This window comes from Pirellulaceae bacterium (assembly GCA_019636385.1).
Taxonomy (GTDB): Bacteria; Planctomycetota; Planctomycetia; order Pirellulales; family Pirellulaceae; genus Aureliella.
The window spans coordinates 1-57,671 of sequence record JAHBXT010000005.1 but is presented as its reverse complement, the minus strand read 5'-3'; the positions used below and the strand labels follow the sequence as shown (position 1 = coordinate 57,671).

Here is a 57,671-nt window from a genome sequence, read left to right as displayed (position 1 = left end):
GCAGATTGTCGAAGTCAATATTTAACTCTTCAAACGGCACATTCTGCCGTCGAAAATGAACAGCGCGTCCGCGAAACGGGGGCACGTAGTCGACGTCAGGCAATTCATTGAGCAACTTCAGTTGGCGAGATAATGCTTCGCGATCCATGCCCGATTGCTGGACCAGCCACAGCGGATGAAAGAAGACCTCTTCAAATCGCCGCTTATCGACCACTTTTTCCAATAGGCGCATGACACTTCGCCGAACCTTGGCGTCGCTGGGCAACATATCCACGAGCGTCGGCAGGTTGCTATTGATCCGCACCATGGCCATACCTGCACCGGACTCGAGACGCTCGATTACCTGAGTACGAGCCAGGATTTGCAGGCAACTGCCGACCGCCTCGGGCGAAGTATTGAGCCCAAGTTGGTCCCGAATTTCCTCCAGAGTTAACTCGATCGGATCTTCCTCACGCTCGATCAGAAATTCGTAGACCGATTGAATCATCTGGCGCGGCGGATAATTGTTCTCGATGAAGAATTCCTGAATGTAGCGATCCTGGAAGCTGTATAACAGGACGCACGCGGAATCGCGACCATCGCGGCCCGCACGACCGGCCTCTTGATAGTAGGCCTCCAGCGATCCCGGCATGTTGTAGTGAAGGACAAATCGCAGGTCTGGCTTATCGATGCCCATGCCGAATGCATTGGTGGCCACGATCAGCCGCAGTTGGTTGCTCATGAACCGCTCTTGGATGGCTTGACGCTGTTCGGGCAGCAAGCCAGCATGATAGCCGCCGACAGACATTTTCAAGTCTTTCCCAATCCATTCGACCAGTGATTCGCAACGTTTTCGCGTGGCCACGTAGATGATTCCCGACTCGCCGTCGGCCCGCAGGAATTCCTTTAGCTCCTGCTCTTTGTCCCGATCGGACTGACAAGTCACCACGCCGAAATGCAAATTAGGCCGAGCAAAGCCACTCATGAATTGGCTCATTTGCTTCAGGCCCAGAACCTGAACGATATCCTGGCGCACGCGGGGAGTGGCTGTAGCCGTCAGCGCCACCGTTTGCACTCCACCTAACCATTCGCGAAACTGGCCCAACCGTGCGTAGTCGGGACGAAAGTCGTGTCCCCATTGACTGATGCAGTGCGCCTCGTCCACGGCCAGCAGTTGAATCGGCGTGGCCCGAATGGCTTCCATGAACTGCGGACTGCGCAGTCGTTCTGGCGCAACATAGACCAACTTGTATTTGCCAGCAGCCACATCGCTCAACCGCTGTTGCTGTTGCGAATGGCTAAGCGTGCTATTGATCAGGGCGGCATGAATGCCGTTGCGCGCCAAGCTATCCACCTGATCCTTCATCAGCGCGATCAGTGGCGAGACTACAATGGTTAGTCCCGGACGGATCAAACTGGGTAACTGATAGCACAGGCTTTTGCCGCCGCCGGTCGGCATCACGCACAAACAGTCTTTACCGGCTGCAATGGCCTGAATGGCTTCACGCTGCCCCGGACGAAATTCGCGCAGGCCGAAGCGCTGCAAGGCTTGATCTAAGCTGGCTAATGGCTGATTCATCCAATCGAACTGCTAATTCTTTCGATTGCAAACATGGGTTGGCGTCTACTGAACACCCAGTATATCGAATTCTGGTCGATCTGGATGTGGACGACGGAAGCCTTGTGCCTGAGCTGGATTTTTCAGAGTCTCATTCGAGTCCAATCACAACCGGCTGCACAAGCAAGCCGGCGCGATCGGCTCCTGTATGATCCAACGATTTGTCAAATCCCAACCCGTTGAGAGCTCGCCCAGCCGGACCTCATGAGCTTACACCATCTTGGAAAGCCCGCCGGGCAAGTGCACAATAGGTCGACCGCAAGATTCAGGGTTTTCCTGATATCCCTGAGACGTTCATTCAAATAGGAAAGCTGCGAATGTACTGGCGATGCGCGATTATCGGAGGGCTGATAGGGATCAGTCAGCTCGGATTACTGAAGGCTGACCAGCAACTGGAGACGCTCGGAGCAGCCATTGGCGATGTTCAGCAGACCTCTGCCGTGTGGCATACTCTCAGCCAACGCCGCGACCTGGAGCTGACTGCTGTGTTATTGGCCATGAGAACACAAGGCGATGTGGCCAAGAACTGGTACTTGGCATTGGCGCAGACCATCGCCGATCGCAATTCCCAGTCGGCAGTCCAGGAGTGTCAACAGTTTCTTCAACGACCCAGTCAAGACTCTACTGCGCGTTACTGGGCGTTCAGCTACATATGCCAACAGCATCCTGAGCGCCGCGAACAGCTACTGGAGACGATGACTGCCGATTCGAGTCTAGACTTGCGCTACGAGGCGATTCAACTGCAACTGGACCGCTTGATCAAGAACCCTCCCCCAGCCATCGACGCCAAGCAATCGGCCTTTAAACAACTGTTGGTTGCCGCACGATTGCCAAGCCAAGTTCAAGATATTGCCAAGCAGTTAAAAGAGTCTGGGGCTCCGGTGAATTTGCTGGAGCACTTTGGATTTATTTCAGCCTGGCACACCGTTGGACCGTTTGACAACAGCAATCAAAGCGGTTTTAACGTGGTTTATCCTCCAGAACAAGATTACTTAGCGGGACGTTTGCGACTGGATGATCAGACGCTCAACAACCGCAGCTATCCGGCCAAAGACCCGGCCGCTCAGGCTACGTGGAAAGAAGTTTCCACCGAGGACCAAGAAGGCAAGGTTGACTTGGCCGCAGCATACGACAAAGCCAAGGGCGCGTTGGTATATGGCTTGGCTGAATTCCACAGCCCAAGTGACATGGACGTCGAAGTTCGTGCAGGCAGCATGAATGCCATCAAGGTCTGGGTCAACGGGCAACTGGCCATCAGCCGCGAAGTTTACCATGCCGGAGCTCAGGTCGATCAATACACGGCACCTGTCAAACTACAGCCAGGTGCCAACAGCCTGCTCGTCAAAGTGTGTCAAAACGAACAGACGGAGAGCTGGGCTCAGGACTGGTATTTTCAATTGCGATTCTCGGACTCTACAGGTTGGGCCGTGCGTCCGACAGACCGTAAGTAACAGTCGGAAAGAATCTGACGACTGAGGTGCACGTGCAATGGATCGGCATACACGCACATATCACATTTTTTTTGCAGGACGATGGATTATGAACCGCATACCCAGAACACTCGCTTTCAGTTCACTGACGATATTGCTGCAGATCGCGTTGCCAGGGGGCGTGAATCGAGTCCATGCACAATGGTATGGCTTCTTAGGTCCAGGTGGCAATCCGGTGTTGCCATCTACCGTGTTACCGGAACGGTTCTCCGTGGCCAGTGATGACCAGCCTGCGGAGAATATTGCGTGGCGCACGCCGCTGCCGGGTCGCAGTGTCAGTGGTCCGGTAGTTGTGGATGGCAAAGTCATCACAACCGGCAGCTCGGCTATGGAAGGTCGTTGGCTACACACCTCGGCGGTTGATGCGGCAACCGGTAAGTTGCTGTGGCATCGTTCGCTGCGATGCACCGGCCGGCCTCACTGCCATCCGACCAGCGCCAACGCAGCACCATCGCCCTGCACCGATGGCCGACAGATCTATGCCTTCTTCAGCTCCAATGATCTGGCCTGCTACGATCTCGAAGGCAATCTGGTATGGTTTCGTAGCCTGGTCGATGCCCATCCCTTGGCCGGCAACGATGTGGGAATGAGTTCCTCGCCAGTTGTCGTGGATGGCGTGGTGGTTGTGGTGGTTGAGGGACAAGGCGACTCCTTTGCTGCCGGAATTGAGGCCGCCACTGGACAAACTCGCTGGGAAATAAAGCGCCCTCAAGTTGCCAACTGGTCGTCACCCCGTTTGGCGTATGGTGCCGACGGTTCGCCAGTGGTCGTGATTCACAATGGACAGGGTGCCATGGGCATCGTGCCGCGCGATGGTCAAGTTGCCTGGCAGTTGGAGCTGCGCTGTTCGACCATTGCCAGCGCCGTCTTCGCCGAAGACAAGCTATTCCTACCTGCCGATGGAGTTCACGCGTATCAGCTAGCCGGTCCGCGCGAGACACCTGTGCCACTGTGGCGGGCCGGTCGGATCAGTCCTGCATCATCGTCGTTGATGGTGGTTAAAGACCTGGGACTGCTGGGCCTGAACCGCAGCGTGCTGGTGTGCTGCGACTTTGCTGGAGAACTCAAGTGGCAACTGCGACTGCCTGATGCAGGACAGTTCTGGTCGACTCCGGTCGTTGCCGGTCGCCGCTTGGTTGCCATGGCCAGCAACGGCAAGTGCTTTGTGGTCGATTTGACCGACAGCGAAGGTCGGCTGGTCAGCCAGTGTGAGCTAGGTACCGAAGTGCTGGGTTCGCCAGCCATGGATTCGACGGGCATGTATGTGCGTTCGGTTGATGCGCTGTGGAAGATTCGAAGCTAATCGGATAGCAACTCTGTTTCTTAGCCATAATTTTCCGAGCTGTCCACCAACAAAAGCTAACCGTTCATGACCGTTCCGCCCATGCAGCGCCAATACGACCAGGCCAAAGCGGCTTGCGGCGATGCAATTTTGCTGTTTCGCGTCGGTGACTTCTACGAGCTGTTCAACGAAGACGCCATCACCTGTGGCCGTGTGTTGGGCATGACGGTAACCAGCCGCGACAAGGGGGAAAATCCCACGCCCATGGCTGGATTTCCACATCACCAGTTGGAAAGCTATCTGGGCAAGTTGATTCGGTTGGGCTTTCGGGTAGCGGTCTGCGATCAAGTCGAAGACGCGCGCGAGGCCAAAGGTGTCGTCCGCCGCGAGATCACGCGAATCGTTACCGCCGGCACGCTGACTGACGAAGCCCTTTTGGACCCGTTGCACACCAACTGGCTGGTCGCCATCTACTCGACACAGCCCGGGACCGCCGACCCTCAAGCTCCTGTCGGCTTAGCTTGGACAGAATTATCCACGGGGCGCTTTGAAGCCGGCGTCTTCGCTCGCTCGCAACTGCTGGATGAACTGGCGCGCTTGGAACCCTCTGAGGTTCTCCTGCGGGAAGACGACACGGCCTTATCGCCTGGAAACGAGTATGGTTGGACAGTGACGTTGCGACCAACTTGGCAGTTCAACAGCGATGAAGCTCATCGGCAACTGTGCCAGCACTTTGGCACGCAGACGTTAGAGGGCATGGGCTGGGACTCGCAACGCGACGGACCGGCAATCGGCGCTGCTGGCGCTGTACTGGCCTATTTGCAGGAGACACAAAGAACGTCGCTGGTCCACCTGCGCAATCTACTACCGAGCCACGCGCTGCATACCTTGGAAATCGACGCCGCCACGCGGCGATCGCTAGAGATTACTCAGACTTTGCGCGATGGCAAACGAGCCGGTTCGCTATTGGGCGTGCTGGATCAAACTTGCACAGCCATGGGCGCGCGACTGCTGGCCGGCTGGATTGCCAATCCGCTGGTGGATTTATCCGCCATCCAGTCGCGACACGCGGCGGTGCAAGAGCTGGTAAATCAGACCAAGTTGCGAGGCACGCTACGGCAAACACTGAGCGGCATATTCGATTTGCAAAGATTGTTGGGACGCTTGGCAACGGGCCGCGCCAATCCGCGCGACCTGCTCCAGGTCGGCATGACGCTCCAGCAACTGCCCGCCATTGAGCAGCGGCTGACCGATTGCAATAGTCAGCGACTGTATGATCTGCGTTCCAATCTGGAATTATGCGAATCCTTGTGCCAGCGCCTGCTCAGTACGCTACGGCAGGATTGTCCGCTGCATACTCGCGATGGCGGCTTCATTCAGCCGGGCTGTAATGATCAATTGGACGAGCTGTGGCAGCTGGCACGCGGCGGCAAGCAGTGGATCGCTCAATATCAGGCTCAGCAGATCGAGCAGACTGGCATCACCAGTTTGAAAGTTGGCTACACCAAAGTCTTCGGGTATTACCTAGAGGTCACCAACACACATCAAGACAAAGTACCCGACTACTTCATGCGCAAGCAGACTTTGAAGAACGCCGAACGGTACATTACCGATGAACTGAAGCAATACGAAAGCAAAGTGCTAACCGCCGATGAGCAAGCGCTTGCACTGGAGCAAGAGATATTTGGCGAGCTACGAGCCTATGCTGCCGAATTCTTGCCTCAACTCTTGCAGTCCGCACAAGTTCTGGCCGAGGTCGACGTGCTGGCAGGATTGGCCGAACTAGCGGTCCAGCGTGACTATGTGCGGCCAGAGATGGACGACTCCTGTGAGCTGGAAATTTCCGAAGGTCGGCATCCGGTGCTGGACGCCACAATGCCCCAAGGCACTTTTGTGCCCAATGACGTCTCGTTGGGCCCTACCCACCGGCCACTGGCGCTGATCACAGGCCCCAACATGGCGGGTAAAAGCACTTACATTCGACAGGTCGCCTTATTGGCTGTGATGGCCCAATTAGGCAGTTTCGTGCCTGCACGTCGCGCGCGGATGGGTGTGGTAGATCGCATCTTCGCGCGAGTCGGTGCAAGCGACGAGTTGTCGCGCGGCCAAAGTACGTTTATGGTCGAGATGCTAGAGACCGCACGAATACTCAATACTGCCACTGCACGCAGCCTGATCATTCTGGATGAAATCGGTCGCGGAACCAGTACTTACGATGGCCTGAGCCTGGCGTGGGCAATCGTGGAATTCTTGCATGACAAGATCGGTGCACGGACTCTATTCGCCACTCACTACCACGAATTGACCCAGTTAGAAAAATCGCTGCCGGGTGTGCAGAATCTGAATGTCGCCGTCAAGGAATGGGACGAGCATATCGTCTTCCTGCATCGCATCGTGCCCGGAGGCGCTGACCGCAGTTACGGCATTCACGTGGCTCGCCTGGCTGGTATTCCTGCAGCGGTCAACGCGCGTGCACAAGACATTCTGCGTCAACTGGAAACCGATCACGTCAACCACCGAGGCGACTCCAAGATCACTCCGCCGCAACGCAAACCCAACGCGCCGGTGCAGTTAACCCTGTTTGAATTCGGCACGCACCCAGTGATTGAAAAGCTGCGACAGTTGGATATTCAGGCCACCACTCCGCTGGAAGCGCTGCGCCTGTTGCACGAATGGCAGAAGGAAGCCGAGAGTTAGAGGGGCGTTGTGCAATGCTTCGGATCACGCACGCAGCATTAATCATGGCACCGAATATCAAGGAGATAAATTTCCGGTACCTCGCGGGAAGCGCTCCGTGTAACCTGTCAGCGATCAATGATCAAAATTATGCAATGTCTCCACGCTCGTTGGGCACCAGGATAGTTGGTTTCAACGGAACTGGTCTATCGCGTAGCCCCGTTGGGCCGTAGTGGATTGTCATAAGTGGGTGCTTGGCTCAGCCGTTGCGGTTGTAATCGAACTAGCGAGATCGGCTGGCCGGCAGCGGGCAAGTGATCCCTTGATTCAAACTCGTCAGCCACTGTGGTTACCAAGATCGGCCGACCGGAAGGATCGATGTTTTTAGGGGTCCAGTAATCTGCGGTCGAAGTAGTGTTGCTAGCTTGGGAATTGTAGCGTTGGCCGTAGGCAGGCTTGGAAGGTGTGCGCTGATACTGAATGGTGCGTCCGCGGACGGGGCGCTGGCTGGTTTGCGGCTCGTCGGCAAACGGATTGACCTGCGAATCCGAATTCGATGGTGTAGCGGGAGTCTGCCTCAACTGCGTTGGTCGAGAGTTGCCATTCGATTCGCCAGATTGTGTTGTCCAAGAGTGTCCCCAATCGGGTGTTTCACCAAAAGTCACACTGCGGCTAGAGCCCGCACCGCCTGTGTGACGTTGAGCCGGTCGGGCGGCGGTGGACGGATGTGACTCATGAGAATCCACTTCAGTCCATGTGTCGCAGCCCGCGTCGCAGTTACTAGCGAATTGTTGTTTCAAGCCGGCTTGGACGGGATGCAGTAGCCTGCGAATATCCGCGTGTATCCGGCCGGCAAATTGATCGACAACGTCTAGCAATCCGCCATCCTCGGCTGGCATGCAGCGCCCGCTTGAGCAGCCGGTTGGCAGCGGTTGGTCGCAATCCGCACCCAGCAAGAGGCTTGGTGACACCGCCGATGCCCACAGGGTCAGTAGTAGGCTGGTTCGTTTCATGGCAAATGTTCACTCCGTCTTGAATCCACCGAACTTGGAATCACCGCAGCCTAGGCCGTGTGATGGATCAATTGATCGAATCGTTTGGACCGGAATGCTTAGAACTTTCCGAATTAGCGCCACAAACTACTAAGTTTTGCTAGTCATTGCTTCCTTGTGGGTTGATCAGATTCACCGGGAGGGACTGATCCGAAAATTCCATTCGCTGGGGGCAGACCCAGCCTTGGGGGCGAGCTGACGGCCCATAAATCGAGCACTAAGGAAGATATTTTCTCCAGGCTCTATGGAGTTTGAAGAAAATAGATTACCCTAGTCGGTTTGTCGAGCAGCATGACGCATCGGAAGAATTGCGCTTCAGATCGCCGATCTGTCAGCTGCACATCAGATCATGGATATGTCCGAAGCGTGGGAAGTCTGCCGTTGGCCCCTGCGTGGGTAGTTAGTGAAATTCAGTAATGTTTGGGGAGAGTAAAGCAATGAAGATTCGATGGCGATTGAATGACCTGATCAAACATTTGGCCATGGCTGGCTTGGTACTGGCATTGCCAACCCTGGCCATTGCCCAACAGGCAACTGCGCTCACCGACTTGGATCGTTATGTTCACAAACCCGACCCCAGTTTTCGCTGGAAAGTGGCGTCCAAGACCTCCGAGGATGGAGTCAACCAAGTGGTACTGGATGTGGTTTCGCAAAACTGGCTGACGTCGGAAGAAGTCAATCGCACCGAGTGGCAGCACTGGATCGTGATGAACTATCCGGACCAAGTCAAATCGAATGTCGGATTCATGATGATTGGTGGCGGCAACAACACCAACAAAGCTCCCACCTCCAGCGATGGCCGCGTTTCCGCGTTGGCCAAGGCCACTGGTTCGGTGGTGTTCGAGCTAAAGAATATTCCCAACCAGCCGTTGGTATTCCACAACGATGGTCAGTCTCGTGTCGAGGACGACTTGATCGGTTACACCTGGGATCAATTCATCAAAGGCGGGCGATCAGAATGGACCGCCCGTAATGCGATGGTCAAAGGTGCTGTTCGCGCCATGGATGCCGTTTCTGAGTTTATGGCGTCAGAAGAAGGCGGTCGGCAAAAAGTTGATCAGTTCGTGGTGTCTGGCGGTTCAAAGCGTGGGTGGACAACTTGGCTGACCGGAGCCGTCGATTCGCGTGTAGTAGGCATTGCGCCCATCGTGATTGACGTGGTCAACGCGGACAAGTCGATGAGACATCACTTTGCGGCCTATGGATTTTGGGCACCCGCCGTTGGCAATTACGTTCAGCACAACGTCATGCAGCGAATGGGGCATCCACGGCTCAAGGAACTATATGACATGGAAGACCCCTTCAGTTACCGCGAAAGATTGACGATGCCCAAGTTTGTCATCAATGCGGCTGGCGATCAATTCTTCCTGCCGGACTCCTCTCAATTCTATTGGGACGAGCTGAAAGGACCGAAGGCGGTGCGGTACATTCCCAATGCCGATCACGGACTGGGTGGTACCGACGTCGGCGAATCGCTGCTGGCCTTCCATTGGCTGATCGTCAATCAGCGCCCGCTGCCCGACTTTCAGTGGAATCTAACCAAGGCGGGGATTCGCGTGCAGGCCAATGACCGTCCCGTCGCCTTGAAAATTTGGCAGGCCACCAATCCTGAGGCCCGCGACTTCCGCATGGAAACTCTAGGCAAAAAGTTTACCAGCCAGAGCCTGGAGCTGGACACCAATGGCGCTGGACTGGCCGTCGTACCAACCCCAGAAAAGGGCTGGACCGCTTACTTTGTCGAGGCTACCTACGATGTCGGAGCACCGACGCCACTGAAGCTAACTTCGGGAGTTCAGGTGATTCCAGACCTACTACCGTTTGCCGACAAAGACCCGGCTTTGCCTCCGACCGTAACGGTTGTGGCTGAGGCCTCCGAGAAGATTTCTGCGGAAGGCATTCAGGCTGCGATCGAGTCCATGAAAGCGGCTGGCCAACTCCCCAATCCGGAAAATGTCAAAGTTCTCGTCAAAGGTAGTCGCTGTTACATCAATTGGACTGGCAATCCTCACAAATTGCCGACCGAACTCGGCAGATTAGCGCTTATCCTACGTGGACAGGGCTGCAACACCATGAATTTCCAGGTCGAATCTGGCGATCTGATTACGCTGCCGCCTGTGGAATAGTAATGAATTGCTGGGCGGATGGCTCGCCGGTGGTCTGAGTAACCAGCCGCCCACGACCGCCGCCAAATTTCTTAACAGCCTTCGGGGCACGGAATTCCGTGCCCCGATTTTTTTTGCACGATTCCAACAGCCAGTTTCCGTCAAGACATAATCCCCCCGGTTCGCTACAATAGCCGCCTCAATTTGGTCGACTGTTTCACGGCGATGAGAAAAATTAGAAGAGCAGCCCAGGTATGCCACAAAAAACACTCAAGCTAGACCCGTTCCAAGTTCGCGACACTTTCCAAGGTCCCGATGGCCCGATGGGCTTCTATAGCCTGAAGAAACTGCAAGCTCAAGGCTTTAGCGGTATCGATTCCCTGCCCTACTCGATTCGTATTTTGTTGGAGGCGGTATTGCGCCATTGCGATGGCTACGTGGTCAGCCAGGACGATGTGCGCAACCTGGCTGGGTGGCAGGCCACACGACCGGCAGAAGTTGAAATTCCGTTTATGCCAGCGCGGGTGGTGCTGCAAGACTTTACCGGAGTCCCCTGCGTGGTGGACTTGGCTGCCATGCGCGATGGCATGAAAACGCTGGGTGGCGATCCGCGACGCATTAATCCGTTGATACCAGTGGATCTAGTTATTGACCACTCAGTGCAAGTCGACGTCTTCGGCTCGGCAGACGCCCTGTCCCGAAACGTAGACATTGAATTTGAGCGCAATCAGGAACGATATGAATTTCTGCGTTGGGGACAGCAAGCCTTCGACAACTTCCGTGTGGTGCCACCCAACACCGGTATCGTGCACCAAGTCAACTTGGAGTACTTGGCGCAATGCGTATTTGTTCGCCAAGATCACGCCGGTCCGGTGGCACTACCCGATACGCTGGTCGGTACCGATTCACATACCACAATGATCAATGGCCTGGGAGTCCTCGGCTGGGGTGTGGGCGGCATCGAAGCGGAAGCGGGTATGCTGGGTCAACCACTGTATATGCTGATGCCCGAAGTGGTTGGTTTTGAAATCACCGGCAACTTGCCACCAGGTGTCACCGCTACCGATTTGGTGCTGCGCGTGACGGAGATTTTGCGATCCGAAAAGGTTGTCGGCAAGTTCGTCGAATTCTTCGGTCCAGGCGTAGCCAAGATGTCACTGGCCGATCGCGCCACGATCGCCAACATGGCACCCGAGTATGGTGCGACTATGGGCTACTTCCCCATCGACGCAGAAACGCTGCGTTTTCTGGCACGTACTGGACGTTCATCGCAGCAAGTTGCGTTGGTGGAAAGCTACATGCGGGCTCAAGGCTTGTTTGCTGAACCAACATCGCCGGCTTGCCAGTACACGAAAGTTTTGACGTTGAATCTAAGCGACGTCGAACCGGCACTGGCTGGCCCGAAACGTCCACAAGATCGCGTTGTGCTGAAGTCGATGCAATCCAATTTCCGTTCGGCTCTGGTTGCTCCAGTTGCACAGCGCGGCTTTGGACTCGAAACACCAGCCCTGTCCGCGCAGGCGACGGTCAAAGACAGCGGTGCAAAGATCGGCCATGGATCGGTGGTGATTGCCGCTATAACCAGTTGCACCAACACTTCGAATCCATCGGTAATGATCGGCGCTGGATTGCTGGCCCAGAAAGCGGTGGCGCGCGGATTAAAAGTCAAACCGTACGTCAAAACATCGTTGGCACCCGGATCGCGCGTGGTGACAGATTATTTAGATCGCGCTGGCTTGACGCAGTCGCTGGATCAATTGGGATTTCAAACGGTCGGCTATGGTTGCACCACCTGCATTGGCAACAGCGGCCCACTGCCAGAACCGGTAGCTGACGCGATTACCGAAGGTGACTTGGTAGCCGCTGCCGTGCTCAGCGGCAATCGCAACTTCGAGGGACGAGTCAATCCACACTGCAAAGCGAACTACTTGGCCAGCCCCCCGCTGGTTGTAGCTTACGCCCTGGCCGGTACCGTGGATATTGACTTGGTGACCGAGCCATTAGGACAAGATTCGCAAGGCAAGCCCGTCTACCTGAAAGAAATCTGGCCTACGGCAGAAGAAATTCAGGCGGTCGAAAGTCGGTGTGTTGTCCCCGAACTTTTTGAGAAGCAGTATTCAGGTGCCTTCACATCCAACGAAAAGTGGAATGCCATTCAGATTACCGAAGGCAGTTTGTACAACTGGCAGCCTGGCAGCACCTACATTCAGCGACCGCCGTTCTTGGAGGGCATCGGCACGCAGGCCAAAGCGCCAAAACCAATTCGCGGAGCGCGATGTCTGGCGGTGCTGGGCGATTCCGTGACCACCGATCACATCTCACCAGCGGGTTCCATCACGAAAACCAGTCCGGCCGGTCAATTTTTGATTCAGCACGGCGTCGACCCTCGAGATTTCAACAGCTATGGCTCGCGGCGTGGCAATGACCGCGTGATGGTTCGTGGCACGTTTGCCAACATTCGTATTCGCAATCAAATGGCTCCTGGCACCGAGGGCGGTGTGACCGTGCATGTTCCCAGTGGCGAGTCCTTGGCGATCTATGATGCAGCCATGAAGTATCGTCAGGCAGGAACCGATCTGGTGATCTTGGCTGGTAGCGAGTACGGTACGGGCAGCAGTCGCGACTGGGCTGCCAAGGGAACCATGTTGCTGGGTGTTCGTGCAGTCATTGCCATGAGTTTTGAACGAATTCACCGCAGCAACTTGGTCGGCATGGGCATTCTGCCGTTGCAATTCCTGGAAGGTCAATCGTGGCAATCGCTGGGGCTAACTGGTTTTGAGAGCTACGATGTGGTCGCCGACAATCTGCAACCGCGCTGCCAAGCCACCGTACGCGCCACCGCAGCAGACGGCTCGGTGAAAGAGTTTCCAGTACTGGTGCGCATCGACACGCCGGTCGAATTGGACTACTACGACAACGGAGGCATTCTGCCAACCGTGCTCCGAAAGCTGGCTCAAAGCTGAGTACACTGCAGATGAAAACTCGTAACAGGTAGCTACTCTCGCCAGAGAGTGGTGGTCGGTGCATCCCACGGTCTGGAGAGCGTGGCGACGACGCACTCCCGTAACTACCAACGGTGATTGCCGCTACGGACGATTGTCACCAATCGCCATGTAACCACCCCATAACAGCGGATGCTCACCACTGGCCAGTGTTCCACTATCGCTACTCAAAGGCTTGAAGATAGGCTGTTCGGCCATTGCAAACTGTTCGCTCCACAATGCCAAGCTGGCACGGCGCAGCGCGATTGATAGTGGCTGTGATCGAGCAAGTTCCAGCCGGGCGCGCTGCAAGTAGCGGGCGCCGCTGGTACCACCGGACGACCAACGCGACAAGACGCCTTGACTGCCACTCAATAGCATCGCACAGGCCGGCAGAAACAAGTCGTCACCATTCCCAAGCTGACCGTTACGCACTGAGCTATCGTTGCCGGGCAGCCACAACAAATGGTTTCCGGCTGCAGAACTATGAAGCCAATCCTGCAATTGTCCGGCGGGACGATTATCCAGTGGTAAAGCTCGCAACTGCCATCCATCACTGTCACTGCTAACCCCATCCACCAATAGTAATTCATCGAATCGCACTCGCTGCCACAGGGCTGGGACTGTGGCGTTCTTTTGATTCAAGAAAATTAAAGTTGTTCCTCGCGAAGCGTCTGCAAGAATTTTGGCTTCGCGTTCGCTGACAGACTTATCGAGCGAGAATAGATTGCCGGCCATCAACAAACTGTCGGTTGGTTGCGGTCGAGAGCCGAGCGCTAATTTCACGCTGCCCAGCGTCGGGATATAGCACACCGAAGTTTGCATCTGCAGCGGTACTCGTTGAGCATCACACAACAACTCCACCGGTACATACCATGTCCAGCCGTGTGGGGCAACGATCAGTCGCTGAGCGGACCCAATCATTGTCCGGCTGTCGGGCGAGAACAGTTGCGTGAACAGCTCGTTGGCCAGAGTACGCCATTGTGCGCTGGGTAGAGCCGCATCTGCTGGCAGTTTGTCGCCCACTTTGCGATGCAAACCAATCGAAAGATACAGTGCCATTAATCGCTTTTGTACCGCAGCGCCATCAGTCACTTGCCAGACATGCATCTGCTGTTGATTGATGGCCAGGCCATACATCTGCTCTCCAGCAACCACCCACCCGGTCAACACGTCTCCTGGCGTTAGCTCCTGCTGAATGAGTCCGCGATGGAACTCGGCCGGTGCGAATCTACGCAGCGGCTGGCGGCTGGCGGCAAGGATCGTCAGTTGAGCCTCGAACTGCTCGGAGAGATTGGCTACGCGCTCGAATGTTTGTCGAGCATCGGGCTTAATCTTCGAGTCATCCAGCGGGATTGGAGCTTGCCGCAATTGTTGGACTGCCAAGGACAACTGTTCGAACAGCTCGCGCACAACAGGCTGACGACCAATTGCGTCTTGAACGATGGGACGGACCTCAGCAGGCAGTTCGTCCACAGGTTGCGACAGTGCCTGCCTCCAGGCTAGGACTCGCCCAGCCAGCGGCAATGCTTCGTACAAGTGCCGGCGCTGGCAATGATCCATACGCACCGCCACGCTTTCGGCATCGCTTGAATCGGCCAGCTTAAGCCAGCGAGCATAGGCTGGCGCGGACGATGTAGTCAGTGCAGCTAAAGTCTCCACGGGCTGGAGCTGCCACAGCACGCGTTGCGGTTCAGACAGCAACTCCGACAGAATCTGGTCGCCATCTTTCTGAGTCAACTGCCCTTCACTCAATAAATCCAAAGTCTGCTGCTGCTGGAAAACTCGCTCTGGAATGGGACCGGTGGCTGCCTTGCCACGCATGAGGCTCAGCGCCTGAGACAAGCGGTTCCAGCCAATCGCCGGTTGTCCGTCGGCAAACGCTGCGATGGCATCCACATAGGCCAGACGACTATGAATTCTTGGCAGCGGTTGCTCGCGGAGCTGCAGCAACAACTCGCGGGACGCCAGCTTCTTGGCCAGAGACGTATTGCCTGCGATCAAACTCAACTCCATGGCTGATACAACACAAGCCGCCTGACTGTAGACACTTCGCTTGCTACACCAGTTGCCAGCCGATCGCAGAGCGTCCAGCAAATCGATGCGTTGATTGGCACAGGCCGTATTACCTAGCCACTGCATGATCTCAGCCAGCGTTTCATGCTGCTCGTGCAGTGCCGAAAACAGGCTAGCGTCTTGTAAGTGAACGAGCGCGGCCTGATATTGTCCTTGCATAGCCGCCTGGCGCCCAAGGATCAACTGCCCCAATGGCGTGAAGAAATAATCGAAGCGATCCTCGATCCAGCTCGATTGCCGAATTAGCCTCACAGCTTGCGCTGGATCGCGTGACAACTGGGCCAATCCGCGCAGCATCACCCAGGATGTGTGTGCCCAGGGAGGTGCACTACGCAGTTGATACGAAAAATACTCCACGGTAGATGTCGTCAACGACGCCTGCGCGGCCAACGGTCCTAAGATTTGCCAGCGCCGGTAGAGCGCATGCCCTAGACAGCGTAGAACCTCGCCGACATCCAGACGCGACATCAGCAGTACCGGCGCGATGACGTTGCCTTGCGCATCAACCAGCGCACGGGTCGCATCGATATGCAACTGGACGCTGCCAGGAATATTCACCGAAACCGATGGGCGTGAAAGCTGGAACCAATTAATCCCGCGCGAGGAGTTTCCGAGCGAACCTGTCTGTGCCACTTCGCCCAGATTAAATCGCTCCAGCCAACCGGGGTATTGCAAAGTTGTCTGCAGTGCCAGGTCGAATTGCCTGAGCGCTTGAGTCAGATTACCCTGCAGATACAGGCACTCGCCCAGCATGACCAGTGGTGGGATGCTGTCGACCCAACCGCCGGTTGATGTTCGTTGAGCGTTCTCCAAGACCGTCCTAAACCCGTGGGTTGCGTCGGCAATGTTTCCGGCGCGCAGCAGATCGCGGGCTGCATAGTAGGCTGGCCGAGGAAGTTCGACGGTCGACTGCCCAAGTAGGTTGGCCACCGGCGTCATCGTCAAGCACACCACGGCCGACAGCGCACAGCGCCACCACCATTTCTGCTCGCCGAACTTATTCGCCTTGTGTAACTGCATGACAAACTCCACCTCCACTATATCCGGGCGATACGCTCCAGCCCAGTTTGCTAGCGTTTTGGGGCGGCAAGTTGACAGTTTCCGAGAAAATCAGAGCACGACACCCTGAAGAAGTGGGGGCTGTGAGTTCTACCTGTGGTTCCGAGGCAAAAAAAATGAGCCATTCCGTGACAAATCGCGGCTATTACGACGGTTTCGCTGATTGGCGGCAAACGCTAAGACCGATACAACCAGCAGAGTTTCACACGCACCACAGCATCTGGGACACTTTATCAACTATTGCGCCGGAGCTATCTGCCGGCGGCAAGGAACCCGAAATGAGCCAGCCCAAGCAATCCAAATCTATCGTCCTGATTGCCGCCAGCCTGCTGTTGTGTGCCGCAATCGCGACGAATTCTGGCTGCCAAGTCTCAGTTGCCGGACAAACGCTACCTAGTCCTTACTATTTGCTGGACGACGTTCAGTACTTTCCCGCCGGGCCCATGAACAAATTGGCCAACGAGACGGCGGCTCTTGAGCAGTCTCGCGCCAAAGCGGCCCGCTCGGCGCGATAGTTCGCCAGACCGACGCGTTGGTCGCATCGCAGTCGATCTGATTCTGTTATCATGCTCGCTTCTCCCACAGAATGTCTGCAGAGGCGAGAATGACGAAGTCCGACCAGGAAGTTAAGTATTTACTGTTTGACGTGGAAAGCGTTGCCGACGGCGATCTGATCGCGCGGACTCGTTACCCCGGCAGCGGCTTATCACCTGCAGCCTCAGTTCGTCGCTTTCGCCAGGAGCTAGTGCTCAGTTCCGGTCGCGATTTTATTCCTTACACCTATCAATTTCCAGTCGCAATTGTCATTGCTAAGCTTCGAGAAGATTTGTCGTTGGTTGAAATCGTATCGCTGGATCAACCACAACATCGCCCACACGTAATGACGCGACATTTCTGGACCGGGTGGGAAAAGTACAACCACCCCACCTGGGTCACCTTCAATGGTCGCACCTTTGACATTCCACTGATGGAACACGCGGCCTTCCGCTATGGAGTACCCATTCCTCAATGGTTCAATATCGGAGCCAAGGCTTACGATCAAAACCGCAATCGGTACAACATGAAATCGCACTTGGATATCCAGGAGATTCTGACCAACTACGGTTCTACTTGGTATCGCGGTGGACTGAACTTGGCCGCAGCGATGCTGGGCAAGCCTGGAAAAATGGATGTCCAAGGCGACATGGTCTACGATTACTATTGCCAAGGTCGAATCGCCGAGATCAACGAGTACTGTCGTTGCGACGTGCTAGACACCTATTTCGTGCTGCTGCGCACCTGGGTCTTAACGGGGCGGTTGTCTTTGCAGCAGGAACACGAGCACGTTGCGGCGGTCAGACAGTTGTTAGAATCACAAGCCGACGAGCACCCCGCCTATCAGCAATACTTGAGCCAATGGGGCGAGTGGGAAAATCCATGGGACAATCCGGTCACCACCTCGTAGGGTGTGACAAGGTCGCGGAAGGACAACGACTGCGGTTGAGCACGTATCGAACTGTCGAGCCCTGAACTACCGATCAACCGCGACCGCCGGCACACCAAAGTGACAGAGCGATGTAGCCATTTGGTTTTGAATATTGACCAGCCACAGTAACCGTTCAAAGGGCGAAAAACAGAAACGCGTGATGCGCAATGGTATTCATGAACCGCAGACGCTAGCCTCAGTCACGTCAATTCGACTTCGGCTAGCTCCTGCAGTTCAATCCCGACGCAATCTATTGCTAGTAGATAACGTGAGCGGGTGCCCAGCCGCTTTCGCAACTTCCTGACTGCTCTTGACTGTATGAAGGCTAAAGCCATAGTCAATTAATTTGATTTTTTGCCTCTAAAACTTGGGCAACCCAATTTGTTATCAGAATAGCAGGGAGCAGCATCAATGTACGGCTACGCACGCTTGGTCTTGATTTCCATCGATCTGTTTCTGAGTTTCGGAGCCTATGTGGTATTCGGAAAGCCAAGTTTTCGTCTGTACTCGCACTGAGCGCCCTGAACGGTACCAATGGATTCAAAGTAGATGGTATTGATGGTGCTGATGCATTAGGCGTTTCTGTCTCCGGAGCAGGAGACGTCAACGGCGATGACTTTGACGACGTAATTGTGGGTGCGCACATGGCCGAGCCTACCGATGCTCCTCCTACTACTGATTCCGGAGAGAGCTACATAATTTTCGGCAAGTCAAGTGGCTTTGCGCCGGTAATCCCAGCAAGCAGTTTGGATGGCACGAACGGCTTCCGTATCGATGGACGGATTGCTAAAGACTTCTCAGGCAATTCGGTGTCCCATGCTGGGGATGTCAATGGCGATGGTTTTGACGATTTAATTATTGGAGCGTGGGGTGCGGATCAACCACCCCCGGCCTTCCCTGACGCGCCGCCGCGCTTAAATGCTGGCAAGAGCTATGTTGTGTTCGGAGGAAACTTTACGCCGGATGTCGGCACGCAGGTAGGCAACAGTGCGAATAAGATATTGTTTGCCAGCAGAGGAGCCGCAGTCGACCGGTTGATCGGTGGGCTAGGAAACGATCAACTCTATAGCGATGCCGGAAGCGATGTACTTATAGGCGGACAAGGCGATGACGCCCTGGTGATACGGGATGCCGATTTTTCTGGTCGCAGACACATTGACGGCGGGAACGGATTCGACACGCTGGTTGTGCTTGGCGCCGGGCACGTTCTGAATTTGCCGGCAATCGCTGACAGTCGTATCGTCGATATTGAGGCGATTAATCTGGACGGCGACGGTAACAATTCGCTGATTCTCAACTATAGGGAAGTGTTGAACCTGTCCAGTACCAGCAACGTGCTGTATGTCCTCAGAAACGCTGGAGATGATGTCGATATTGGCACGGGCTGGACCCAGGTCAGCGATCACAATGAAGCCGGCCTTGTTTTCAGTGCCTATGTGCAAGGTGCCGCCATACTCCGGGTGCAGAAAGTTGCTGCAACAGCCTCCGTTGTTGGAAGATATGTCTACTACGCCGGCTCATCGTTTGCTGCAAGTGGAGTTCAATCCGCCCTCGATACTGTCAAAGTGCTGGCCCAAGCAGGAACGACCTCTCAGGTACTTGGTGCCAACAATCTGATCAACAGCTCTCGTGGCATCAATGGATTGGGGTTTGACATTGCAGGCCTGCCTAGCAATCTGAAGGTCACAGACTTTCAGTTCCAAATGAGCCCACAAGGTGTATGTAGCGAAGCTGCGAATCCTGTGTCCAGTTGGGCAACTGCGCCAACACCAACCTCAATATCGGTGGTGCCTGGTGCAACGGCTCGCGTGGTCATCAGCTAGGCAGATAACGCAATTGCCAATCGATGGCTTCGTGTAACGATTAAGGCCAACGCTAACACAGGGCTGGCCGCACCACAGGTCTATTACATAGGCCACTTGTTGGGCGAGACAACGGGCCTTGATCCTGTTGGCGGTGTGTACACTGAATCATTCGCAGATATCTCACTTATCAACACAGCGGTAAGCACCATCGTCGATGCGGGCAGTACGTTGGACATCGATAAGAATGGTACAGTATCTTTCGCTGACATCACTGCGATGCGCAATAATGTTAGCTTTCAGTTGACGAACATCACGATCCCACCGGCCAGCGGTAGCGGCGGCAGCGAAGGTGAAGGGGAAGAAGGAGAGGGAGAAGGCGGCGGGTTGTAAATCTGGTTGGCAAAACCTTGCTTGCTAAAATCGACTTACCATGACATCGTCGTTCAACACCTGACCAACGACATATTCCGGTATCATTGATTTCGCGCAGTCAGGGGTTGGAAGACTTAACCGTCTGGCGACCATGGCTACTGACGATGGTGACTACGCCCCAAGCCCGCATTTTTAAGGCTCAAATATACCCTGCGGACATCGAACATTTGCTTGGCATTCATGCTAAGATAATGTTCCTTCTAAGCGGGTCCCGACTAGCTCTGATGCGGGTCAGACCAGCGTCTTCGTATAACCAACATTCAGACGGTGGTGATAGTATGCGATATGCTCGATTGTTGTTGTGCCTATGGATTGCCTGTTGCGCAGCGTCCGCGACGGTTCGTGCTCAAGCGGTTCCTACGGACCAATGGCCAACCTGGCGTGGGGACAATGATCGGCATGGATCGACTTTGGCGGTGGTTCATCCGGCTGAATCAGCCGCTTGGGTGCATCGCTCTGCGGCACCGATCACGCCAACTTGGTCTACCGAAGCCGGTCGCGTGATGGAGAAACTGCTGCTGGATAATCGCATCGGTTACGATCTGGCGATTCAGCCGGTGGTGGCCGGCGGCAAGGTCTACTTGGGCTCGTCCGTAGACCACCAGCTCCAGTGTCGCGACTTGCGTAGCGGACAAGTACTGTGGAGCATGGTGGCCGACGCTCCTATACGGCTGTCACCGACCTATGCCCATGGCAAAATCTATTTTGGTTCCGACGACGGCTGCGCGTATTGCTTGGACGCAAGCCACGGCAACATCCTGTGGCAGCATAGAGCCGGCCCGAGCGACGATCGTCTGTTGGCTCGCGGTGAAATGATTTCGCGCTGGCCGGTGCGCACCGGCGTCTTGATCGATGGCGATCTGGCCTATTTTGGAGCTGGCATTTTTCCACACGAGCGAGTGTGGTTGTACTGCGTCAATGCACACAGCGGTGAAATTGTCTGGGTACAAGATCACTTGAGCGAACTGGATGCTGGCCGCACCGGACTATCGCCGCAAGGTTATTTGATGGCCACCAGCGATCAACTGTTTGTTCCCTCGGGGCGCTCGCTGCCAGTGGCTCTAGACAAGAAGAATGGGCAGGTTCAGCACGCCCGCAAACATTCTTGGCGCAATGAGGCTGGCGGGGTCGTCGGCGGCTATCGAGCGCTGTTGGCCAACAATCAGCTGATCGCCAGTGGTGACCATCATTGGCTAGCCATGGATCAATCCACGGGCAATGTGGGATATGGTTGGTTTGAAGGCAAGGAACTCATTATTCAAGGCGCCAATGCCTATTCGGTGACCGGTACCGAACTGATCAAGATGGACCTGGAGCAGTACGCCATCAATAGCCGCCGTCGCCAACAGCTGAAAATGAAATACCGGGAAGTCAGTCGTGGTGCCATCGCGATTTCCGACGCAGCCAAGCAGCGAGTACAAGAACAGTTGCTGGCCATCCAGCAGGAACTGGATAGCATCGCCGATATCGGCGTGCCTTGGCGAACGCCATGCACTGCGCGATCATCGCTCTTGGCCACCAAAGAGCTGGTGTTTGTCGGTGGTCCAGAACAAGTGACCGGGTATTCCACTGAAACTGGCCGGCAGATGTGGAGCGCAGCCGTTGAAGGTGATGCCACGGGACTGGTCGCAGTTGACGGATACCTGCTGGTCAGCACCGATCAAGGTCACGTCTATACTTTTGCCGGAGTTGACTTGTCTGTCACCTCCCCATCGCAGCAGGCCAGCAATGCTGGTTCGACTTCCGAAGCTATACCTGAACTGTACGAGCAAGCCGCCGAACAGATACTCAATCTGTCGGGCAAGCAGCGTGGCTTCTGCTTGGTGCTCGACAATGGCCAGGGGTTCTTGGCTCAGGCACTTGCCAAACGCAGTCAACTGAAGATCTATGCCGTCGATCGTGATGCTCAGGCGGTTCAGCAGGCTCGCAGTCGCCTGCATGACGCTGGCTATTACGGCCATCGAATCACCGTGCATCACGTGGATGACCAATTGCCTTACTCAAATTACTTTGCCGACTTGATCGTTTCTGATGCTTATGTCGTCAGCGGAAAACTGCCGGATTACGCAGCGGTATCGCGGCATCTGAAACCCGTGGGTGGGCAGATCGTTCTGCCAGTAACGGCGTCGAATCAATCAACTGGTGTCCAGTCAATGCTGCAACGCAGCTCCCAGTGGCTATTGGGGCTGGGAATCAGCGATCAAGCACAACTCAAACAAACCTCAACCGCGAACCTGCTCCAGCGTGGTCCGCTGCCCGGTGCCGGTAGTTGGTCGCACCTGTACGGCAACGCTGCTAACACCGCGATCAGTAATGAAACTCGGGTTCAATCTGAATTGGGCGTGCTGTGGTATGGCGACCCAGGGCCAGGCGAAATGGTCAATCGCCACGAAGGAGCTGTCGGACCGCTGGCGACCGGTGGCCGGCTGTTTGTGCAAGGGGAATCAACCATCTCGGCCTACGACGCTTACAACGGTACATTCCTGTGGCGACATGAGAATCCGAAAGCCATTCGCACCGGTGTTTATATGAATAATAATCCCGGCAATTTGGCGGCAACCGAAGATCGCTTGTTCCACTTTGTGCGCAATGAATGCTTTGAGTTGGATGCTGCCACCGGCAAGATACTGCGAGTTCATCGCTTGCCTGCGGCGCAGGATGACGGCGAGCATCAATGGGGCTACGTTGCCGTCAGCGAAGGCTATCTGCTGGGAACGTGCACGCTAAGAGACGAAGTGGAAGAAAAATTTCAGCGGCGCGGCAAAGTTACTAAAGACGCGACCGACAAGCTATTCGCCATCGAACTTGAATCGGGCCTACAAGCTTGGGAGTTTCAAGGCAATAGCGTCTCGCACCACACGATCGCCGTCGGACCAGGCCGGGTCTACTTCATCGACAGCTCGATCACCAGCCAGCAACGCGAAGAGATCCTCGCTCAGGACAAAACTGCCCTGGCTGCATTGACTGGCGCTGAGCGCGATTTGGCCGAGGATCGCGTCAAACGAGCCGATATCCGCCGCGCGATTGCGCTGGACTTGAAATCGGGCGAGCAGCTGTGGGCTCAGCCAGTGGACGTAACCGACTGCAGCGACTTGGGTATCGGCGGCGGCAAGCTGACGTTGATGTATTACAACGGTACGCTGCTGTTGGGTGGCGCCAACGCGAATGGTCACTTTTGGGAGCAATTTGTCAGCGGTGCGTTTACTCGTCGCCGACTGGTCGCACTTTCAGCAGACGAGGGTTATGTCCGCTGGAAGAAAGATGCCAATTACAAAGGGCGGCCAATCATCATCGGCAATCAAGTATTGGCCGAGCCATGGGCGTTTCAGCTACAGTCGGGCGATCAGATCACACGCGCACATCCCACCACAGGCCAGCAGGTACCTTGGAGTCTCATGAGAACTGGGCATCATTGTGGAATTTTGACCGGCTGTGATTCGGGGCTGTTGATGTTTCGGTCTGGCGATACCGCGTTTTATGATCTCAACGCCGACGCTGGAACGAACCATTTTTCTGGCCATCGCCTTGGTTGCTGGATTAACGCAATTCCCGCCAACGGCTTGGTGATGATTCCCGAAGCCAGCGCGGGCTGCGTTTGCCAGTTTTCAATCGCTGCCACGATCGTGCTCGAGCCTCGGCCGCGCACCATGCATTGGACGATCCATAGCGCCGTCGGCTCGCTGACACCAGTTCAGTCAATGTCCGTCAATTTCGGCTCACCCGGTGATCGTCGTGATGCAGATGGCACATTATGGTTGTCTTATCCGCGCCGCAACGCGTACAAAGAGACTTCGTTGGCAGTCGATGTGGACTTGCAGGCTATGATCACCGAGTCGGGTGGTTACCGCAGCCTCTCGGAGTCCAGGGTACAACTGACAACTACTGCGAGCAATCCCTCGAACTCGGCTGTGGAAGTGGTTCCGTGGATTGCATCGTCATGGGTCGAAGGCTTGCAGCAGTTGACCCTGCCACTGCTCGGTCCTGAAGACGCACCTGCCGAGTATCAGGTAACACTGATGCTCAGTAGCGCGGCCGATAATGATCAGCCTGCGCCCGGCAGTGGTTCTCAAGTTTGCATGGTCGATGTGACGTCGGCCGGGCAGTCGCTGCTCAGCCAACAATCCATTCCCGTCAGCCCGCCTGAGACACCCTACATTGTCCAGGCCACATTAGCGCCTCAAGCTGTCAAAGATAGTCTGACGCTGGAGTTTCAATCACAGACAGGTAAGCTGCGACTACATGGCTTGGTCGTTTCTCGCGTGACGAATTGACTTGATCGGTAGCCTGTGGTCAAAGTCAAATTGATCAGCGGTTGTATGTGAAATGCTGCGAGCTGGCTAAGAGGGCGGGACAAGCGGGAGCCAGTATACTGCGGATTCCTTCGAGTGGTACTTACAAGCGGCGCAGAGGAGCATCCAACTCGATCAGTCAGGCCCCGCGCCAGCCCACCAAGATCGTGAAGTTCGTTATGTGGATTGCAGCCGCGCCGATTGATCCTGGGCATGCACTTGCAATGGGACTGTTGTTACCCAGAGTAGTTGAAAGACGATAAGGAAACTTAGATGCGGCAAATTCAGTTCACGACGGCTCACCTCGGTCACTGTTGTCGAATCTCTAATCCGATCTACGCGCTGATTTTTGGGCTGCACATGGCGTTGGGTGCTTGGACAATTTGTCAGGCTCAGTCAATTCAACCCGAGGCCGATTCGCGTTATGGGGCGCTGACATGGATGCAACAGTCCGCCGAGTACCGCATGTTGACTCAGCAAGCTTACCACTGGGCTGCTAACCAATTGACTCAGGCCGTGCGTGATCCGCACTGGTCTGCCGACGAAGTTCAATTGTCCCAGGGAGGATTTCAGTCCAAGCCACCAGCCGTGGTCTTAGACTTGGACGAAACGGTGTTGGACAATTCTGCCTACAACGCTCGCAATATTCTGCGCGGCGAAAAGTTCACCGTACAGTCGTGGAACGCTTGGTGCCAGGAGGCCAAGGCCGAAGCTATTCCCGGAGCGCTCGATTTTGTGCGGACTGCAACAGGCTTGGGCGTGTCGGTGTTTTATCTTACCAATCGCGAAGACGCAGTAAAATCCGCTACCATTCAGAATCTCATTGCACTGGGCTTTCCTGCCACCGAAGATAGCGTATTAACATCCAATCCAGAAGCTGGTCGGGGAGATGACAAACTGACGCGTCGAGCCAACATTGCTCAAGGTCATCGCATCGCCCTGCTCATCGGCGACAGCATGAGCGATCTCTGCTCTGGCATGGATGCTTCGGCCACTGTGCGCAATCAAACGGCTGCCGACAAAGTGCAACTCTACGGCACACGCTGGATTATTCTGCCAAATCCGGTTTATGGTGGCTGGCAGCGCGGGCTGCCTTCTGGCGCTCAAGCACTGAACCCGAAACTCTAGGAATCGGTTGCATGCACTTATCTCTTTCGGTCCGTATCGCCGAAGGGTTCTTATCCAAAGAAGTGCCTGTGCTGCCGCTAGCACAAGTTGCCCAACTAGCTCGCGCGGCCGGCTACTGTGCGCTGTGCATGAGAGCATCACAGTTGAACGTCCACTCGTCACCGAAGGACATTCAGTCGGCAGTACAAGTTCTTGAAGCAACTCGGATGGCTGTCAGCATGGTGACTGGGAATTTGGACATCGTTTACAACAACGATAGCGGCCCGAATGTTCTGCGCAATATCCAGTCGCATCTCGAACTGGCGCGACAACTGGGAACATCGCTGATTCGCGTAGCCCTCAGGTCACCGGAGGATATACCCTGGGCTCAGCGGGCTGCCGATCAGGCCGCCGAGTATGGAATTCGCTTGGCTCATCAATGTCATACGCAAAGTCTGTTTGAGACAGTCCAGTCGATTGAAGACACATTGGAGAGTATCAATCGTCCAAATTTTGGATTGATCTACGAACCGGCCAACATGCAACTGTGCGGTCAAGAGTATGCCCACGATTCTATCAGCCGTTTAGCGCCGTGGATATTTAACGTCTACCTGCAAAACCAGCGTCTGGGCGAAGGCGACGTTTGTTTGCAGACCTGGTGTCGTGGCGAGGTGCAATTGCAAGTTGTGCCAGTTCACGCGCCTGGCAGCCTTGACTTTCCGGCGATTTTTTCCAGTTTAGAGCGGATTGGCTACTCGGGCTATGTAACAGTCCACCAATCTGCTGTCGAAGGCGAAACGCCATCACAGTCTGCGGCCCAAACCGCCGACTATCTGCGTACGCTAGCAAAATTCCAGCCCCCCGCGTTGGCGAGAGACTGCGATCATTCATCGCTAACGTAATGGCTTAAGACATCCAGTCGTCGGAGTCGTAGCGGACTCTCGAACCTCGCCACATTCCTCTCTACTTGCTAGTTGCCCAATGCTATGATGGCCGTGATCTTATCGGCGCTGATCTTAATTTTGGAGTAGAACGGATTTTCCCACTCACATGAATACACTCCACTGGAAGAGGCCTATGTTCCTGGTCCATACTCTGGAAAGAGTTCGCGAGCGATGGAACGCTAGTTTCTTTGACTCCGCGCCGGACACTCTGCCCTCTAGTTCAACCGCAAACAGTGCAGGCCGTTCCGCCTGGCTCGGCATGTCCGCTGACGCGCAGCGGTATGTCCGCCTGCTCCAGCTGCTATTGTTGTTGGTGGTACCCATTTTTCTAATTGGAAACCTCAATTATCCGCTACTGGACCGCAGCGAAACACGCGTGGCCGAGATTGCCAGAGAGACGCTGGTGCTTCGAGAATGGTCGACGCTGCATCTTAATTTTCAGGACTACTACGACAAGCCGCCACTACTGTATTGGCTGTGTGCCTTGAGTTTTCTGGCGTTTGGTGTCCACGAGCATTCTGCCAGATTCGTCCCGGTGCTCGCCGCCGCCATAACCATCTTGGCGGTCTACTGGTTTGCTCGAAGAAATTTCAATTCGCGAACAGCGGTACTCTGTGGGGTCGTACTGGCGCTGTCTCTTGGCTTCGCGTTTATGTCACGTTATCTGGTGGTAGATGGACTATTTACATCGCTGATCACCTTGTCACTCTTTTTCGGCTACGAAGCCATCAAACCAATACGTCAACACACCCTGCGCGATGCTTGTGAATCGACTAGCTCCAAAGCTGAGATTCCGGATTCCGCTAACAATTCACTGCAAACAGGTGTCAGGGTTTTTCGACCTCGATTGAGTTGGTGGTGTCTGTCGGCGGCCTGTTGTGGCTTAGCCGTGTTAGCCAAGGGGCCGGTGGCAGGCCTGTTGTGGATACCGCCCCTGTTTGTCATGGCGCTGTTGACGCGAGGATTCGCTCGACCGACCGTGTGGCATTGGGCTCTCGGAGCAGTTATCTCGCTGGGGATCAGTGTTCCCTGGATTATGGCTGCCATGTGGACCGATCCCCATTACTTGCTTGAATTCTTGGGAACACACAATTTGCAACGCTTCGCTGGTGAGTTTCACCCCCGTCCGTTTTGGTTTTATGTGCCGGTGATTTTGATCGCTGGACATCCCTGGTCGTTTTTGACGATTCCCTACATTCAGTTTCTGTGTGGTGCACGGAAATATTCTGGCTTGCAGCGACCGACGGCGGTGGGGTTCTTGCTGCTGGCCAGCCTATGGTGTCTTTTGTTTTTTTCTGCTTCGCGAGGCAAGTTGCCCACCTACATTTTGCCCTGCGCACCACTGACTGCGATTATGTTTGCGCATTTTTTGGATCAGTTGCTGTTTGTTCCTCTGCCGCCTGGCGAGTGGCGATTACCGAGAATCTGGTCGCCCTGGATGTCGATTGCGGCCACCGTTGCTGGCGGTGTCGTTCTAGTTGGCCATTCGCTGTCGATCGGGTTCGTTTCGCCAACAGAGTTGATATTATGCTCGATCGCGCTGCTGGTAGTGGTAGCGATCAGTTATGGAATGTGGCAGCGTGCTGCAGGTGCTAAGGCATTGTGGGCTTGGTCTGCCATAACAATGGCACTGCTGTTGTTTTTTTCGCTGCACGTCCAATTGCCCAAATACAGCGCTAGCCGCACTCTGTTGGGAGCAGGCTCCCCGCTAACGCAACAACTTAGTTCTGCTCAACTCCTACAAGAAAATGCCGCCTTGCATGGGGAAACTACCCTGCAAGTGACCCCCATTCTGACGGTCGGACACCAGTTTCCCGAAGTACCTTTTTACTTGAACCGCAATGATATTCAGAACTTTACAGATGCCGACAACGCCGACATAACCGCCGCCATCCAACAACAGCCAAACTCGCTGATCATCGCCGAACCCACTCTTACTGACGACGACCTTCAAGCCCTCCTGCCCCCCGGTAAACAGCTCACCCCCGGCCCCCAGCGCAGCATTTGCAAAGTGTGGTACGTGACCAGTTCGCCCCCGCAAACTCCATCAACCGCTAATCATTCCAATAAACCAATCCGCTCAACGACGACCTTGCCAAGTTTGTGAACTTGCAAAATTCCTCCGCCGACTCGCCCAAGAGCTGGACTATGGACGCCAAGTCCATATACCCGCCCATCTATAACCTGTCCCTGAAGAACCCCAGTGGCGGCGAGACTGTGCACACAGTAATCTGCAAGAGATCATGGACAAAACCGTCGCGCTCGACGCCGCGACTGCTGAAGTGCTGACGACGATTCCAGAGCTGTTGGCAGCGGCGCGTCTGTCCATGGTATGAGGTACAGATTGACGGTGGGTATCGAGTATTCCCTGATATGCTTCTGCATTCCGTTGCGGTGGGCGGCCAATTGGCCATGATTGGGGCTTCGCGCTTTACCAACTTACTTATTGCTCACACGACATGCTCAAAAAATGGCCAACAACCATTTCAAAATCGAAAACGCCTCTGGGCGTCGGCCGATGAGTTACCGGCCAACAGCAAGCTCAAGTCGTCGGAATGCTCCCTGCCCATGCCGAAGGGCACTCTCTGACGCCATTCGGCAGGGGGAACAACTACTACGAAGATTTGCACGAATGCGTAGGCAAGTTCGACTTCGTGATGGCCAATCTGCCGTTCAACGTGGATTAAGTCGCTAGAGTAGAATCAAGGACGATCCCTGCTTTCGGCTGGGGATGCCCAAGTTCAAAGTCTCAATCCTGGTCGCTACGTCGGCGTAGCGGACAAGGGGGAAGACAATTTCAATTTTGCCAATCGGCTGGAAGAATTCAACGAAGAACTGGAAGTTCTCAACAGCGAAGCCCGTGAGTTGGAAGAACGGATTGCAGGCAATGTTGCCAAACTGTTAGAGCTGGCGTCTTGGCGGCCCAGATTTTAACGCCCATAACCGTCATTAAAATTTTCACCCCCCTTTCTTTAATGCAACCGTTTTGATTAAAACCCGTTGGTAGAGCGACCCCAATCTCGTCCCCCCATCCGTCCCGCCATTGCTAACGGTTCCGTATCCCTCACTAAAATCTGGGGTCTCAAGAAACCCTGGAAAACGTGGGTATTGATGCTTTGCAAGGTTTAGCGATGGCTGGCTTAATACCCCCAACAGGACTCGAAAGAACTCAACAATCCCAAGGTTCTACGCAAATTCCCGATTCGGTTCCCTTACCGGTTCCCTTGCTCGCGTCAAAAACCGACCAACTGGACGCCCTCAAGACCCTCTGGGAATCTCTGTCTGAATCCGACCGCCAGCAGCTACTAGACTTCGCCCGAAAGCTGGCACAGCAGCCGACCACCTGACCCACAATGCGACGGTGGCCGCTGCCCTCTCGAGCATTCCGCATAGTATTAATATCATGTTCGACGTCGGATAGCCGCTAGCCGATCAAAGCGATTAAGCGCTCTGATATCAGAGCGCCCACTAAACCCCTGGCGTTTGCTGGGGGTTTTCTGTTTTTGGTCCGTCGTTCAATAAATCGACGATCTGGTCTTTCAGGGTGCGAATCTGCTCTTGAGCCATCCGGACATTTTTCTTCCAGAGACACAGCTCGAACTCTGCTTGCTCAACTTCTTTAGCGGTTAAGCGAACATGCTCAGCAACTTGGGCAGCCCGCTCCAACTGCTCCAACTTGAACACACTGACCGCAGCGATACGCTCGATCGGTTCGGCGGGCTTGTCAGGCTCTGGCCGACTACGTTTTCGACCTTGCAGCATGTTTCAATATCCAGTTTTTGTCGTATTGGCCCGCTATGACAGCTTGCCCCATCTCGGCAAGTAGCTCTGTTGCTTCGTCTGGGGTCATCCCGTCAACGTACTTCTCTATCAATACATCTTCGGTCGTCCGGGGTGCGATATCGTCTGTGCCTCCCGCTTGGGCATGAGCACGAAGATTGAGCGAATCCATACACAACAACAACTTGATAGCGGCGAGCTGGTTGCGGACGCAGCGACCGTCGGACATCACCGAATGGCAGAATTCTACAGCCTCCTGCTTCATCTCCGGCGAGACTGGCCAGCCGTTGCGGACGGATTCGTTGAGCATCCGCAGATCTTCACGCGGTCGTTCGACATTGAATCTACTAATCACGACAGAAAATCCCCCTATTCCCCCTGGCAAATACGCAGCTTGCCATGGCGCGGTGGCGTTTGCAAGGTTTCGCCCATCGTAAGACGCATCAGTACGTCAAACGATGGCGCTGCCATTTCCTTTACGACCCGCTCAACTGCTGGGACGTGGTAGCGTGGGATGCCATGGTCGATGATGTGCGGCAACGTCCCCGACTCAGTGTGCTCATTGATCCAATCGATGCTAAGCCCGCTGGCGAGCCGAGTATCACGATAAGGCGTAGCAGGGCCGTACTGCTGCCCGACGATTAGTTGTCAGCTCTGTCCTGCCGTCTGATGCGGTATGTTCTGGCCTGGCGATGGAAGTACGAAGATATCGTCGAACCCTGGACAGACGCGGAACCGGTTGACTGACTCGGCAGCGGCTAGGGCGTGAGATGGACAAGCTCCTACGACCTGACTACAGTGAGCTAGCAGCCGATCCGGCATGGCGAGCACCGATGCGGGCAGCGTGTCGGAACTTGTGCAACTTTCTGTGGTACGCTTGGCCGCACGTTCCTAGAGCCGACGGCAAGCTGAATCTTGCCAAGTACATTCCAGTCCTTTGCAATTACCTGCAAGCAGCAATCGAGGGCAAGCGACGGGCCGACGGCGTGAAACTGGATCGTCTGGTGTTCAATCTACCACCGGAATGCCTCAAGTCTGTGCTGTTTAGCGTGGTGTTTCCGGCGTGGGTGTGGACGATTGACCAGCGGTTTGGCGTGCTGTCTGTAGCCTACGATAACGGGCTGTTAATACGTGATTCGTCCGATTCGCGGGCGTTGATGGAATCGGATTGGTTCAAAGTGCTGTCGCCGGTGCTCATCTTGTCTTGGAGGGCACGTTAGGCAAGCCGAAGCCGAAGAAGTGGGTCGTTATGGCCGGGCTGTCTAGTGGCAAGTGCAAGTCGCCTGGATGCGGTCGCCCTGTAGCCGGTGACGACGGCTATTGCTGTGCCGACTGCGAGCTGGCCGCGTCGTTTGACGATCCTGAAATCGTGGCTGAAGTCCAGCATTCGCCGGAGTGTTGCCAGCGGTTGGCCGAGTCTACATGGTGGGATTGATTGAGCGCCCCGATATCGGGGCGCTTATTGAAGGTCGCTAATTCGCTGGGAATATCTGGATTCCGGACTTGCGGTTGCTAGCGTTTACGCAAGCGATAGCATCAACGAAATCGGCAAAATCAGCCGCTCCATGATTGCTAACTATGCTCCACCGGAGTACAATTCGTTGATTCCACGGAAGGGGCAGACCGATGGATAAGGAGTGTAGTATGGAAGATCGAGAAGGGTTTGGCATGAGGCAATACAAGAGGCAGCAAGCGACGCTAAAGTATCCCAAGCATTGGCTGCGGCCTGAAGACCTGTTGAACTTTGAAGAATCGCCAGCTTTCATTAGACGTTGGGGACAACTGGGTTTGGATGTTGAGAGAGATTTGTTTGCTTTGCAAATCGCTATTTGCGTTGACCCGAAGTTTGCGCCAGTGATACCTGGCACTGATGGGATACGAAAAGGACGTTTCGTGCCTCCGGGGCGGAATGTTGGTAAAAGCGGCGGATATCGGGTGCTGTACGTGTATTTTGAGGGGTACGGATTCGTCCATTTTCTGCTGGTGTACAGCAAGAGTGAAATCGAAGACATTTCAGAAGGAGTCAAGAGACAGTTGAACAAATTGGTGATAGAGGCTGGTAGGGAACTTCGTAGGAGATGGCCACTCAGACTGAATTGAAGCCATCTCCACAACACATTACGACGAACAAATTAACATGACAAACAAAGAACTGAATTCTATTGAACGAGACCTGTTGGAGGGTATGGAATGGCTTGTTGACAAGCTAAAGCAAGACAAGCCGTTTACGTGCCGTCGATTGGTCCTGAATCTCGAACCTCAAGAGTACACTCCGGAGCAGGTCAAAGCGACACGTAAGATTTTGCAATTGAGCCAAGCTCTGTTTGCAGAGTTCCTGGGTTTTTCGCGCAATAGTGTATGTGCCTGGGAGCAGGGAAAGAAGTCGCCACCCGATGCAGCTTGCCGTTTCATGGATGAAATCCAGAGAAACCCCGATTACTTCCGAAGAAGAGTCAGCGATTCGCTTGAAATGAAGCAAGTCAATGCCAGTGCGAAATGAGTTGTAGCTAACTAGCTGCTCCTCTTGGCCTGCTGGCTCTGCTGGAACTCTCCAATTCGCTGTGCCTTTTCTTTGTCCTGCCGCTGCTCGATCAACTGTCCAAGCTGGCCGACCTGCTTCTTGATTTGCGCGTCGATCGCCTCAGATATCTGACGGCTCAATGCTTCTGTGTCGATACGGGTCTGCACTTTTAATTGGTTGCGGACGTCGACCTCTGCCCGAATCGCTCTGGTCAATCCGCCCAACTCTCGATCTGCCAGCGACTGCCCTGAACGTCCAGCAACGCGCGATTGCCTGGATCGTCGATCAACTTGATTGTGTATGTCACTTCTTTGGTCATGGCATGGCCCTCCCTATGAGATAGGACCTGTTTGCTAGGGGCGATGCACAACGTCACTTCGCATCGGAAACGCATTTCCGGAAAGCCGCAGTATCCGCGACAGATTCCGTCGGGGAAACAGTCTATATGTGGTGGAGGCGTCGCCGTTGTTGCGGGTCACGGCGAACACCTGTAACTCTGTTGGAAAAGTTGCAATACGAAAGGCAATCGTATGAATGAGGAACGATTGATTTGTGCTTCAGAAGTAGCACGGCGACTAAGCGTCAGCCATGAAAGCATACGCCAATGGCGGCTATATCGCGGCTTGCCGTCTATACGGCCATGCCGGAGGCACATGTGCCGCTGGACAGACGTGCAACAGTGGTTGGAAATTCGAAAGGAAAATACCGAAGCAAGGAAAACCAACGATGAATCGTCAGTACCTAACAACCAGCCAGCGGGCAATCATGGTCGCAAAAATTGCCAGAGAGGCCGTCACCAAGGAAAGCGCTCTGATATCAGAGCGCTCGCCAAACTACCGGTCAGAGCTGGAATCGCGGGCCAAGGAGATGCGGGTCGGGCGAGGTATAGCATGGTCCGCTTTGCGGGTGCTCGCATCAGAGGACACTGAGCTAATCGCCAAGGTCGAGTCCGGCCAAACGTCGGTCAACGCGGCTTATCGGCAGATTCGGGGACCGAAAAAAATTCAGAAATAGACACTCTGCGAGTTTGCAGTTGTATCACTACTGAGCAAATCTAGCCCCGTTGTTTCGATTTTCGACCAATGGAGGTTAGGTATGACTCAAGAAAAGCAACTATACAACTGCCGCGATATGGCTAGGCGTGTAGGCGTATCGGTGGTGACTCTCAGGTATTGGCGGGACCACAAGCGGTTGCCGTTCATCAGGTTGCGTCGGCGAGCGATGTACGACCCGTCCGCCGTCGAGCAGTGGCTGGCGGCGAATCGCCAAACCAAGACTACTAGCACGGAGGGCACCACCGATGCTGACCCCCGCTGATATCTCCGCCATTGCCGACGCCGTGGCCACTCGACTCAGTGGCCAGCCTGATAGCGATGGCCTACTCGATTCGCACGGTGCCGCCCGACTACTGGGCTGTAGCGTGCCGACGGTCGAACGTTGGACTCGTGCGGGACTCATCCCGTCGCGCAAGTTCGGTCGGCTGCGACGGTATCGACGCAGTGACCTGCTCGCCAATAAGAATGGGGGCCATGATGCCTGAGCACCACGACCCCCGAAATACGCCTGCCAGCGATATCATCAGGACTACGACGGACGCAGTATCGCTAGCCAAGCCAGTATCGTTTGTCGAACTGGCCAAGCAGCATACTGAGCTACGACAGCCAGTCGTACACGGCTTATTGCGACTGGGCGAGGTAGCCAATGTCATCGCAGCGCCAAAAGTTGGCAAGTCGTTTCTCGCTGGCAATCTAGCCTGGTGCATAGCGACTGGCAGACCGTGGCTCAGTCATGACGTTGAACCGGGCCGAGTGTTGGTTATCGACAACGAGTTACACGCAGAAACGCTAGCCAGCCTCTTGGATCAAATTGCGGACGCAATGAAGATCGACCATAGCCAGCGTGGCCTACTGGACGTCATATCGTTGCGTGGTCGAGCCATGAGCGTTGAGACATTGACACTGCTAGACGTGCCGCCAGATCGGTATCGGCTAGTGGTGTTGGATGCCCTCTATCGCACTTTGCCACCGGGTACTAGTGAGAACGACAATTCGGCAATGATGAGCGTCTACAACCACCTGGACGCCATAGCCGCTAAATGGCAGGCCGCGATTGTGGTGGTCAATCACAGCTCCAAAGGCCAGCAGGGCGATAAATTCATCACCGACGTTGGAGCTGGTGCGGGCGCAATCAGCCGTGCAGCCGATACACACTTAGTCATCAGGCCGCACGAGGACAGCGAGCAATGCGTACTGGAGGCAGTTTGCAGGTCGTGGCAGTCGCCTGAGCCAGTATCTATCCGCTTCAATTGGCCGCTCTGGAGTGCGACTACTGCGGAACCATTGGTTAAGAAGCAAACCAGGCGCAACACGGAGGAACAATCAAAACAGGATCAGGTTTATTGTGACCACCTACTCTCAATTATCCCTGAGCGGGGCATTGTCCAAAATTCGCTAATTACCAAAAGCGGGTTCGGCCAAAACCGTTGTATGCGGCTACTTGGCATTCTCAGTCGAAACAAGCAGGTCAGTTCACAACGGAAAAGATGGCGTGGAGGGAAACAAAAGTTTGTCGTTTGGACCAAAGCCCTACCGGAAAGCCATACCGAATCCATACCGAATCATTTTTAGCCGGTATGGGGTCTACCCCTACCGGTTATTTAATACCGGTAAGGGAAGAGCACTACCGGCAGGCAGGGAAGATCAAGCCAAAATGAAACTACCAGCTCGCCTACACCCCGAAAACGTGACCGCTGTGGTGGCAAGTGGCTATCGGAATTCCAGTTGGTACGCAGGACAGGCATGGGACCCCAGCGAATCGCCAAAGCTATTGGTCGGGCAATGCGAGCCGGGCAAGTATCTCACACTCAAGTGAGACGCTGCGGGCGTGATACCGATGTCTACCGGCTGAGTGCTACGCCAACTGCTACGCCAACTGCTACGCCCAAGTACACCCGATATTGGTAATCGCGCTTAGCACCATGACCACCACCCGATACATTGAGACCTGCACGGCTAGGCAGCGCAGCCGAAAGCGAGCTACTCACTTGTTGCCGTGTTTTCTTTTGAGTCAGCGATAGGAGTATTCGCTCATGGCCAGCATCAGCCGCCTCTCTAGCAACGGTCGCAACGGATTCCGCATCCGGTTCTATTGCGAAAATCGCCAGCGGGAAATCTACATTCCTGGCAAGAGCAAGAAAGCCGAGCGGCAAGCCGAGATCATTTGTTGGCACGTTGATGAGCTTGCGTCGTCCAAACTAAACAACATTCCACCAGCAGCCGAGTCTGCGAAATGGGCATCTGGCACTACAGGCCGTTTGCGAGAATCGTTAGTCGCCTGGGGACTGGCCGAGCCGACCAATCCGCGATTGCTCCAAGATGATGGCCGACTGTTGGGGCCATTCGTCGATGCTTACATTAGCAGCCGTACCGATTGCAAACCGAACACCATTAGCAACTATCGGCAGGTTCGACGGTTGCTGTGCGAATACTTCGGCGAGCGACACCCCATGAACCGTATCTCGCCAGCCGACGCAGATAAGTGGCGGAGGTGGATGGTTTTAGACAAGGGTTTAGCCGTTGCGACCGTCAGCAAGCATTGCAAGCGGGCCAAGACGCTCTTGGCCGAAGCTGTGCGGGACCGTTTGCTAGTCGACAGTCCGTTCGAGAATCTGAAAGGTGGTTCCGAGGCCAACCCGGATCGGCAGCGTTTCATTGATAGCACCATGGCCCAGCAAATTCTTGAAGCGTGTCCAGATGCGGATTGGCGTTGCATATTCGCCTTGGCAAGATTCTGCGGAATGCGGTGCCCGTCCGAGGTTTTAACTTTGAAGTGGACCGACATCGACTGGGCCGCTGGCCGCATTCGCATCGACTCGCCCAAAACCGGCTTGCGATTCTGCCCGTTGTTCCCGGAGGTTCGCACCGAGTTAGCCGCTGCATTTGAGCTGGCACCAGACGGAGCTGTACACATAGTTCGTCGATATCGCAACGGGCAGAATCTGCGGACTCAGTTCCTACGCATCCTAGAGCGAGCTGGTATCGTTCCTTGGGCCAAGCCCTTTGTGAATCTTAGATCGTCGTGCAGGACCGAGTTAGAGAACGAAGGCATCCGGTCCCACGTCTGCGATTCGTGGCTGGGACACTCCACCGCCGTGGCCCAAAAGCACTACCTACAGGTCACCGACGCCGACTGGAAAAACGCACTACAGCGCCGTCCCCTTACTGGTTCCCTTGTCACTAGCGGTGCAGCAACCATCACTAAAAATCACGCAACGCACAAACCCTTGGAAAACATTGCTAGTGATGCTTCCCAAGGGTTTGTGATGGCACGCGGGATACCCCCAACAGGACTCGAACCTGTGACTAAGCTTTAGGAAAGCCTTGTTATATCCACTTAACTATGGGGGCAGTTGGTTTGAGAACGGCTGGCAGATGAGTATAACCGTGTTGTCAAGTTCAGTCAGCCAGTGTGTTGAGAGTGTGAGTTGCAGATGGACAGTTCGAGCGTTTTGCGAATATTGGATGTCAATTTCAATCGCGCCGCCGAGGGGTTGCGGACGGTTGAAGATGTAGCGCGAGTAGTGTTCGAGGATGCGTGCAGCGCTGCGTGGTTGAAATCGCTTAGGCACGAACTGGCGGAACTGGCCGCTCGAGTGCCGCGCGGAGAGCGGCTGGCGACGCGCTGTGTTGAGGCCGACGTGGGAACACAGCTTACCCATGCGGCGGAACTCAAGCGTGGGCAGTGGCGCGATGTGGTCGTGGCGGCCAACGAACGGACGACGCAGTCGCTGAGAGTCGTCGAAGAATCTGCCAAAGGCCTATATCCAGAACTTTCACTGGCAGCCAAGTCGCTACGCTACCGCGCCTATGACCGTTTGGCGCAGGTCGAACTGCGGATGGATCAGCCGTCCAGGAAATTTCCCGGTCAGCCGCTGTATGTACTGGTTGACTGCCAATTGCAACTGGACGATTTCGTCCAACGACTAGTGCAGTTGGTCGAGGCCGGCGCGGATCTGTTTCAGATTCGCGACAAGTCCGCCGAGGGGGCAACCGTTTTGCAATACGCCTGCGCAGCAGTGAAGGCGGTCGGTGCCCAGCGCGTGATCGTCAATGACCGGGTGGATATCGCACTGGCCAGCGGTGCCGCAGGGGTGCATGTAGGTCAAGAGGATTTACCGATTCAGCAAGTGCAGCGGCTGGCGCGAGGTAGTCTATGGATCGGCGTGTCGACTCATAATTTACAACAAGCCCAGCAGGCGCAAGCTGCCGGTGCTGACTATCTTGGCTGTGGTCCGACCTGTCCGTCTTCGACGAAGCGGTTTGCCGAGTTGGCTGGACTAGGATTTCTTCGGCAGGTTGTGGAAGAAATCCATGTCCCCGTCTATGCGATCGGCGGGATTAACGCAGCCAATATCGAAGAAGTTTTGGCAACTGGTGTTAGCCGCATCGCCGTCAGCGGTGCAATTTGGCAGGCCAATGATCCGCTGGTTGCGGCTGGGCTGTTATCAAGCCGGCTGCGGCCAGCAATCGCTCAGCGCTGCAAATTGGGCAATTGACGATCGGCAGAGATTTCACCATCGACCGCGTTTTGACGCAGGTCGCCGCCGGGCTCCATCGAGTGTTGCTACCGAGGCGGCTGGGGCAGTTGGGTTAGTCGATGCTTGGGCTTTGTGGTATCGTACTACCCGGCAGAAATGCAGTTCTCCAACGAGTCCAGGTGCCAGGCCGGCGATACCTGGCTGAGGCGCGACCTGATCCAGCGGTTTGTGATAGTTTGCAGTTAAAAGATTTGAGCTAGATGAAAAATGTTTGATTCATTATCCGAGGGTCTGCAGTCGGCGTTCAAGTCGTTGACGGGCAAAGGACGACTGACCGAATCCAACATGCGTGACGGATTGCAGATGGTCCAACAGGCCATGCTGGAAGCCGACGTGAGCTATGAAGTTGTCCAAGACTTCATGCAGCAAGTGTCCGACAAGGCGCTGGGGCAGCGAGTTTTGCTGTCGCTCAAGCCACACGAAGAGCTGGTGCGCATCGTCTACGAGCAACTGGTGGAAATCCTGGGGCCGGTAGATTTGAGCATCCCGGTCAAGCAGGGTGAAGTAACCATATTGATGTTGTGCGGCTTGCAGGGTTCAGGAAAGACCACGACCTGCGGCAAGCTTTCGCAGTTGCTGAAAGAGCAAAAGGTAACGCCCTACCTAGTGGCCGCAGACCTTCAGCGACCTGCCGCTATCGAGCAATTGCACACCATCGGGCGCCAATTGGGTGTCACGGTCTACAGCGATTTGCAGCAAAAAGACCCGGTTATCGTATGCCGCGAAGGCGTAAAGCGAGCCAAGGAGTCTGGTGCAAACATCGTCATTCTGGATACCGCCGGGCGACTTTCGATCGACCAAGAGTTAATGGCGCAGTTGACTCAGATCGACAAGCAAATTCAACCGCACCAAGTCTACTTGGTAGTAGACGGCATGACCGGTCAAGATGCTGTGCGCAGTGCCGCCGCATTCAACGAAGCCATCGAGCTGGATGGGGTCATCATGACCAAGCTGGATGGCGACGCGCGTGGCGGAGCCTTGCTGAGCGTCAAGCATGTGACTAAGGTGCCCATCAAGTTCATCGGGACCGGCGAACACTTGGATGCGCTCGAGCCGTTTCGCCCCGAGGGCATGGCCAGCCGCATTCTGCAAATGGGCGACATCGTAGCTGCCGCTCAACAGGCTCACCGCATTATCGACGACCGCGAACGAGAAAAACTGGAAGAGCGGATGCTCTCCGGGCAATTTTCGCTGGAAGACTTTCGCGGCGTGCTGGAAAAGATCGCCAAACCCGGCTTGATGCAAAAGATGATGGGGTTGATGCCGGGCATGGGCGAGCTAAATAAGATGCTGGCTGGCGAAGACACCGAGGGCGAAATGCGCAAGCTGGTGGGCATTATCGACTCGATGACGCCCGCAGAGCGCCGCAACCCAAAGAACATTGACACTCCACGCCGCAATCGAATTTCCCGAGGGGCGGGAGTTCCTGCCCATGCGGTATCGGGGCTCATCAAACAGTTCAACATGATGGCTCCGATGATGCAGATGATGGCATCCGGCGGGATCAAGAACCGCATGGAAATGATGCGGCAGTTGCAGGGCAGCATGCTAGACCCCAATATGGGTGGTGTCAACACAAAACAGAGCACCGGAAAGCGGCTGACTCCCAAAGAAAGGCTCAAATTGCAAAAAGAGCGTGAGCGGCTGCTCAGAAAGAAAAAACGAGGCAATTAGTGCTGAATAGACGGATCGAGTATTGGCTGAACCCCGCCGTCTAGTGCTTAAGCTCAGGACTTGCATCTGGTTATTGGGCGCCGCCGGTAGCCCGTGGTTTTGCAGGCTGTGCCTGTTTTTCCAAAGCTGGAACGATTTCCGCCAACTAAACTGAATCTTCAGAAGAGCTGTTGGCAGGGTGCCTATCGGCCTGAAGTGTCAAATATCCTGACAATTGCCGTTGCATGAGTCAGCTTTACGGAGAGAATGTGGTTTTGGGTGCCTATGCTCACCAGAACGTGGTCAGCTCCATATGTCGCATCAGACCTGCCCGGCGAAACCTGGGTGGTTAACCGTCCCGTGCAAAAAAAAATCAGGAGAGAATTGAGTGGCAGTCCGTATCCGCATGAAGAAGATGGGCAAGAAAGCTCGTCCTTTTTACCGAATCGTTGTCGTGGACGTTCGAACACCGCGTGACGGAAAGGTAATTGAAGAGGTTGGCCAATACGATCCTATGATTGGCGATACAGATGCGCGGGTGATCCTGAAACGTGAGCGGGTTGATTACTGGCTAGGCGTTGGGGCGCAGCCATCGGAAAAGACGGCTGTACTTATTAAGAAATATGGTACTTCGGGGACGCATTTATCGCAGCAAGAGACGGCTCAAGCGGCCCTGCAAGCTTCGCGAAAACGCAGGTCATCCAAGCCGGCTCAGACCTAGAAAAAAAATCCACAAATTTCTTGGTCGCTTGCTCAACGAACTGGGCTCTTCGAGCGACTAACTGGATAGATTGCGACCGCGGCCCCTCAGCTCTGGACATTATTTCAAAGTGTCCGCGAGCGCTGACCAAAGGTGTCGGCCTGATTGCGATACTTTGGGATAGAACGCTTGCTTGGCAACTGATTTCAGAGTGTCAGGGGGCAGACAGCCACCGCAGGAATTTGGGGCATCTCGCTTGGCGGCTGTTAGCCGAATTGTCGTTTGGTTTAGTTGTGAGACCGGTTGGGATTCGTTAGGATCATCGGTGTACAACTTCCAGCCTGATGAAGTTGGCGGTCGAGCGAGTGAGCGGTTCTGCAAAAATCAATCTCGAAAGTTCCCGTCATCCAGTCAGGAGTATTCTCGAAAATGGTCACTACAGAGAGCAAAGCCATGTCCAAGAAAAAGAACAGTGCCAGTGGCAAGAAGGCTTCATCGTCGGGCGGCCCAACGGGGATGGAGGCTGTGTACAAGCGCGAGCCGGGCTTGAAGACGACGCTTGAACAGATTGAGAAGCAGTTTGGCGAAGGCTCGATCATGCCACTGGGCGGCGAGCAGCTATTGAAGATCAACGGCATTCCCACGGGCAGCCTGTCGCTAGACATTGCTTTGGGGGGAATGGGGGTTCCGCGTGGGCGCATCGTCGAGATTTTTGGGCCGGAATCTAGCGGCAAGACGACGCTGGCGCTACACATCTGCGCCGAAGCGCAGCGCTCCGGCGGTATTGCGGCGATTATCGACGCTGAACACGCTTTTGATCCCAGCTGGGCCAAAAAGATCGGCGTCGAGCTGGATACGTTGTTGGTTTCGCAGCCCAGTTGCGGCGAAGAGGCGATGCAGATTGCCGAACACTTAGTTAAGAGCAACGCGGTCGATGTGATTGTCGTCGATTCGGTGGCAGCCTTGGTGCCACGGCAAGAACTGGAAGGCGAAATTGGACAGTCTCATGTGGGCTTGCAAGCTCGATTAATGAGTCAGTCGATGCGCAAGTTGACTGGTGCGATCGCCAAGAGTAAGACGGTAGTGATCTTCATCAACCAGATTCGCGAGAAGATCGGCGTGATGTTCGGTAGTCCTGAAACAACGCCTGGTGGTCGCGCCCTGAAGTTCTATTGCTCATGCCGCATCGACGTTCGTCGCGTGGGTAGCTTGAAAGAGGGTGAAGATGTTGTCGGCCAGCGCGTGCGCTGCAAGATCGTTAAGAACAAGGTAGCTCCGCCGTTCCGAGTTGCTGAGTTTGACATGATGCACACTGCCGGAATCAGCTACGAAGGTGACGTGTTGGACTTGGGCATGGAGCATAAGATCGTCAATCGCAGTGGAGCTTGGTTCAAGTTTAATGATACCTATCTGGGACAAGGCAAAGAGAAGGCGCGAGCTTTCTTGCTGGAGAATCCGGACATCACGGAAGAAATTCGCGAGCTGATCATGGCTTCGGGAGGTTATATTGGGCCTGAAGGTAAAGAGAGCGATGACCTGCAAGAAGCTGAGGCCGAATTGGCTGACAGCTAGAATTTTGACAGCTAGAGACTGGCGTGTGCAGCGCGTTAGTTCAACTTGGACTCGGTTCGAATGACCTAAGCCAGCAGCCCATCCGATGTGTGACCTACCGCTTTGGCTTTCGAGCCGCTTATCGATAGCCGTCCCGCAGCCAGTCTTGCGGGTGGCCATGAGTACGGTGGTTGCGCTTGGACTAGCTGGCACTCTGTGTGCGCAACCCGGTCAGCGGCCGGATAGTCAGGCAGCCAAGACGAATGATCTGCCAGCCGACATTCAATCATTGGAGTCTGAAACGCAGCAGGCGACCGGATCTGACGAAAGCGCAATGGCCGTGCTGGTAGCCATCGAAACCACGCTGGTTTCGGTAATCGAGCGCTGCGAGCGCTCAGTGGTTGCTATCGCGCGCGTTCCCAAAGATCGTGCCGCGCGAAGCCCACTCGATGTGCTGCACCCGGTGCCTTCACTGCGCCTGACCAACGATCCAGCCAACCCCGACTTTGTGCCTCAATTCTTCGGCAGCGGTGTGATCGTCGGCAGCGATGGTCACATTGTAACCTGCGCTCACGTTCTGGATGATCCGAGACATAACAGCTACTACGTTTGGATGGATCGTCGTTGTTATCCAGCGGAAGTCGTGGGCAAATTGGCTCAACCCCTCGCCGCTGATCCATTCTCCGATTTAGCCATGCTCAAGATCGAAGCTCACGATCTGCCGCTGATACCCGTCAGCGATCAGCCGGCTCGCAAAGGTCAGTTTGTGGTGGCGTTGGGCAATCCATACTCCATCGCCCGCGACGGCCAAGCCAGCGCGGCTTGGGCGATGATCGCTAACGTCAATCGATATGCCCCACGCGATGGAGACAGTTCGCCTAGTGAGAGCATTCATTATCTGGGGACCCTGCTTCAAACTGACTCGCGACAGCCGATCGGCAGTAGTGGTGGAGCGCTGATCAATCTGCGCGGGCAGTTGGTAGGAATCTCGACGTCGCTGTTGGCACAACGCGGCAACGAGCAGTCGGCGGGACTCGCTGTCGCCACCGATGATTTTTTTAAGCGTGTCGTGGAGAGCCTCAAACAGGGCCGTTTACCAGAGTACGGATTCCTGGGAATCCAACCCGAGGACCTGCAGCAAAGCGAACTGGATCGCGGGTTGCGCGGAGCGAGAATTAGTATGGTTCTGCCTGGACTACCCGGCAGCCTGGCCGGCTTACGTGAAGGTGACTTGGTCGTTCAGGTCGACGACAACCCGATCCATAGTCGCAATGATCTGTTTCGTGAATTGAGCAAAGTGCCAACGGGGCGCAAGGTATCGCTGGTCGTGCAGCGCATTCGGCCGGGCGCTTCCGAGCAGACTCTAAGCCTAGAAGCCGAACTATCCAAGAAGTTTTTGGCAACCAGCCGACCGTCGTTTAGCTTGCATGGCCCACCAATTTGGCGCGGAGCGCAAATAGAATTCTTGACCGCGATCGACGGGCAGGTCGAGCAGATTGCCGTCGCACGTGGTAGCCCGCGCGTGGCCCTGCTGTCCGTGGCGCCTGATTCGCCAGCTTGGAAGGCCGGACTGCGAGCTGGGTATGGGGTGGCTAGCGTCAACGGACAAGCGGTCCAGACGCCAGATCAGTTTCACCAACTGGTCCAGAATCTTAGCGGTCAAGTTACGGTGGTCGCCATCACTAGCGACGGGCAGCCTACCAAGGCCGTCGTTCAACCGTAGGTCGAGGCCACAATCCAGCCACCAACTGCGATGGCTGGAACAGGCGAGCCAGCATATATTGGGTCACCTCAATTGCCCGGTAAAATTGCAGCGGCTCATTGCATCACCGAACATATGGCTGGGGTACACTTCTTCTTTTAGTGGCAGAATATGAAAACCGACGAACTACGTGAAAAATATTTGGAATTCTTCGTGCAGCAGGGGCACTCCAGGCAGCCCAGTGATGTGCTGGTGCCCACTTGGGATCCATCTGTTCTGTTTACACCTGCGGGCATGAACCAATTCAAAGATCACTTTTTGGGCAAGGTCAAGCTGGACTTTACGCGCGCCACTACATGCCAGAAATGCTTGCGTACCGGCGACATCGACAATGTTGGTCGCACCGCCTATCACCACACTTTTTTCGAGATGCTGGGCAATTTTAGTTTTGGTGATTATTTCAAGGCCGAAGCCATCCTGTGGGCCTGGCAATTCTTAACCGACAAGAAGTGGCTGGGCATCGATCCTGCGCGCCTCACCGTCACGGTTTACAAGGATGATGATGAAGCCGCTGGGATTTGGCATGAAAAGATCGGACTACCAGCTAGTCGCATTTCTCGCATGGACGAAGATGAAAATTTCTGGCCCGCCAGCGCCCCCAGCCAAGGCCCCGACGGGGTATGCGGGCCATGCAGCGAAATCTACTACCAATTGGATAATGGCAAGGACGTTGAGATTTGGAACTTGGTGTTCACGCAGTTCAATCGCGTGGGTGAGCCCCCCAACAATTTGCGGCCACTGCCCAGCAAGAATATTGACACCGGTATGGGACTTGAGCGAACGGCCAGCGTTATGCAGAACGTACCCACCAATTTTCATATCGACATATTGTTTCCCATCGTCAAGGCGGCAGCCGAAGTTTGCTCGCGATCCTATGTTTACGACAGCGAAGATGGCCGACGGCTACGGCGAATCACTGACCATATCCGCGCCTGTGTATTTTCCGTTCATGAGAATATTCTGCCGGGTCCCAAGAAGGCGCGGTACGTTATCAAGCGGCTATTGCGACGGGCTGTATTGGACGGCCATCAGATGGGCATGCGCCAGCCTTTTCTGTATCAATTGGTTCCCGCCGTCGCCCAAGCAATGGGCGGCGCGTATCCGGAACTGAAGACTACCGTTCAGCGAGTGGCCGAAGTGATTCGCAAAGAGGAAGGGGACTTTTTCTCCACGATTGATGCCGGATTGGATCGGATCGCCAAAGTGTTTTCTCACATGGAACAATCGCGAATGTTGATGGTCGATGGCGACGAAGCAGCCACGCTCTATCAAACCTACGGCGTTCCGCCCGAACTGTTTCAAACAATGGCTGCCGATCGCAGTTTTACATTCGATTGGAGCGGATTTCGCCAGGCCATGAAGAAGCACGAAGAAATCAGCGGCGGTGGCCAACGCGAACTATTTCAAACCGGTCCTTTGGAAACGCTCAAGGCAGCTTTGCATCGCACGGAATTCGTGGGCTACGAAACTAATTCCAGCCCGGTGGTCGTTCAAGGCATCATCGTGGGAGACGGAGCTGACGAGCGGTTGGCTAGCCAGATTGATGCCAGCCAGTGCACAGACCAGCGCTTGCAAGTAGTCGTTGATCGCACTCCGTTCTACGCGGAAGGCGGTGGACAGGTGGGCGACCGGGGGCGCCTCCAGGCCGATGGCGTCGAGTTCTTAGTGACAGACACACAGCGCTCTGGCGAGTTGATTGTTCACTTGGGCCGCTTAACAAAGGGTCGGCTGTCGACGGGTCAGCAGTTGTCAGCTCAGGTTGACGACGCGCGGCGCAGCGGTATTCAACGCGCACACTCGGCGACGCACATTTTGCATCACGCTCTACAGTCGGTGTTAGGCGGGCACGCTCAGCAACAGGGCAGCAAGGTCGATGACGATTGGCTGCGATTCGACTTTACTAATCTGGTTGCACTGACCGATCAGCAAGTACAACAGATTGAATCGATAGTGACCGATCGCGTGCGCGCTGCCGAGCCGATTTCATGGAAGACGGTGCCGCTGACCGAAGCCCGTCAAGCGGGAGCCATGATGCTGTTCGGTGAAAAATATCCCGATCCGGTACGGATGGTCTCGATGGGCGATTTTTCTAAGGAACTATGCGGCGGTACGCATTTGCAGAATACTCAACAGGTGCAGAATTTTGAGGTCATGAGCGAGGAAGGCATCGCGGCCGGCACGCGGCGCATCGAAGCGTTGACCGGCGAGAAAGCCGCAGCTCGTCGTTCAGAGGTTCAGCAAGTCCTACAGCGCATCGCCGATGAATTGAGCTGCGCTACAGGTGATGTGGTGGAAGCCATCAAGTGCTTGTCGCTCAACGTCCGCGGGCTAAAAAAGCAGTTGGACGGGGGTGCCGAATGCCAACTACAATCGCTTTCCAGCTCGGCCGGATCGGCCAGTGACTACCCGCAGCAGCGCAGGCTACTGCGCGATGCATCGCGAATGCTCAATGTCGCCTCCGACAAACTACTGGCCCGCGTGCAATCCCTCAGGGCCGATCAACAGAAACTGCAATCACAGATTGCCGAGTTGGCCAGCGAAGGCGAATTGTCGGTAGCCAGTCTGTTGGACAGAGGCCAGATGGTTGGTGACACGCTAGTTTTAGTTACTGAGACGGTCGGAGCCAATCCAAATTTGATGCGCCGTTGGATCGACCAGATTCGCACGCAGAGCGCCCAACCGGCTGCCGTCTTGCTGGCCGCCAAATCGGGTGATGACAAAGTGATGCTAGTCGCGGGATTGAGCAAATCGCTGGTCGGCAAAGGCGTGAGCGCCAACGACTGGATTGGACAGGTCGCACCGATTGTTGGCGGTGGGGGTGGTGGCAAGCCAGACTTTGCGCAAGCTGGCGGCAAACAACCTGACAAACTACCTCAAGCCCTCGAAGCCGCACGGCAAGCCATCGGTAAGTTGTTAAAGGGCATCTGAGGACCGCAGATTGCCATCCCATGGAAGTGGGCATACCTCTTGGTAAGACCTGACATGACGCTTGGTCAGCGTGCCGCTGATACCAACACCGCAGGCTAGTCCTGCCCGGTTGGTTGGTTTCTGAGCTACAGGTTCAGCGGATAGTCCTGAATCGTTGTGTCGCGATGGCGTTGCAGGAACCGCAGCCGGTCGTAACCTCGGGTGATCAACTGAGACCGCTGCGAGTCGAACTGGCGATCCAATAGTCGGCGATCGAACTGGCCCGACACTTCGACCGGCGGCTTGAATTCTGGCGAGTCGATGAACTGAGCCAAGTGAGGATTGCAGCGGAGGTGTATGTCGCGTGTTCGATTGAGCTGGTCAGCAGAAATCCAGCCAACGATATACTGCAAATATAAGGAGCTATCGACAAGCCGTTTGACCTCTTGGCCACACACCGCACACAGATAACCTTCATCGCATCGGGCCACGTTTAAAGTCTCCGGCATCGCTAGTGAAACAGCTAGTCTGGGGGGAAAGATTGACTCGACTTTTCTGGTGGGGTATTTTGCCGCACGGCGAGCGTGGTGTCGCCGCAGTGTACTTGGCTACGACTCGATTTTAACGGATGGCAATTAACTGACAAACACACATTCCAGCTAACAGAATCGGGGGACGACGATGTTGATGAGCGCAGTGAATCGTTTCTGGCTTTTGGTCCTGTCTGTTTCCTTCGTCCATTCTACCTCGATCAGCTTAAACGCTGGCTTGGTGTACGTCGACCAGTTGTATGGTTATTCGGTCACCACGTACCAGTATACGATGGGCACCACTAGTTCTGGATCGGTTCCCTTGCTGGCAGATGTTTATCAGCCCGTGGATATTGGCTTGGGTGCCATCCCCGTGAATCGTCCTGCCATCGTGCTCCAGGATGGTGGCGCTTGGTCATCGGCCAGACGTACTGCAGGTCGGGTCACCGATCCTGCCCGCTATTTTGCTCAGCGTGGTTACACCGTAGTTATTACAGACTATCGGCAGGGTGCACCAGCAGCAGACCACAGTAATGCGACTGTGGGTAATACCATCTTTGGTACGCAGCCCTACGCGGGTTTGACGGTTCCGTTCCTCTATAGTATTTTTCCGGGGCTGAAGGCCGTACGAGCTGGAATTGAGGACTTTGCAGTTGCGATCGACTGGACTCGCACCAACGCCGCCATGCTTGGAATCGATCCCGACCGAATTGCTGCCGGTGGCGGATCTGCCGGAGCGATTAATCTATTGATGCTGCAGTACAACAATAACCCGATCAACTCGCGCTATGCGGCTCAAGCGGTGATCTCACTAGTGGGTTCCACCTACGGTAACTACAACAAGATTCAGGCTGGCGGCCCTCCGGTTTTCTTACTGAACAATACGGCCGACTTAGTGGTGCCTTGGGAACCGCAAATGCTTAACCGGTTCCTGGCTGTCGGCATCGACACGGAAATGTGGTACCAGCCTACCGATGCTACCTATCACAACGTTGAGTGGGATCTCGATCTTGGGGGACTCAATTTGCGGGAGCGCCTCCGTGACTTCTTAGCACGCACGGTGGCTACGCCTTATATGGTACCGGAGCCCTCTAGTTTCGCGCTGCTACTGTGTGCCATGACTGGCTTGGGATATCGGCATCGTCGCCGAGCGCTGTAGGGTTTGTCTTGCAAAATGCAGATATGTAACGCTAGTACATTTCCAACGCTAGCCAGGCTGTGGTGGGCCGGCGTGGGGCCAGGCACTTTTCAACCATAACTGCTCGCCAGCAAACAATGACTGTGGGGCGAGAGGACCAAGTTACCCTGGCCGCGCTTGGCCCACCCTGCGAAGCCACGAAGTCCGGCGCGCGGTACCTGAAAGTCCCAGTTCCCAGTGGGCAGCTAATGCGGTGGCAAACCGAGAACATCGAACATCGAGTACAACCCTGGTGGTTTGCCAACTAGAAACTTAGCAGCTGCCAGTGCGCCTTGAGCGTAACAATCGCGATTGGACGCAGCCACACGCAGCTCGATCGTTTCTCCTAACATGCCAAAGATAATCGTATGCTGCCCGGGATCGTCACCAGTGCGAATTGCGTGATATCCAATTTCGTTGCGAGTGCGTGGGCCACACTGTCCTTCGCGGCCGTGTACGTGGCTGGTCAAACCCATGGCGTTGGCGATCAGCTCACCGAATTTCAAGGCGGTGCCGCTGGGCGAGTCTTCCTTGAAACGATGGTGGCGTTCCAGAATTTCCACGTCGGGTTGTTGGGCTTTGAGCGCCGTGGCTGCCTGCTGAGCCAGACGCATGGTTAAATTCACCGCCAGGGACATATTCGGGGCCCAGCAGATTGGGATGAAATTAGAAGCGGCTCGAATGACGTCCACTTGATGCGGCTCTAACCCGGTTGTGGCTGCAACCAGGGCGATGGATCGTTCTTGACAAAGCTGGACAGCCTGCAAACAGGCGGCGGGAACCGAAAAGTCAATGGCGACATCGGCTCGGTCAGGCCACTGTTCGGTCAGCGTCAAGCCGATGGTGCCCACTCCAGCCGCCTGACCGGCATCGGAACCTATCAAAGGGTTCTTGGATGAGTCGACGGCGCCCACAATCTGCAATTGAGAATCTGCATGCCCCAGTGCGATCAAGCGCCTTCCCATCCGCCCGGCAGCGCCATGGATTACAAGCTGAATGCTCACCGATGATAACTCCTGTCAACTGTACAAGTGAATGGCTCGGATGATCGCATCCAGTTCGTTGGGCACGGCCACCGCCCGATTTGCGAACGAGGCACGGGCCACTCCACGGCTGCCCAACACTTCGTTGAATTTATCTTGGTCCGTCGTATGATAGGCCACGGTCGCAGTTGGATCTTTGAGCTGATGGCCAGTCAAAATACAAACCACGCGCTCTGAGGGGGCAATAACGCCCTCCTCTCTCAGCAGCTTTGCCCCAGCCACGCTGGCGGCGCTGGCCGGTTCACAGCCGATTCCGCCCGCACCAACTTGTGCTTTGGCGTCCAGCATTTCCTGGTCGCTGACCTTACGAACCACGCCATCACAAAAATCCAGGGCTCGCAGGCACTTCTTCAAGTTTACGGGGCGATTGATCTCAATGGCACTGGCGATTGTGTCCGCTTTGCAATTGCGACTATCCAGTTCTTGGTAGTAATCGCTGACGATGCGCTGATCGGGTTGTCCGTTATTCCAGCGCAGACCACGACGCTCGTACAATTGATACAGCGTATCGGCACCGGCGGCGTTGATGACGGCCAATCGAGGCACGCGGTCGATCAATCCCAACTCATGTAACTCTTTAAAAGCCTTGCCAAATGCGCTTGAGTTACCCAAGTTGCCCCCGGGAACCACGATCCAGTCGGGTACTTGCCAGCGCAACGCTTCGAGCACGCGGAACATGATGGTCTTTTGACCTTCCAGCCGGAACGGATTGACACTGTTAACCAGATAGATGCCGAGGTCTTTGGAGACTTCGCGTACGCGCACCATGGCGTCGTCAAAATCTCCAGCGATTTGTACAGTTAAGGCACCGTATTCCAGCGCTTGAGATAACTTACCGTAGGCGATTTTGCCACTGCCCACGAAAATCACCGCCTTCATCAGGTTCGTGACCGAACTGTACATCGCCAGCGAAGCACTGGTGTTGCCAGTCGAAGCGCAGGCGGCGCGGCGAGCGCCAGTCAGATGAGCATGTGTAAATGCGGCGCACATGCCGTTGTCTTTGAACGAGCCGCTGGGGTTCATGCCCTCATACTGTAGGTACAGATTACCTTCGGACTGCCCAACGTAGCTGGCCACACGATCGGCACGCTGTAGCAGTGTTTGACCTTCACCCACCGTCACTAAGAAATTGGTGGGTGCAAATGGCAGCAGTTCATGGAATCTCCAAACGCCGCTGAACCGAACCGGATCATGGCGCTGCGACCACATCTTCTCAAAATCGCGCAGTTGCTTGGGAACTGCGATCTGCGACCAATCGTACTCAATGTCAAGTAGGTCACCGCAATGGTCGCAAGCTGTCCGGGTCTGGCTGATGTCAAAGGTCGCTCGACAGCCAGAATTAATACAGCGTTGGCAGGCCACCCCACTAGTGAGTGGGCTGCTGCGACTAGTGGCCACGGATGGGTCGGCCATTGAAATACCCCAAAATTACGGTTTTCCAGGTGTCCAGGGCAGTAAATATCGTTGAAGTTGTGGTTATATCCTAGCAAGACCCTATCATGCTATTGCCCAACTACCTAAAGTAGGAAATTCTTAGATTCACTCAACGATGCCCCTCCAGAGAACAGTCAGATACACCCCAAACGGGCAGGGAGTTCATTGATGGCCAAAAAGCCGACAAAAGTCAAGAAGCCGACCGCTAAAGGTGGCTCCAAAAGCAAGTCACAATCCGCCAATGGGTCACTGACTTCGAAGTTGAAGGGTTCTTCCAAGGCCAAGTCCATCGGCAAGGCGAAGACTACCGCAAAACGTGCTACCGTAGTGTCTAAATCGGCGGTTAAGGCGTCAAAATCTAAGGTGAGCAACAAGAGTTCTAATGGCAAGGCAGCCGCTAGCAAGACCAGACGCGCGGCAAGTGGAAAGGCAGCGCAAAAAGTTGTAGCTTCCAAAGGCAAGTTTGCCAGTAAGGCCGGTAGGACGGCCAAGACACCGGCAAAGGTCATCTCGAAGAAGCTGAGCGGTAAAACGGCAGGCCATTCGACTGGTTCCAGAGGCGCGAAGTCGGTGGCGGCCCCAGCCAAAAAAGACTATTCCCAATTCAAGACGATTTTGCTAGAGAAGCGTCGCCGGTTGTACGGCGATGTGGCCATGATGTCTCAGGAGGCACTGGGGTCCGACGACGCGGCGGTGGACAATCACGCTCCCATCCATCCAGCTGAAGTTGGCTCGCACAGCTTTGAACAGGAATTCACCTTGGGGTTGCTGTCGCGGGATGGTGACAAAATTCGGCTGGTTGACATGGCCCTTGAGAAAATAGCAGAGGGCACGTACGGACTATGCGACGAATGCGGGGCCAGGATACCCAAAGGTCGTCTGGAGATGTTGCCGGAGTCGATCTTCTGCGTGAAGTGTGCCGGCCGGCTTGAGAGTTCAGGATATTGAAACACCGCCCAACGGAGACAGGAGTTCCAAGCATGCGATGGTGTTTTTTTGCGGCAATCGCTGTCGCAGGAGCGATCAGCGATTTGTGGACGAAACAGCGAATCTTCGAGTGGTTGGGTTTGCCTGGCGAGAGTCCGCCCTATTGGCTGCTTGAGCCGTATGCCGGGTTGGAGACTACGGTCAATCCGGGCGCGTTGTTTGGTATGGGGGCCGGCTGGGGTTCGGTGTTCGCCCTGATGGCCTGTCTGGCTTGCGTCGTAATTCTGGTTTGGATGGTGAAGTATCGGGCCATTGAGAGTTGGTGGCTAACCGTTTCGCTGGCGATGGTGCTCGGCGGGATCGTTGGTAATCTGCATGATCGGCTGGGACTGTGGAATCCACCCCTGGATCGGCCCGAATGGGCCAGCGGTGTCCGGGATTGGATACTTCTGCGATATGGCGAGTTCACCTGGCCAAATTTCAACATCGCCGACAGCCTATTGGTCTGTGGAGCCATTTTATTGGCCGTGCACTCATTCCTGTATGCGCCAAGCGGCGATGCCAAGATTCGAAGTAATGGCAGGCTCGGCAGTTCATGAACCGAGCAACTTTCGAGTGAATCGTCTGACCTAGAGGCTCACCGGTGTCGATCAACCAGACAATCAAGACCTTTCGTGATGGGCGACTTGCAGCCGCCATCGAGTTAACGCGGCTGGCCGGCAGAGCGACGCTCGAACATTTCGGGCGTCCCATTGATGTTGACCGCAAAGACGATAACTCACCTGTCACCATCGCTGATCGCGGAGCCGAACAGCTCATTCGCCAGCACTTGTCGCAGCGTTTTCCCAACGATGCCATCTTAGGCGAAGAGTTTGGCATGCAGGCCGGTAGCTCCGATTACCAATGGATTGTCGATCCCATTGATGGAACCAAGAGCTTTATCACGGGAGTGCCGCTGTATTCGACGCTGCTGGCTGTACAGCACCGAGGACAAACCGTCATGGGCGTGATTTTCATTCCAGCTTTAGATGAGCTGGTATTCGCAGCGGATGGCCATGGCGCTTGGCATTGCTTGGCTGGCAAACCACCCGCACGTTGTCAGGTATCACAGCGCACGTTGGACAAAGGCGCATTTTTGATGTCCCAAGCCGACCTCTTTGCGCGGCAAAATGCACTGGCAGCTTATCAAGCTCTTGAACGAGAAGCCTATGTGACGCGCACTTGGGGAGACGGCTACGGGTATCTGTTAGTGGCAACTGGACGCGCTGAACTGATGGTTGATCCGATCGCCAATCCATGGGATCTGGCTGCTCCACAAATCATCATCGACCAAGCCGGTGGTCGCTTTACCGATTGGCAAGGAAACGCTACCGCCTTTGGTGGCAACGGCATCGGTAGTAACGCCATCGTCCACCAACGCGCCCTGGACTGCTGCCGATCGCTGATTTCCAATTCAGAGTGAAAATTTGGCAACGCCTGCGCTAGTATCTTCAAGGTATCATCAGAATCAAATTGGCGATTGACGCGCGGGCACCCTAACATCCCAGGATTCTGACATTTTGCGAGATTCAAACATTATTGGCTGGTGGGTAGGCTTTCAACAACCGGCCTAACTACCGGCCCAGACAACGCTACCGGCATTCGTGGTATACTCAACAGCTGGGCTGTAAGCGTGATTCGACTCGGCAGAGTTTTCATGAGAGCAAGTTGGGTAGCCGTCGTAGGGGCGGCGGGACTGTGGTTGACGGCATCTAGCTGCGTTGCCGATGATTCGGCGACTGTAGACTTTCATCGCCACGTTCGACCGCTGCTGTCGGATCGCTGTTTCCAGTGTCATGGACCGGATGCTGCTACGCGACAAGCCGATTTGAGACTCGACGATCCAACTTCCCTGGCGCGAGTCGTCGCGCCCGGCAAGCCGCAGGAGAGCGAGCTGTTGCGGCGAGTGCTCAGCCATGATGCCTCGACCGTCATGCCTCCGCCAGAAATCAACAAGCCACTGAGCAGATCAGAAGTCGATCGGCTGAGGGCTTGGATTCAGAATGGTGCCGCCTGGTCAGGGCATTGGGCTTATCAAGTTCCTCAACGCTGGCCCATTCCCGAGGCAGGCCCGTCGCGCTGGTCGACCAATTGGATCGATGCCTTCATCGGTGCAAAATTGAGCGATTACGGTTTGTCACCCGCGCCGGTGGCCGAGGCGGTCACGCTGCTGCGACGGTTGACGTTTGATTTGACGGGTCTGCCGCCAACTCAGCAGCAACTAGAACAGTGGCAGGCCCCCCCGTTGGATCCGTTGACCTATGAAACAGCCGTAGACGAACTGCTTTTCAGTCCGGGTTTTGGCGAGCGACTGGCTATCTATTGGTTGGATTTAGTCCGCTATGCGGATTCGGTCGGCTACCACGGCGACCAAGAGCACAACATCTCCGCCTATCGCGACTGGGTGATTGGCGCTTTTAACGATGGTTTGACGTTTGACGAGATGACTCGCCACCAATTGGCTGGCGATCTGCTGCCCAACCCAACGCTAGAGCAGCGCATTGCCACTGGTTATAACCGGGTACTTCAAACCACACACGAAGGCGGATTACAACCAGGCGAATATCGCGCCATCTACGCAGCGGATCGCGTACGCAATCTGTCGGCGGTCTGGCTGGGTGCCACGGTAGGTTGTGCGCAGTGTCACGACCACAAGTTTGACCCATATACCATGCACGATTTCTATTCGCTGGCGGCCTTCTTCGCTGATATTGACGATGAAAAACACTTCACGGCTGGCTCAAATGAATCGCCAACTCGACGCGACCCCGAAATCGAATTGCCTACCGTGTGGCAACGGCAACGAGGAGCGGAACTCGCCCATGAACTGCAGCGTTTGCAAGATGAATTGAACATCGCAGACCCGCAGCAGCGCAAGGCAACGCAGGCACAAATCAAGCATACAGAGAAACTCATCAGCGAATTGAATAGACAAGTCCGCAGCTCGATGATTACCCAGGCGTTGGCTGAGCCACGAGTAACGCGCGTCCTGCCGCGTGGCAACTGGATGGACGAAAGTGGTCCAATCGTCGAGCCGAGCTTTCCGAAGTTTCTTTCGACGCCCAGACCATTAGGCTCTGAACAGTTACCAAGGCTGACACGATTGGATTTAGCCAATTGGCTGGTGGATTCTGAGGACGGAATTGGACTGTTGACAGCGCGCGTCCTGGTCAATCGCATCTGGCATTTGTTGTTTGGACAAGGTCTGGCCTCGGATCTGGGCGACCTTGGTGGTCAGGGGCAGCCGCCATCGCATCCAGAGTTGTTAGATAATTTGGCGCATGACTTGGTGGACCACCACTGGGATGTTCGCAGCACGATTCGTCTGATCGTGACTAGTCAGACTTATCGTCAAGCATCTTCAGCAGATCAACAGTCCTTGGAGCGTGACCTAGGGAATCGCTGGCTGGCGCGACAGTCTGCCTTTCGATTGCCGGCTGAGATGATTCGCGATAACGCGCTGGCCGTTAGCGGCCTACTGGTCAACCAGTTTGGCGGTCCAAGTTCGCGTCCCTACCAACCAGAAGGTTACTATCGTCACCTGAATTTTCCGCAACGCGAATATCAGGCTGATTCAACTGAGAATCAGTGGCGTCGAGGTGTGTACATGCACTGGCAGCGACAATTCCTCCATCCCATGTTGCGGGCGTTGGATGCCACTGGTCGTGAAGAGTGTACGGCCCTGCGCCAACAGTCCAACACACCACTGGCGGCGCTGACGCTGTTGAACGATCCAACGTTCGTCGAAGCGGCTCGCGGGTTGGCCGAGCGAGGCTGGCTTGCCGTCTCGAATACAAACTTTTCCGATGCGGACCATGCCAACGCTCAACGATTGAAGTGGTTGTTCCGAACCGTCACGAACCGTGAAATCAGCCAGCCGGAGCTGGCAGAACTCACGTTGCTGCTAGATACAAGTCGTAATTACTTTCAGGATCAACCTGAACAGGCAACAGCGTTGTTGGGCGTAGGCATTCACCCGCGGTGGACCGATTGTGTTGCTGATGAACTGGCTGCGTGGACCCAGGTATGTCGAGCGCTGCTGAACCTGTCTGAGCTGAACATGAGACTCTGACTATGAAAAAGCGCGAATCATGTTGGACAGCAGCTGGACATGCTGCAGTCCAAATTGCACTGGGACAGCAACTTCGGCGCCGAGCTTTCTTGCAATCTGCCGGCCTTGGCGTTGGATTGGCCGCGCTGAGCAGCCTACAGATCGAACAGGCACACGGGAGCGAGAACATCTCTGCAACTGCAGGGCTACCGGATCTGCCACATCATCTACCCCGAGCCAAACGCGTGCTGTTTTTGTACATGTCTGGCGGGCCATCGCAGTTGGAAACCTTCGATTACAAACCTGAGCTGAATCGGCTGGACGGCCGCCCCATGCCGGAATCGTTCACTGCGGGACAGCCGCTGGCGCAATTACAAGGTCAAGACCTGAAGATCCAAGGACATTTGACTCGGTTTCAACAGTATGGTGCCAGCGGACAGTGGGTCAGCGATTATCTTCCCCATCAGGCTTCGATCGTTGACGAACTGTGCATTATCCGCTCGATGGTCACCGAGCAGATTAATCATGACCCTGCGCATGCGTTTATGAACACGGGAACAGCGCTCAGTGGCCGGCCGTCGATGGGAGCCTGGATTGCGTACGGACTTGGTAGCCTGTCCCGCGACCTGCCCAGTTTCGTCGTCATGACCAGTGTGGGCGGTCGCAATCCACAGCCCATTGCATCGCGGCAATGGTCGTCTGGTTTTTTGCCTGCCCAGTATCAAGGTGTGGAATTTAATTCTGTGGGCGCGCCGGTCCACTATCTCAGCAATCCTCCGGGCATCGGCCTGCAACAACAGCGTGAACTGGTGGACTCGATTTCTCGATTGGACCAATTACGTCATGCCAGCCCATTGGGCGGCGATATTGAAGCTCGAATCGCCGCTTATGAGATGGCGTTTCAAATGCAAACGTCGGTGCCTGCGCTGGTGGATATGAGCGGCGAGAGCCAGCAGACACTCGACGCCTACGGGGCTACGCCCGGCGACGGCTCGTATGCCTCGAACTGCCTATTGGCTCGACGACTCTTGGAACGTGACGTGCGCTTTGTTCAGTTGTACCATCGCGGTTGGGATCATCACGGTGACTTGCAAAAATACATGGAAGTCTGCGGACGTCTAACCGACCAGCCGACGACAGCGCTGTTATTGGACCTGAAACAACGTGGACTCTTGGAGGATACCTTAGTCATCTGGGGTGGTGAATTTGGTCGCACACCGATGTTCCAAGGCAAAGGCGGTCCCGGGCGTGATCATCATATCAAGGGGTTTACGATGTGGCTGGCCGGTGGTGGTATTCGCCCTGGCACGTCCTTTGGCGCCACCGATGAATTGGGATACAACGCTGTCCAGCAGATCGTTCACGTTCGCGACCTTCACGCCACCATGCTGTATTTGCTGGGAATCGACGATCGACGATTTTCGGTCCGCCATCAAGGACTGGACATGCGACTGACCGGCGTGGAACCTGCGCGCGTTCTGCACGAATTGATCCGTTGAGTGACGAACCATTCAATTGCCAAGTCTCTACGTGACCTAGCCTTTCAGCAGCGCCGCGCTGAATCATTCATGCTCAAATGGAAACACTGGCCGCCGTCTATTTTGAAAACTTAGAGCAGACCTCAAGTAGTTGTAGCGGCTGTA

Annotated in this window: 45 protein-coding genes and 1 tRNA gene (1 of these 46 running past the window's edge); 35 read left to right on the top strand and 11 right to left on the bottom strand. The window is 55.2% G+C overall.

Features of this window, described 5'->3' with window-relative positions; genetic code table 11:
• Window positions 1–1,558, bottom strand: partial view of a RecQ family ATP-dependent DNA helicase gene (locus tag KF752_17930; GenBank protein MBX3423441.1) — the 5' portion only. 1,058 nt of this gene lie to the left of the window's left edge; the window shows 1,558 of its 2,616 coding nt (coding positions 1–1,558); it begins with the start codon at window positions 1,556–1,558; the stop codon falls past the left edge of the window.
• 356 nt (window positions 1,559–1,914) lie between these two features.
• Here KF752_17930 and KF752_17925 point away from each other — a divergent pair, with 356 nt between their 5' ends.
• From KF752_17925 to mutS, 3 genes are all read left to right on the top strand, one after another.
• On the top strand, window positions 1,915–3,048 hold the full coding sequence (locus KF752_17925; GenBank protein MBX3423440.1) for a hypothetical protein: 1,134 nt from the start codon (window positions 1,915–1,917) through the stop codon (window positions 3,046–3,048).
• Between the two features lie 88 nt (window positions 3,049–3,136).
• On the top strand, window positions 3,137–4,390 hold the full coding sequence (locus KF752_17920; GenBank protein MBX3423439.1) for a PQQ-binding-like beta-propeller repeat protein: 1,254 nt from the start codon (window positions 3,137–3,139) through the stop codon (window positions 4,388–4,390).
• 66 nt (window positions 4,391–4,456) lie between these two features.
• Complete coding sequence (gene mutS, locus KF752_17915) at window positions 4,457–7,066, top strand: DNA mismatch repair protein MutS (protein ID MBX3423438.1); 2,610 nt, start codon at window positions 4,457–4,459, stop codon at window positions 7,064–7,066.
• Window positions 7,067–7,251: 185 nt separating this feature from the next.
• Here mutS and KF752_17910 read toward each other — a convergent pair whose 3' ends face one another.
• The gene (locus tag KF752_17910; GenBank protein MBX3423437.1) at window positions 7,252–8,058 is read right to left on the bottom strand and encodes a hypothetical protein; all 807 of its coding nucleotides are present in this window, start codon (window positions 8,056–8,058) and stop codon (window positions 7,252–7,254) included.
• Window positions 8,059–8,534: 476 nt separating this feature from the next.
• On the opposite strand from KF752_17910, the gene KF752_17905 reads away from it, so the two are divergent.
• Window positions 8,535–10,220 carry a PhoPQ-activated pathogenicity-related family protein gene (locus tag KF752_17905; GenBank protein ID MBX3423436.1) on the top strand — a complete coding sequence of 562 codons (1,686 nt, stop codon included), beginning with the start codon at window positions 8,535–8,537 and terminating at the stop codon, window positions 10,218–10,220.
• A gap of 233 nt (window positions 10,221–10,453) precedes the next feature.
• Window positions 10,454–13,162: an aconitate hydratase AcnA gene (gene acnA, locus KF752_17900; protein ID MBX3423435.1), complete on the top strand. Its 2,709-nt coding sequence runs from the start codon at window positions 10,454–10,456 to the stop codon at window positions 13,160–13,162.
• Between the two features lie 123 nt (window positions 13,163–13,285).
• Here acnA and KF752_17895 read toward each other — a convergent pair whose 3' ends face one another.
• The gene (locus KF752_17895; GenBank protein ID MBX3423434.1) at window positions 13,286–16,276 is read right to left on the bottom strand and encodes a CHAT domain-containing protein; all 2,991 of its coding nucleotides are present in this window, start codon (window positions 16,274–16,276) and stop codon (window positions 13,286–13,288) included.
• A gap of 317 nt (window positions 16,277–16,593) precedes the next feature.
• On the opposite strand from KF752_17895, the gene KF752_17890 reads away from it, so the two are divergent.
• The 8 genes from KF752_17890 to KF752_17855 all read left to right on the top strand — a co-directional run bounded on the left by KF752_17890 (window position 16,594) and on the right by KF752_17855 (window position 28,464).
• Entirely contained in the window at window positions 16,594–16,830 is a 237-nt protein-coding gene (locus tag KF752_17890; protein MBX3423433.1) for a hypothetical protein, read from the top strand.
• Window positions 16,831–16,901: 71 nt separating this feature from the next.
• On the top strand, window positions 16,902–17,759 hold the full coding sequence (locus KF752_17885; protein MBX3423432.1) for a 3'-5' exonuclease: 858 nt from the start codon (window positions 16,902–16,904) through the stop codon (window positions 17,757–17,759).
• 665 nt (window positions 17,760–18,424) lie between these two features.
• A complete protein-coding gene (locus tag KF752_17880) occupies window positions 18,425–19,603 on the top strand; it encodes an FG-GAP repeat protein (GenBank protein ID MBX3423431.1) in 1,179 nt (392 codons plus the stop codon).
• Window positions 19,604–19,738: 135 nt separating this feature from the next.
• Window positions 19,739–19,975 carry a hypothetical protein gene (locus KF752_17875; protein ID MBX3423430.1) on the top strand — a complete coding sequence of 79 codons (237 nt, stop codon included), beginning with the start codon at window positions 19,739–19,741 and terminating at the stop codon, window positions 19,973–19,975.
• A gap of 320 nt (window positions 19,976–20,295) precedes the next feature.
• Complete coding sequence (locus KF752_17870; protein MBX3423429.1) at window positions 20,296–24,288, top strand: PQQ-binding-like beta-propeller repeat protein; 3,993 nt, start codon at window positions 20,296–20,298, stop codon at window positions 24,286–24,288.
• A 291-nt stretch (window positions 24,289–24,579) separates the two neighbouring features.
• Window positions 24,580–25,434 carry a hypothetical protein gene (locus KF752_17865; GenBank protein ID MBX3423428.1) on the top strand — a complete coding sequence of 285 codons (855 nt, stop codon included), beginning with the start codon at window positions 24,580–24,582 and terminating at the stop codon, window positions 25,432–25,434.
• 11 nt (window positions 25,435–25,445) lie between these two features.
• On the top strand, window positions 25,446–26,315 hold the full coding sequence (locus KF752_17860; protein ID MBX3423427.1) for a sugar phosphate isomerase/epimerase: 870 nt from the start codon (window positions 25,446–25,448) through the stop codon (window positions 26,313–26,315).
• A 175-nt stretch (window positions 26,316–26,490) separates the two neighbouring features.
• Window positions 26,491–28,464 (top strand): glycosyltransferase family 39 protein, encoded by a 1,974-nt coding sequence (locus KF752_17855; protein ID MBX3423426.1) that lies wholly within the window; start codon window positions 26,491–26,493, stop codon window positions 28,462–28,464.
• 1,361 nt (window positions 28,465–29,825) lie between these two features.
• On the opposite strand, the gene KF752_17850 is transcribed toward KF752_17855, so the two are convergent.
• Both KF752_17850 and KF752_17845 read right to left on the bottom strand, forming a co-directional pair.
• Entirely contained in the window at window positions 29,826–30,119 is a 294-nt protein-coding gene (locus KF752_17850) for a hypothetical protein (protein MBX3423425.1), read from the bottom strand.
• On the bottom strand, window positions 30,097–30,492 hold the full coding sequence (locus KF752_17845) for a hypothetical protein (protein MBX3423424.1): 396 nt from the start codon (window positions 30,490–30,492) through the stop codon (window positions 30,097–30,099). The genes KF752_17850 and KF752_17845 overlap by 23 nt, the downstream gene beginning before the upstream one ends.
• 415 nt (window positions 30,493–30,907) lie before the next feature.
• On the opposite strand from KF752_17845, the gene KF752_17840 reads away from it, so the two are divergent.
• The 4 genes from KF752_17840 (at window position 30,908) to KF752_17825 (ending at window position 32,637) form a co-directional block, all read left to right on the top strand.
• On the top strand, window positions 30,908–31,357 hold the full coding sequence (locus KF752_17840; GenBank protein ID MBX3423423.1) for a hypothetical protein: 450 nt from the start codon (window positions 30,908–30,910) through the stop codon (window positions 31,355–31,357).
• Between the two features lie 29 nt (window positions 31,358–31,386).
• On the top strand, window positions 31,387–31,572 hold the full coding sequence (locus KF752_17835; protein ID MBX3423422.1) for a hypothetical protein: 186 nt from the start codon (window positions 31,387–31,389) through the stop codon (window positions 31,570–31,572).
• A 209-nt stretch (window positions 31,573–31,781) separates the two neighbouring features.
• Window positions 31,782–32,237 carry a hypothetical protein gene (locus tag KF752_17830; GenBank protein ID MBX3423421.1) on the top strand — a complete coding sequence of 152 codons (456 nt, stop codon included), beginning with the start codon at window positions 31,782–31,784 and terminating at the stop codon, window positions 32,235–32,237.
• Between the two features lie 37 nt (window positions 32,238–32,274).
• Window positions 32,275–32,637 (top strand): hypothetical protein, encoded by a 363-nt coding sequence (locus tag KF752_17825; GenBank protein ID MBX3423420.1) that lies wholly within the window; start codon window positions 32,275–32,277, stop codon window positions 32,635–32,637.
• Between the two features lie 11 nt (window positions 32,638–32,648).
• On the opposite strand, the gene KF752_17820 is transcribed toward KF752_17825, so the two are convergent.
• Entirely contained in the window at window positions 32,649–32,873 is a 225-nt protein-coding gene (locus tag KF752_17820; protein MBX3423419.1) for a hypothetical protein, read from the bottom strand.
• 511 nt (window positions 32,874–33,384) lie between these two features.
• Between KF752_17820 and KF752_17815 the strand changes: the two genes are divergently transcribed.
• The 6 genes from KF752_17815 (at window position 33,385) to KF752_17790 (ending at window position 37,030) form a co-directional block, all read left to right on the top strand.
• Entirely contained in the window at window positions 33,385–33,672 is a 288-nt protein-coding gene (locus KF752_17815) for a hypothetical protein (GenBank protein MBX3423418.1), read from the top strand.
• Window positions 33,673–33,753: 81 nt separating this feature from the next.
• Window positions 33,754–33,975: a helix-turn-helix domain-containing protein gene (locus KF752_17810; protein MBX3423417.1), complete on the top strand. Its 222-nt coding sequence runs from the start codon at window positions 33,754–33,756 to the stop codon at window positions 33,973–33,975.
• Entirely contained in the window at window positions 33,959–34,198 is a 240-nt protein-coding gene (locus tag KF752_17805) for a helix-turn-helix domain-containing protein (protein ID MBX3423416.1), read from the top strand. The genes KF752_17810 and KF752_17805 overlap by 17 nt, the downstream gene beginning before the upstream one ends.
• Window positions 34,188–35,285, top strand: a complete 1,098-nt coding sequence (locus tag KF752_17800) for an AAA family ATPase (GenBank protein MBX3423415.1) — start codon at window positions 34,188–34,190, stop codon at window positions 35,283–35,285. The genes KF752_17805 and KF752_17800 overlap by 11 nt, the downstream gene beginning before the upstream one ends.
• Before the next feature lie 82 nt (window positions 35,286–35,367).
• Window positions 35,368–35,529, top strand: coding sequence for a hypothetical protein (locus KF752_17795; GenBank protein MBX3423414.1), 162 nt, complete (start codon window positions 35,368–35,370; stop codon window positions 35,527–35,529).
• Between the two features lie 679 nt (window positions 35,530–36,208).
• Window positions 36,209–37,030: a tyrosine-type recombinase/integrase gene (locus tag KF752_17790; GenBank protein ID MBX3423413.1), complete on the top strand. Its 822-nt coding sequence runs from the start codon at window positions 36,209–36,211 to the stop codon at window positions 37,028–37,030.
• Here KF752_17790 and KF752_17785 read toward each other — a convergent pair.
• Window positions 36,993–37,064 (bottom strand) — tRNA-Arg (locus tag KF752_17785). The two genes, KF752_17790 and KF752_17785, sit on opposite strands and share 38 nt — an antisense overlap.
• Before the next feature lie 83 nt (window positions 37,065–37,147).
• Here KF752_17785 and thiE point away from each other — a divergent pair.
• The 6 genes from thiE (at window position 37,148) to alaS (ending at window position 46,848) form a co-directional block, all read left to right on the top strand.
• On the top strand, window positions 37,148–38,212 hold the full coding sequence (thiE, locus tag KF752_17780) for a thiamine phosphate synthase (protein ID MBX3423412.1): 1,065 nt from the start codon (window positions 37,148–37,150) through the stop codon (window positions 38,210–38,212).
• A gap of 249 nt (window positions 38,213–38,461) precedes the next feature.
• Window positions 38,462–39,928, top strand: coding sequence for a signal recognition particle protein (gene ffh, locus KF752_17775; protein MBX3423411.1), 1,467 nt, complete (start codon window positions 38,462–38,464; stop codon window positions 39,926–39,928).
• A gap of 367 nt (window positions 39,929–40,295) precedes the next feature.
• Window positions 40,296–40,628 (top strand): 30S ribosomal protein S16, encoded by a 333-nt coding sequence (gene rpsP, locus KF752_17770; GenBank protein MBX3423410.1) that lies wholly within the window; start codon window positions 40,296–40,298, stop codon window positions 40,626–40,628.
• Between the two features lie 432 nt (window positions 40,629–41,060).
• Complete coding sequence (recA, locus tag KF752_17765; GenBank protein ID MBX3423409.1) at window positions 41,061–42,179, top strand: recombinase RecA; 1,119 nt, start codon at window positions 41,061–41,063, stop codon at window positions 42,177–42,179.
• Between the two features lie 157 nt (window positions 42,180–42,336).
• Window positions 42,337–43,881: a trypsin-like peptidase domain-containing protein gene (locus KF752_17760; GenBank protein ID MBX3423408.1), complete on the top strand. Its 1,545-nt coding sequence runs from the start codon at window positions 42,337–42,339 to the stop codon at window positions 43,879–43,881.
• 150 nt (window positions 43,882–44,031) lie between these two features.
• A complete protein-coding gene (alaS, locus tag KF752_17755; protein ID MBX3423407.1) occupies window positions 44,032–46,848 on the top strand; it encodes an alanine--tRNA ligase in 2,817 nt (938 codons plus the stop codon).
• Window positions 46,849–46,973: 125 nt separating this feature from the next.
• Here alaS and KF752_17750 read toward each other — a convergent pair whose 3' ends face one another.
• Window positions 46,974–47,318: a hypothetical protein gene (locus KF752_17750; GenBank protein MBX3423406.1), complete on the bottom strand. Its 345-nt coding sequence runs from the start codon at window positions 47,316–47,318 to the stop codon at window positions 46,974–46,976.
• Between the two features lie 190 nt (window positions 47,319–47,508).
• Here KF752_17750 and KF752_17745 point away from each other — a divergent pair, with 190 nt between their 5' ends.
• Window positions 47,509–48,516, top strand: coding sequence for a PEP-CTERM sorting domain-containing protein (locus KF752_17745; protein MBX3423405.1), 1,008 nt, complete (start codon window positions 47,509–47,511; stop codon window positions 48,514–48,516).
• A gap of 224 nt (window positions 48,517–48,740) precedes the next feature.
• Here the strand turns inward: KF752_17745 and dapB are convergent, their stop codons facing one another.
• The 3 genes from dapB to KF752_17730 form a co-directional block, all read right to left on the bottom strand.
• Window positions 48,741–49,499 carry a 4-hydroxy-tetrahydrodipicolinate reductase gene (gene dapB, locus KF752_17740; GenBank protein MBX3423404.1) on the bottom strand — a complete coding sequence of 253 codons (759 nt, stop codon included), beginning with the start codon at window positions 49,497–49,499 and terminating at the stop codon, window positions 48,741–48,743.
• A 54-nt stretch (window positions 49,500–49,553) separates the two neighbouring features.
• Entirely contained in the window at window positions 49,554–50,990 is a 1,437-nt protein-coding gene (gene thrC / locus KF752_17735; protein MBX3423403.1) for a threonine synthase, read from the bottom strand.
• Window positions 50,991–51,145: 155 nt separating this feature from the next.
• Window positions 51,146–51,598 carry a hypothetical protein gene (locus KF752_17730; protein MBX3423402.1) on the bottom strand — a complete coding sequence of 151 codons (453 nt, stop codon included), beginning with the start codon at window positions 51,596–51,598 and terminating at the stop codon, window positions 51,146–51,148.
• Between KF752_17730 and KF752_17725 the strand changes: the two genes are divergently transcribed.
• The 5 genes from KF752_17725 to KF752_17705 all read left to right on the top strand — a co-directional run bounded on the left by KF752_17725 (window position 51,582) and on the right by KF752_17705 (window position 57,527).
• Window positions 51,582–51,959, top strand: a complete 378-nt coding sequence (locus KF752_17725; protein MBX3423401.1) for a TraR/DksA C4-type zinc finger protein — start codon at window positions 51,582–51,584, stop codon at window positions 51,957–51,959. The two genes, KF752_17730 and KF752_17725, sit on opposite strands and share 17 nt — an antisense overlap.
• 32 nt (window positions 51,960–51,991) lie before the next feature.
• Window positions 51,992–52,537, top strand: a complete 546-nt coding sequence (locus KF752_17720; GenBank protein MBX3423400.1) for a signal peptidase II — start codon at window positions 51,992–51,994, stop codon at window positions 52,535–52,537.
• 62 nt (window positions 52,538–52,599) lie between these two features.
• Entirely contained in the window at window positions 52,600–53,400 is an 801-nt protein-coding gene (locus tag KF752_17715; GenBank protein MBX3423399.1) for an inositol monophosphatase family protein, read from the top strand.
• Window positions 53,401–53,634: 234 nt separating this feature from the next.
• Window positions 53,635–56,049 carry a PSD1 domain-containing protein gene (locus KF752_17710; protein ID MBX3423398.1) on the top strand — a complete coding sequence of 805 codons (2,415 nt, stop codon included), beginning with the start codon at window positions 53,635–53,637 and terminating at the stop codon, window positions 56,047–56,049.
• 2 nt (window positions 56,050–56,051) lie between these two features.
• Window positions 56,052–57,527, top strand: coding sequence for a DUF1501 domain-containing protein (locus KF752_17705; GenBank protein ID MBX3423397.1), 1,476 nt, complete (start codon window positions 56,052–56,054; stop codon window positions 57,525–57,527).
• Window positions 57,528–57,671 lie beyond the last annotated feature (144 nt).

Bases quoted from the DNA above. Each gene is read 5' to 3' on its own strand.
- KF752_17925 (MBX3423440.1), top strand. From the start codon at position 1,915: ATGTACTGGCGATGCGCGATTATCGGAGGGCTGATAGGGATCAGTCAG.
- KF752_17920 (MBX3423439.1), top strand. From the start codon at position 3,137: ATGAACCGCATACCCAGAACACTCGCTTTCAGTTCACTGACGATATTG.
- mutS (MBX3423438.1), top strand. From the start codon at position 4,457: ATGACCGTTCCGCCCATGCAGCGCCAATACGACCAGGCCAAAGCGGCT.
- KF752_17910 (MBX3423437.1), bottom strand. From the start codon at position 8,058: ATGAAACGAACCAGCCTACTACTGACCCTGTGGGCATCGGCGGTGTCA.
- KF752_17905 (MBX3423436.1), top strand. From the start codon at position 8,535: ATGAAGATTCGATGGCGATTGAATGACCTGATCAAACATTTGGCCATG.
- acnA (MBX3423435.1), top strand. From the start codon at position 10,454: ATGCCACAAAAAACACTCAAGCTAGACCCGTTCCAAGTTCGCGACACT.
- KF752_17895 (MBX3423434.1), bottom strand. From the start codon at position 16,276: ATGCAGTTACACAAGGCGAATAAGTTCGGCGAGCAGAAATGGTGGTGG.
- KF752_17890 (MBX3423433.1), top strand. From the start codon at position 16,594: ATGAGCCAGCCCAAGCAATCCAAATCTATCGTCCTGATTGCCGCCAGC.
- KF752_17885 (MBX3423432.1), top strand. From the start codon at position 16,902: ATGTCTGCAGAGGCGAGAATGACGAAGTCCGACCAGGAAGTTAAGTAT.
- KF752_17880 (MBX3423431.1), top strand. From the start codon at position 18,425: ATGGCCGAGCCTACCGATGCTCCTCCTACTACTGATTCCGGAGAGAGC.
- KF752_17870 (MBX3423429.1), top strand. From the start codon at position 20,296: ATGCGATATGCTCGATTGTTGTTGTGCCTATGGATTGCCTGTTGCGCA.
- KF752_17865 (MBX3423428.1), top strand. From the start codon at position 24,580: ATGCGGCAAATTCAGTTCACGACGGCTCACCTCGGTCACTGTTGTCGA.
- KF752_17860 (MBX3423427.1), top strand. From the start codon at position 25,446: ATGCACTTATCTCTTTCGGTCCGTATCGCCGAAGGGTTCTTATCCAAA.
- KF752_17855 (MBX3423426.1), top strand. From the start codon at position 26,491: ATGTTCCTGGTCCATACTCTGGAAAGAGTTCGCGAGCGATGGAACGCT.
- KF752_17850 (MBX3423425.1), bottom strand. From the start codon at position 30,119: ATGCTGCAAGGTCGAAAACGTAGTCGGCCAGAGCCTGACAAGCCCGCC.
- KF752_17840 (MBX3423423.1), top strand. From the start codon at position 30,908: ATGGACAAGCTCCTACGACCTGACTACAGTGAGCTAGCAGCCGATCCG.
- KF752_17835 (MBX3423422.1), top strand. From the start codon at position 31,387: ATGGCCGGGCTGTCTAGTGGCAAGTGCAAGTCGCCTGGATGCGGTCGC.
- KF752_17830 (MBX3423421.1), top strand. From the start codon at position 31,782: ATGGAAGATCGAGAAGGGTTTGGCATGAGGCAATACAAGAGGCAGCAA.
- KF752_17825 (MBX3423420.1), top strand. From the start codon at position 32,275: ATGACAAACAAAGAACTGAATTCTATTGAACGAGACCTGTTGGAGGGT.
- KF752_17815 (MBX3423418.1), top strand. From the start codon at position 33,385: ATGAATCGTCAGTACCTAACAACCAGCCAGCGGGCAATCATGGTCGCA.
- KF752_17810 (MBX3423417.1), top strand. From the start codon at position 33,754: ATGACTCAAGAAAAGCAACTATACAACTGCCGCGATATGGCTAGGCGT.
- KF752_17805 (MBX3423416.1), top strand. From the start codon at position 33,959: ATGCTGACCCCCGCTGATATCTCCGCCATTGCCGACGCCGTGGCCACT.
- KF752_17800 (MBX3423415.1), top strand. From the start codon at position 34,188: ATGATGCCTGAGCACCACGACCCCCGAAATACGCCTGCCAGCGATATC.
- KF752_17795 (MBX3423414.1), top strand. From the start codon at position 35,368: ATGAAACTACCAGCTCGCCTACACCCCGAAAACGTGACCGCTGTGGTG.
- KF752_17790 (MBX3423413.1), top strand. From the start codon at position 36,209: ATGGTTTTAGACAAGGGTTTAGCCGTTGCGACCGTCAGCAAGCATTGC.
- thiE (MBX3423412.1), top strand. From the start codon at position 37,148: ATGGACAGTTCGAGCGTTTTGCGAATATTGGATGTCAATTTCAATCGC.
- ffh (MBX3423411.1), top strand. From the start codon at position 38,462: ATGTTTGATTCATTATCCGAGGGTCTGCAGTCGGCGTTCAAGTCGTTG.
- recA (MBX3423409.1), top strand. From the start codon at position 41,061: ATGTCCAAGAAAAAGAACAGTGCCAGTGGCAAGAAGGCTTCATCGTCG.
- KF752_17760 (MBX3423408.1), top strand. From the start codon at position 42,337: ATGAGTACGGTGGTTGCGCTTGGACTAGCTGGCACTCTGTGTGCGCAA.
- alaS (MBX3423407.1), top strand. From the start codon at position 44,032: ATGAAAACCGACGAACTACGTGAAAAATATTTGGAATTCTTCGTGCAG.
- KF752_17745 (MBX3423405.1), top strand. From the start codon at position 47,509: ATGTTGATGAGCGCAGTGAATCGTTTCTGGCTTTTGGTCCTGTCTGTT.
- dapB (MBX3423404.1), bottom strand. From the start codon at position 49,499: ATGGGAAGGCGCTTGATCGCACTGGGGCATGCAGATTCTCAATTGCAG.
- thrC (MBX3423403.1), bottom strand. From the start codon at position 50,990: ATGGCCGACCCATCCGTGGCCACTAGTCGCAGCAGCCCACTCACTAGT.
- KF752_17720 (MBX3423400.1), top strand. From the start codon at position 51,992: ATGCGATGGTGTTTTTTTGCGGCAATCGCTGTCGCAGGAGCGATCAGC.
- KF752_17710 (MBX3423398.1), top strand. From the start codon at position 53,635: ATGAGAGCAAGTTGGGTAGCCGTCGTAGGGGCGGCGGGACTGTGGTTG.
- KF752_17705 (MBX3423397.1), top strand. From the start codon at position 56,052: ATGAAAAAGCGCGAATCATGTTGGACAGCAGCTGGACATGCTGCAGTC.